A 56,021-nucleotide genomic window follows, 5' to 3' on the forward strand; every position below is an offset into this window, starting at 1 on the left:
TACTGCTCCTGGCCGTACTGCTCCTGGCCGTACTGCTCCTGGCCGTACTGCTCCTGGCCGTACTGCTCCTGGCCGTACTGCTCCTGGCCGTACTGCTCCTGGCCGTACTGCTCCTGGCCGTACTGCTCCTGGCCGTACTGCTGCCCGTAGCCGCCCTGCCCGTACTGCTGGGTGCCGTACTCCTGCTGCGGGGGCTGCGGCTGCCGGGTGTAGGGCTGGGTGTACTGCCCGGGCTGGCCGTACGGCCCCGGCTGCTGCCCGGAGGGCTGGTCCGGGGTCTGGCCGGACGACTGCCCCTGCGGGTCGTACTGCGACGAGCCGGTCGGCTGCTCCTGCCCGCGGTACGGCTGGTCCTGCCCGCCGTACGGCGAGGCGCCACCCTGCCCGGGGTCCCGGCCCTGGCCCTGGTCCTTGCTGAAGTCGGTCATGGTCCCCTCCGGAGGCGTCGGCCCGTGCCGGCGCTGCTGGCCGCCAGGATGCTGTGGAGCCCCGGACGACGGCAAACAGGTCCTACCCCGTCGGCGGGGTGTCGTGGCCCCTGGGACGGGAAGTTCCCCGCCCGTGACCGGCCCGTGACCGGCCCGGACCGGCGTTCCTCCCTACGCTGGGGCCCCGTGACCCAGCGCCCCGTCGTCCTGATCGCCGAGGAGCTCGCCCCGAGCGTCCTGCAGGTCCTCGGCGACGAGGTCGAGATCCGCCACGTCGACGGCGCCGACCGGTCCGCGCTGCTGCCCGCCCTCGCCGACGCGGCGGCGGTGCTCGTCCGCAGCGCGACGCGGATCGACGCCGAGGCGCTGGCCGCCGCGCCGGGCCTGAAGGTGGTCGCCCGCGCCGGCATCGGCCTGGACAACGTCGACGTCGCCGCGGCCACCGAGCGCGGCGTCATGGTGGTCAACGCCCCGACGTCGAACGTCGTCAGCGCCGCCGAGCACGCCGTCGCGCTGCTGCTGGCCGCCGCCCGGCAGATCCCGGCCGCCGACGCCTCGCTGCGCCGGGGCACCTGGGAGCGGTCGCGGTTCACCGGCGTCGAGGTCGCCGACAAGGTCGTCGGCATCGTCGGTCTCGGCCGGATCGGCCAGCTCGTCGCCCAGCGGCTGGCCGCCTTCGGCACCACGCTGGTCGCCTACGACCCCTACATCCAGCCCGGCCGCGCGGCCGGCCTGGGCGTGCGGATGGTGTCGCTGGAGGAGCTGCTCCGGGAGGCGGACTTCATCACGATCCACCTCCCGAGGACGCCGGAGACCCTCGGCCTCATCGGCGCCGCGGAGCTGGCCACCACCAAGCGCGGCGTGATCCTGGTCAACGCCGCCCGCGGCGGGCTGGTCGACGAGGCCGCGCTCGCCGACGCGCTGCGCTCCGGGCAGGTGGGCGCCGCCGGCATCGACGTCTACGCGCAGGAGCCCACCACCGACAGCCCGCTGTTCGGGCTGCCCACCACCGTCGTCACCCCGCACCTGGGCGCCTCGACGACGGAGGCGCAGGACAAGGCCGGCACCGCCGTGGCCCACTCGGTGCGCCTGGCGCTGCAGGGCGAGTTCGTCCCCGACGCGGTCAACGTGCAGGCCGGCGGCGTCGTCGCCGAGGACGTCCGGCCCGGGCTGCCGCTGGCCGAGCAGCTGGGCACCGTGTTCACCGCCGTCGCCGGCGGGCTGGCGCAGTCGGTCACCGTCGACGTCCGGGGCAAGCTGGCCGAGTTCGACGCCTCGGTGCTGCAGCTCGCCGTCCTCCGGGGCGTGTTCTCCGACGTCGTCGAGGAGCAGGTCACCTACGTCAACGCCCCGCTGCTGGCCGCCCAGCGCGGCCTGGAGGTGTCGCTCACCAGCGACGTCGAGAGCCCCGACTACCGCAACCTGGTGCGGGTGCACGGGGTGATGGCCGACGGCCGCGAGGTCGCCGTCGCCGGCACCCTCTTCGGCAAGAACCAGGTGCCCAAGCTGGTCGAGGTCGACGGGTTCGACATGGACCTCGACCTGTCCGGTCACCTGCTGTTCTTCCTCTACCAGGACCGGCCCGGGGTGGTGGGCACCGTCGGCGCGGCGCTCGGCGAGGCCGGGATCAACATCGCCGGCGCGCAGGTCAGCCGGACCACCCGCGGCGGCGAGGCGCTCATGGCCGTCGTCGTCGACAGCCCGGTCGGGGCGGAGCTGCTCGGCGACATCGCCAGCCGCATCGGCGCGCGCGAGGCCCGCTCGGCCGACCTGGACCCGCGCTGACCTAGGGTCCTCGCCATGCGCCTGGCTGTGATCGCGGGAGACGGCATCGGCCCCGAGGTGGTCGCCGAGGGCCTCAAGGTCCTCGGTGCGGTGACGCCCGACCTGGAGACGACGGCCTACGACCTCGGTGCCGCCCGCTGGCAGCGCACCGGGGAGCTGCTGCCCGACACCGTGCTCGACGAGCTGCGCGGGCACGACGCGATCCTGCTCGGCGCCATCGGCGACCCGGGCGTGCCGCCTGGCATCCTCGAGCGGGGGCTGCTGCTGCGGCTGCGCTTCGAGCTCGACCACCACGTCAACCTGCGCCCGGCCCGGCTCTTCGACGGCGTCCGCAGCCCGCTGGCCGAGCCCGGCGAGATCGACATGCTGTGCGTGCGCGAGGGCACCGAGGGCCCGTACGTGGGCAACGGCGGCGTGCTGCGCCGCGACACCCCGCACGAGGTGGCCACCGAGGTCAGCCTCAACACCGCCTTCGGCGTCGAGCGGGTCGTGCGCTACGCGTTCGAGCGGGCCACCGCCCGGCCCCGCCGGCACCTCACCCTGATCCACAAGACCAACGTGCTCACCCACGCCGGGTCGCTGTGGTCGCGGACCGTGGAGGAGGTGTCCGCGGAGTTCCCCGAGGTCACCGTCGCCTACCAGCACGTCGACGCGGCGTCGATGTTCTTCATCACCGACCCCGGCCGCTACGACGTCATCGTCACCGACAACCTCTTCGGCGACATCGTCACCGACGTCGCCGCGGCGGTCACCGGCGGCATCGGCCTGGCGGCGAGCGGCAACCTCGACGTCTCCGGCACCAACCCGGCCATGTTCGAGCCGGTGCACGGCTCGGCGCCCGACATCGCCGGGCAGGGCGTCGCCGACCCGACGGCGACCGTGCTCTCGATCGGGCTGCTGCTCGAGCACCTCGGCCACGCCGACCTCGCGCGCCGGGTCGACGCCGCCGTCGCCTTCGACCTGTCCACCCGCGACCCCCGCGGCCCGGTGCGCACCACCGAGGTCGGCGACCGGCTGGCCGCCCTCGCCGGCCGGTGAGGGACCCGGGGTTAGACTCCGCGGTGATGCACCTCACCGGCAGCACCCTCATCATCTGCTAGCGCGCGGTCACCTCCCCGACCGCGCGCAGACCTCCCGTTCCCGGGGGGTCTTTCTCGTGTGAGGGGCCTGATCGCCGTCGAACCCCCGGGAGCACCCGTGGCCACCGACCGCCCCGCCACCCCCGCCGACCTCCACGTCTTCGACACCACGCTGCGCGACGGCGCCCAGCGCGAGGGGATCAGCTTCTCCGTCGCCGACAAGCTCGCCGTCGCCCGCCTGCTCGACGAGATCGGCGTCGGCTACATCGAGGGCGGCTGGCCGGGGGCGCTGCCCAAGGACACCGAGTTCTTCGCCCGCGCCCGCACCGAGCTCAAGCTGCGGCACGCGGTGCTCGTCGCCTTCGGCGCCACGCGGAAGGCCGGCGTCCGAGTGGAGGACGACCCCCAGGTGCGCGCCCTGCTCGACGCCGAGACGCCGGTGGTCTGCCTCGTCGCGAAGTCCGACGTGCGGCACGTGCGCGACGCGCTGCGGACGACGCTCGAGGAGAACCTGGCGATGGTCTCCGACACCGTCGCCTTCCTCGTCGCGCACGGCCGCCGGGTGTTCGTCGACTGCGAGCACTTCTTCGACGGGTACGCCGCCGACCCCGACCACGGCGTCGCGGTGCTGCAGGCCGCCTTCGACGCCGGCGCCGAGGTCGGCGTGCTGTGCGACACCAACGGCGGGATGCTGCCGATGGGGGTGGGCCGGGTGGTCGCCGACGTCCGCTCCCGCGTCGACGGGCGGCTGGGCATCCACTGCCAGGACGACACCGGCTGCGCCGTGGCCAACTCGCTGGCCGCCGTCGAGGCCGGCGTGACGCACGTGCAGGGCACCGCCAACGGCTACGGGGAGCGGGCGGGCAACGCCGACACGTTCGCGCTGGTGGCCAACCTGGTGACCAAGATGGGCCTGCCGGTGGTGCCCCCGGAGTGCCTCGCGGAGCTGCAGCGGGTCAGCCACGCGATCGCCGAGCTGGCCAACATCGCCCCCGACGACCACCAGCCCTACGTCGGCGCCTCGGCGTTCGCGCACAAGGCCGGCCTGCACGCCAGCGCCATCAAGGTCAGCCCGGAGCTCTACAACCACCTCGACCCGTCCGTCGTCGGCAACGACATGCGCATCCTGGTCACCGAGATGGCCGGCCGGGCCTCCGTCGAGCTCAAGGGCCGCGAGCTCGGCGTCGACCTCGCCGGGCACGCCGACGCCGTCGGCCGCGTCGTCGACCGGGTCAAGGTCCTCGAGGCCGACGGCTGGTCGTTCGAGGCCGCCGACGCCTCCTTCGAGCTGCTGCTGCGCTCCCAGCTGCCCGGTGCCCCGGCGCCGCTGTTCACGCTGGAGAGCTACCGGACGACCGTCGAGCACTGGGGCAACGGCGTCGTCGTCAGCGAGGCGACGGTGAAGGTGCACCTGCCCGGCCCCGACGGCACCAGCGAGCGGGTGATCAGCACCGCCGAGGGCAACGGCCCGGTCAACGCGCTGGACAACGCGCTGCGGCAGGCGCTGGTGAGCCGCCACCCGGAGCTGGCCGACGTCTCGCTGGCCGACTACAAGGTCCGCATCCTGGGCTGGAAGGGCGGCACGAGCGCGACGACGCGGGTGCTGGTCGACACCACCGACGGCGTGGGGGAGTGGACCACCGTGGGCGTCCACGCCAACATCGTCGAGGCCTCCTGGCACGCCCTCGTCGACGCCCTCACCTACGCCGTCCACTGCCGCTGACGACAGCGCTGGTGCACCTCCGGCGCCGGTGACCGCACCGCCGCGCACACCGTCGCCGGCCGTCCACAGATCCCGCCGGCCGGGCACCCTGCGTGCCGTGCTCGCGCAGGGTGCCCGGCATGGACGTGGACGCCGTCGTCGGGCCCGCAGGCTGGGCCACCCGGGCGGAACTGCTCGGTCGCACGAGCGCGCGGACCCTCTCCGCGTGGGTGACCGGCGGGAAGCTGGTCCGGCTCCAGCCCGGCGTGTTCGCCACGCCCGCAGCGGCCCGGAGGTGGCGGGTGCGGGTGGCGGCGGCGCTCACCGGCCGCGGCGGGGTGGCCAGCCACGGGACGGCGCTGGCGCTGTGGGGGCTCGTGCCCCCGCCGGCGGGCCCGGTGCACGTCACCGTCGAGGACCGCCGCAGCGCCCGAGGGTCGGCCGGCGTCGTGCTGCACCGGAACTCCCGGGCCCTGGCCGACCGACGGCGCGTCGACGGCCTGCCGGTGACGTCGGTCGAGCGGGCCGTCGTCGACGCGTGGGGAAACCCGCCGCCCGCGAGGAGCGAGGTCCGGGCCGCCGCGATCACCGCGGTCCGGCAGCGGCTGTGCCGCCCCGCCGACCTCGCGTACGAGCTGGACCTGAGCACGCGGTTGCCGGGTAGGGCGCAGCTCGCCGGCTTGGTGGGCCTGCTGGCCGACGGGTGCCGCAGCGAGCTCGAGATCTGGGGCTGCCTCCACGTGCTGCGCGCGCCGGGCATGCCGGCTTTCACGCAGCAGCGCCGGATCGCCGTGGGGCCGGAGACGTTCGTCCTGGACGCCGCCTACGAGGACGCGATGCTCGCGGTGGAGCTGGACGGCGCCGCCTGGCACGGCTCGAACCGGCAGCGGGAGTCCGACATCCGCCGCGACTCGCTGCTCGCGGCGGTCGGCTGGCAGACGCTGCGCTACGGCTACCGCAGGCTGACGACGGCGCCGGGGGAGTGCCGGCGCGACGTCCTGGCGACGTACCGGGCCCGCCGTCGGCTGCTGGGCGGGGACAGCGTGCGCTGAGGTGCAGCGGAGAGCGCACGGCCTGCATCTGAGCGCACGCTGTCGCGCCCGGAGTCGGCCCCGGGACTCAGCCGCGGGGTTTCACCTCGCCCATCGGGCCGAAGCCGCTGACCTCCGGCGCGTCCACGTAGATGATCTGGGGCTGCTCGGCGACCAGGTCCGACATCCAGTCGAACGCCGCCTTCGCGTGCGGGGTGGCCACGTGCGAGGCGCCGGCGTCGGAGTCCCGGAAGCCCTCGACGCAGACGAACGTGTTCGGGTCGAGCACGCTGCGCGACCACTCGAAGAAGAGGCTGCCCTCCTCGGCGTTCACCGCCGCCGCGTACTCGTCGGCCTTCGCCCGGAACTCCTCGATCCGGTCGGGGCGGACGGGGAACTTGATGACGATCAGGATCACGGCATCTCCTGTGGTCGATCCGAGTGGGGCCCGGAGGGCTCCGCGCAGGAGCGGCCGAGGGGGCTCCGCCCGGTCGGGGACGGCTCCTGGCCGCGGTGTCGTCCGGAGGACGACAGTGTCACAGCGGGTCGAGCCGGCGGCGCAGCAGGCAGAAGGGGTTGCCCTCGGGGTCGGCGAGCACGTGCCAGCTCTCCTCCCCGCTCTGCCCGACGTCGGCGGGGGTGGCGCCGAGGTCGAGCAGCCGCTGCAGCTCGGCGTCCTGGTCGCGGTCGGTGGCGTTGACGTCGAGGTGCAGCCGCGGCTTCCCCGGCTCCCAGTGCTCGACGGGGGCGAAGACCAGGGTGGGTGCCGCACCGCCGAACCCGGCCTCCGGGCCGATCTCGACCGCGCCGTCCTCGTCCCGGCCGAGCACCCGGTACCCGAGCACCTCCGCCCACCAGGCGGCCAGCGCCTCGGGGTCGCGGCTGTCGACGACGATCTCGCTCAGGCGGCAGGCCACGACGGTCACCGTAGGCCGGACGGCGGCGCCCCGCGGGGTCAGTAGCCTCGACGGCGTGCGCATCGTCCGCTTCGCCTCGCCCTCGGGCCTGTCCTTCGGCGTCCTCGACGGCGACGGCCAGGTCGCCCAGGTCGAGGGCCACCCCTTCGCCACCCTGTCCTTCACCGGCCGGCGCTTCGCGCAGGCGGACGTGCGGCTGCTCTCGCCGATCCTGCCGAGCAAGGTGGTCTGCGTCGGCAAGAACTACGCCGAGCACGTGAAGGAGATGGACACCGGCGACGCCCCGGAGCGGCCGCTGCTGTTCCTCAAGCCCTCGACGTCGGTGATCGGCCCGGGCGACGCCATCCGCATCCCCGCCGGCAGCACCAACGTCCACCACGAGGTCGAGCTCGCCGTCGTCATCGGCGGCACCGGCGCCCGCAACCTCACCCCCGAGCAGGTCCCGGCCGCCGTCTTCGGCTACACGATCGGCAACGACGTCACCGAGCGGGACATGCAGAAGGCCGACGGGCAGTGGACCCGCGCCAAGGGCTTCGACTCCTTCTGCCCGCTGGGGCCCTGGATCGAGACCGACCTGCGCGGCCTGGGCAAGGACCCGGCCGACCTGGAGATCACCTGCACCGTCGACGGCGAGCAGCGCCAGGCCGGCCGCACCAGCCAGCTGCTCTTCGACGTCCCGACGCTGGTCTCCTACATCTCCCAGGTCATGACGCTGCTGCCCGGCGACGTCGTCCTCACCGGCACCCCCGCCGGGGTCGGCCCGATCCGCCCCGGCCAGCGCGTCGAGTGCGCCGTCGAGGGCCTGGGCTCGCTGGTCAACGGCGTCAGCGGCGCCGACTCCGTCTCCACCGCCGGCGGTGCCCGGTGACCGTCACCCGCTTCTGCCCCTCGCCGACCGGCCTGGTGCACGTCGGCGCCATGCGCACGGCGCTGTTCAACTGGGCGCACGCCCGGCACACCGGCGGCACCTTCGTCTTCCGCATCGAGGACACCGACGCCGCCCGCGACTCCGAGGAGTCCTACCGGCACCTGCTCGACTGCATGCGCTGGCTGGGCCTGGACTGGGACGAGGGCCCCGAGGTCGGCGGCCCGCACGGCCCCTACCGGCAGTCCGAGCGGCACGAGGTGTACCGCGAGGTCGCCGCGAAGCTGGTGGCGGCCGGGCACGTCTACGAGTCCTTCTCCACCAACGAGGAGGTCGAGGCGCGGCGCCGGGCGGCCGGGCAGGACCCCAAGCTCGGCTACGACAACGCCGACCGCTCCCTCACCGACGCGCAGAAGGCGGCCTTCCGCGCCGAGGGCCGCGAGCCGGTGCTGCGGCTGCGGATGCCCGACACCGACCTGGTCTGGACCGACCTCATCCGCGGGGAGGTGCGCTTCGCCGCCGGGTCGGTGCCCGACTTCGTGCTGCTGCGCGGCAACGGCGTGCCGCTCTACCCGTTCACCAACCCGGTCGACGACGCCCTGATGGGCGTCACCGACGTGCTGCGCGGCGAGGACCTGCTGCCCTCGACCCCCCGCCAGCTCGCCCTGTACCAGGCGCTCACCGACGTCGGCGTCGCGACGGGCACCCCGCGGTTCGGGCACCTGCCGCTGGTGTTCGGCGAGGGCAACAAGAAGCTGTCCAAGCGCGACCCGCAGTCGAACTTCGACGTCTACCGCGAGCGGGGCTTCCTGCCCGAGGGCCTGGTCAACTACCTGGCGCTGCTCGGCTGGGCCATCGCCGACGACCGCGACGTGTTCTCCCCGGCCGAGATGGTCGAGGCCTTCGACGTCACCCGGGTCAGCGCCAACCCGGCCCGCTTCGACCTGAAGAAGGCGGAGGCGATCAACGCCACGCACGTGCGCGCGCTGCCGGTCGAGGACTACGTCGCCCGGGTGGTGCCCTTCCTCGCCCGCGCCGGCCTGGTCACCGACCCGCCCACGCCCGAGCAGGACCGGGTGCTGCGCGCGATCGCGCCGATGGCGCAGGAGCGCACGGTGGTGCTCTCCGACGCCGTCGGCCTGCTGGGCTTCCTGTTCACCGAGGACGTCGAGGTCGACCCCGCGGCCGCGGCCAAGAACCTGCGGCCCGAGGACGGCGAGGTGCTCGACGCCGCCGCGGCCGCGCTGCGCGGCCTCGAGGAGTGGACGACGCCGCGCATCGAGCAGGCGCTCAAGGAGGCGCTGGTCGAGGGCCTCGGTCGCAAGCCGCGCCAGGCGTTCGGGCCGGTGCGGGTGGCGCTCAGCGGCCGCACGGTCTCCCCGCCGCTCTACGAGTCCATCGAGCTGCTCGGCCGCGACCGCACGGTCGGCCGCCTGGAGAGCGCCCGCGAGACCCACACCCGCGGATGAGCACCCCGCCCGGCGGCCTCCCCGGCAGGCCGTGGACCGGCGACCCGGCCGACGAGCCCTACACCGGCCCGCCGCCCACCGGTCCCTACGGGGCGCCGGCGCGGGTGCCCGGCACGCTCGGCGCGGGACTGCCGCCCTGGGCCGGCGCCGGTCCCGGCGCCCCCGCCGGGCCGGTGCCGTGGCCGCTGGGACCGGTGCCCCTGCCGCCGGGCCACGCCTGGCCGGCACCACCCCCGCCCGGCCCGCACGGGCCCGCCCCGTTCCCGCCCGGGGTCGTGCTGGCGCCGCCGCCGGGCACCCCGCCGCACGACGTGCCGGTGCCCTACCTGCTGGTCATGCGCGCGCGGGACTGGGCGTGGTGGCGGCCGCTGCTGGGCCTGCTGCTGTTCACCGTCGCCTACGCCGTGGCGGCGTTCGTCGTCGTGCTCGCCGTCCTGCTGACCGGCGTCGAGCCCGACCTGCAGCTGCTGGACCTGGTCGACCCGGGCGTGCTGCTCCTCACCAACCTCTCGCTGATCGTCGCCATCCCCATCGTGTGGCTGCTGTGGGTGGTCGCCCACGGGATGCGGCCGGGCTGGTCGTCGTCGGTGCTGGCGCGGGTGCGCTGGCGGCTGCTCGCGCCGCTGACGCTGCTGGCGCTGGCCACCCTCGGCGTCGGCATCGCCGTGTCGGTGGGACTGGGCTTCGCCTTCGGCGAGACCGGCGCCACCGGACCGGTCGACGACCTCGCCTGGCTGCTGCTGGTCGTGGTGCTCACCACGCCGCTGCAGTCGGCCGCCGAGGAGTACGTGTTCCGCGGCTACCTCAGCCAGGCGATCGCCGGGTGGCTCGGGAACCCGCGCACCGGGGCGGTCACGGCCGCGGTCGTCACCGCCGCGCTGTTCTCGCTGGCGCACGCGCCCGGCGACGTCGTCACCTTCCTCGACCGGTTCGTCTTCGGCCTGGCCGCGTCGGCCGTGGTGTGGCTCACCGGCGGGCTGGAGGCGGCGATCGTCCTGCACGCGGTCAACAACGTGGTGGTGTTCATCCTGGCCGGGACGCTGGGGGAGGGGGTGGCCACCGACGAGGTGGCACCCGGGGTCGGGCTGGTGTCCCTGCTGCTCACGGTCCTGGCGATGGGGGCCTACGTGGCGGCGGTCGCGGGCTCGCGCCGGCGGCTGCGGTACGAGCTGCTCACGGGCGCGCGGGACCTGCGCGTCCCGGCCCCCGACCCGCGGGCCCGGGGGTGGTGACACGGGCGTCCGGGACGTCGGGTATCGTTCTCCCCGGCGCCGCGAGGTGCCGGCCAAGACCTTGGGGTATGGGGTAATTGGCAGCCCGACGGATTCTGGCTCCGTTAGTCTAGGTTCGAGTCCTGGTACCCCAGCGAGGAAGCACCACCTCCTCAGAGCACGACCGCACCACCGCACGGCCCCGTCGTCTAGCGGCCCAGGACGCCGCCCTCTCACGGCGGTAGCGAGGGTTCGAATCCCTTCGGGGCTACAGCGCAGCGAGAGCCCCCGGTCACCGACCGGGGGCTCTCGCCGTCCCCGGGCCCGAGTGGACCGTGATCGGCGGGGGGAATAGCGTTCGCGGGGCCCCTCCTCACCGGGCCCGTGGACGGAGGTAGCGCAGGGTGATCCGGACCTCTCGCCGGCTGGCCGACGGCCGCGAGATCATCTACTTCGACGCCGACGGCAGCGTTCCCGCCGAGGGCGCCCACGCCGCCGAGGACGCCCGCGACCTGCCGCCGGTGAGCACCCGCTCGCAGCTGCGCTGGGACGCGCTGCTGGGCGAGTGGGTGGTGGTCGCCGCGCACCGGCAGACCCGCACGTTCCTGCCGCCGGCCGACCAGTGCCCGCTGGACCCCTCCCGGCCGGGCCGGCCCACCGAGGTGCCCGACTCCGAGTACCAGGTCGTCGTCTTCGAGAACCGCTTCCCGTCGCTGTCCACCGGGGTCGACACCGACCTCCCGCCGACCGCGCCCGGGGCCCCGCTGGCCGAGCTGCGCCCCGGGCTGGGCCGCACCGAGGTCGTCCTGTTCACCAGCGACCACGACCAGCACTTCGCCGGCCTGGGCCGCGACCGGGCGCGCCTGGTCGTCGACGTGTGGGCCGACCGCACCGCGGAGCTGGGCGCGATCGACGGCGTCGAGCAGGTGTTCTGCTTCGAGAACTCCGGCGAGGAGATCGGGGTGACGCTGTCGCACCCCCACGGGCAGATCTACGCCTACCCGTTCGTGACGCCGCGGGTCGAGCGGCTGCTGACCTCGGTGCGCCGGCACCGGGAGGCCACCGGCGGCGACCTGTTCGCCGAGGTGGTCGAGGCCGAGCGCAGCGGCCCGCGGGTGGTGGCGGCCAACGACTCGTGGGTGGCCTTCGTGCCCGCCGCGGCCCGCTGGCCCTACGAGGTGCAGCTGTTCCCCACCCGCCGGGTGCCTGACCTGCCCGCCCTCGACGACGCCGAGCGCGACGACCTCGCCGCGATCTACCTGGACGTGCTCGGCCGCTTCGCGCACCGCTTCGACACCCCGATGCCCTACATCGCCGCCTGGAACCAGGCCCCGGTGCACACCGGCCGCGAGGACTGGTGGCTGCACCTGCAGCTGTTCTCGCTGCGCCGCGCGCCGGGCAAGCTCAAGTACCTGGCCGGCTCGGAGTCGGGCATGGGGGCGTTCATCACCGACACCAACCCCGAGGACGTCGCCGAGCAGCTGCGGGCCGTGGTGGTCCCGTGAGCGCCGCCCCCGACACCGGCGTCCCCGACGACGCGACGGCGGCGGCCCGCGCGGCGCAGGCCTTCACCGACCGCTTCGGCGCCGCGCCCGAGGGCGTCTGGGCCGCACCCGGCCGGGTCAACGTCATCGGCGAGCACACCGACTACAACGGTGGGCACGTGCTGCCCGTCGCCCTGCCGCACACCACGCGGGCCGCCGTCGCCCGCCGCGACGACGGCCGGCTGGTCCTCGCCTCCCTGCAGCACCCGGGGTCCGACGCCGACGTCGCGGTCGCCGACCTCACCCCCGGCACGCCCGGCGGCTGGGCGGGCTACCCGGCCGGCGTCGTCGAGCAGGTGCGCGCGTCCGTGCCCGGCGGGCTGAGCCTGGTCGTCGACGGCGACGTGCCCTCCGGCGCCGGGCTGTCGTCGTCGGCGGCCCTCGAGTGCGCCGTCGCCCTGGCGGTGAGCGACCTGCTCGGCCTGGGGCTGGGCCCCGACGACCTCGTCGAGGTCGCCCGGCGGGCCGAGAACGACTTCGTCGGCGCGCCCACCGGCATCCTCGACCAGTCGGCGTCGGTGCTGTGCACCGCCGGCCACGCGCTGCACCTCGACACCCGCGACCGCAGCTGGGACCAGGTGCCGCTCGACCTCGAGGCCGCCGGCCTGGCGCTGCTCGTCGTCGACTCCGGCACCACCCACGACCACGCCGAGAGCGGCTACGGCGAGCGCCGCCGGCAGTGCGAGGAGGCCGCCCGGCGCCTCGGCGTCGAGCTGCTGTGCGACGTGCACGACGTGGCCGACCTCGCCCCGCTCGACGACGGCAGCGAGGAAGGCGCGGTGCTGCTGCGCCGGGCCCGCCACGTCGTGACCGAGGACGCGCGGGTGGCCGAGGTGGTCGCGCTGCTGCGCGGCGGCGCCGACCCGCGCGCGATCGGGCCGGTCCTCACCGCCGGGCACGTCTCGCTGCGCGACGACTTCGAGGTCTCGGTGCCCGCGCTGGACGCCGTCGTCGAGGCGGCGCTGGACGCCGGCGCCCACGGTGCCCGGATGGTCGGCGGCGGCTTCGGCGGCAGCGCCGTCGCCCTGGTCGACGCCGACGCCGTGGACGCCGTCGGCACGGCCGTCACCGAACGTGCGAGTGCCCCCCGCTCCTTCGTCGTGGTCCCCTCGGCGGGTGCCCGGCGCCTGACCTGACCGACCCGGACTGGAGGCCTCCGTGGACCTGAGACTCGACGCGACCTTCGTCGACTACCTGCTCGTGGCCGCCTACTTCGGCGTGGTGCTGATGATCGGCTTCGCGGCGCGGCGGCGGGTGTCCGACAGCCTCGACTTCTTCCTCTCCGGCCGCTCGTTGCCGGCGTGGGTGACCGGGCTGGCGTTCATCTCGGCCAACCTCGGTGCGGTCGAGATCGTCGGCATGTCGGCCAACGGCGCGCAGTACGGCATGGCCACCATGCACTACTTCTGGATCGGCGCGGTCCCGGCCATGCTGTTCCTCGGCGTCGTGATGATGCCCTTCTACTACGGGTCGAAGGTCCGCAGCGTCCCCGAGTTCATGCGCCGCCGGTTCGGCACCGGCGCCCACCTGGTCAACGCGCTCAGCTTCGCCCTGGCGCAGATCCTCATCGCCGGCATCAACCTCTACCTGCTGGCCACGATCGTCGAGGCGCTGCTGGGCTGGCCGCTGTGGCTGTCGCTGATCGTCGCGGCCGCGGTGGTGCTCAGCTACATCACCCTCGGCGGGCTGTCGGCGGCCATCTACAACGAGGTCCTGCAGTTCTTCGTCATCGTCGCCGCGCTGCTGCCGCTCACCCTCATCGGCCTGCACCGGGTCGGTGGCGTCGGCGGGCTGATCGACGGGTACAACAGCTCCGGCCGGGCCGAGGAGCTCACCTCGTGGCCGGCCACGGAGCTCTCCGGCATCGAGAGCCCCGTCCTGTCGGTGATCGGCATCGTCTTCGGCCTGGGCTTCGTGCTGTCGTTCGGCTACTGGACGACGAACTTCGTCGAGGTGCAGCGGGCGATGGCGACCAAGTCGATGTCCGCGGCCCGCAGCACGCCGATCATCGGTGCCTACCCGAAGATGTTCATCCCGTTCATCGTCGTGATCCCCGGGATGATCGCCACGCTGCTGGTGCCGGAGGTCGCCGAGGCCCGCGCGAGCTCCTCGACGGACTTCGACTACAACGACTCGATCCTGCTGCTCATCCGCGACACCCTGCCCAACGGCCTGCTCGGTGTGGCCCTGGCCGGTCTGCTGGCGGCGTTCATGGCGGGCATGGCGGCCAACATCTCCGCCTTCAACACCGTCTTCAGCTACGACCTGTGGCAGCAGTACGTGAAGAAGGATCGGCCCGACGGCTACTACCTCGCCGTGGGCCGGTGGGCGACGGTCGGCGCCACCGTGGCCGCCATCGGGACGGCGCTGATCGCGTCGGGCTACACGAACCTGATGGACTACCTGCAGACGCTGTTCGGGTTCTTCAACGCCCCCCTGTTCGCCACGTTCATCCTCGGCATGTTCTGGAAGCGGATGACGCCGACCGCCGGCTGGGCGGGCCTGGTCTCCGGCACGTTCGCCGCGGTCGCCGTCGCCTTCCTCAGCGAGGACGCGTTCGGGACGGTGTCGGTGGGCGTGCTCCCGCTGACCGGGCAGGGCGCGAGCTTCGTCGCCGCCAGCGCCGCGTTCGTCGTCGACATCATCGTGAGCGTCGCGGTCAGCCAGGTGACCGCGCCCAAGCCGGTGGCCCAGCTCGCCGGCCTGGTCTACTCCGAGACGCCCAAGGAGCAGCGCACCGACCCCGACGCGCACCGGCTGCCGTGGTACCAGTCGCCGACCAAGCTCGCCGGCATCGCGCTGGTCATGGTCATCATCCTCAACGTGATCTTCCGCTGACGTCAGGAGCACGGTCATGAGCAGCAGCACCTCGCACACCGGCGGGTCGCCGCACGCGGCCGGCGCCTTCGACGTCCGCAACGTCATCGCGTTCCTCATCGGCGCCTACGGCATCGTGCTGGTCCTCGTGGGCCTGTTCGGCAACACCGAGGAAGAGCAGGAGCTGACCGGCGGCCTCAACGCCAACCTGTGGGCCGGACTCGCGATGGTCGTCTTCGCCGCGGCCTTCGTGCTGTGGTCGCGGCTGCGCCCGATCGTCGTCGAGGCCCCGCCGGACCGGCAGGACCCCGAGGACGACGGCAGCGGCACGCCGCAGGCCCGGGGGCACTGACCCCGGCGACCGGCGCGGACCCCCCGCGCCGGTCGCCGGTGGCCGTCAGCACATCAGCCGGGCCAGCGTGACGGTCATCCCGCGGGGGAGGGCGCAGGGCCCGTCGTCGGACGTCTGGGGGACCGGCGCCGGCGCGGTGACGGCGGCGTCGTCGGTGCCGAGCAGCACCGACAGCACGACGGCTGCGGCGATCGCCGCGGTGACCGCGACGGCGACCAGGACCAGCAGGGTGCGGTGGGCGGCGGCCCAGGCGGCGGGCCGGTGGAGGGCGGTGGTCACGGGGCGACCTTCCCGGGACGGCGAGGTCCCTGGTGCGGAGAGCCGGACGGGGAGCCCGGTGCCGACGACGGTGACCGCCGCGGGCCCGGGAGGGCATACGCCGCCGGGCGTATCCCCGCCGGGCGGCGGGCGGGTCTACCGTCGGCGCCCTCCGGTCGACGACGGGAGCGGCGATGGGTCCCGGACACCTGCGCGAGGGCGACGCCGACCGCCTCTTCGAGGTGCTGCAGGCCGCCGCGCGCGACGATCCCGGCCCGGCGCTGCCCTGGGTCCTGCTCGCGGGGCTGCGGCGGCTGGTCCCCTGCGACGTCGACGTCAGCTACCAGGTGCACGACCACCGGCGCCGGCAGAGCCTGCTGCTCCAGGGGGTCGGACCCGACGGCGCCCGGGAGGTCGTGCGGCCCGAGCTCACACCCGAGCTCAACCCCGAGCACGACCGCTTCTGGCAGCTGTTCTGGTCCTCGATGTGCAGCTGGCCACAGCGCACCGGCGACCTGCGCAGCGTGATCCACAGCGGCGACCTGTTCCCCACCGAGCGGGCCCGGCGGGCCGACCCGATGAGTGCGGAGTGCCTAGCCGACCTCACCGCCGAGCTGATGGTGTCGCTGCCCGCGCCGCCGGGGCAGGCCCGTCGGCTGCTGTTCACGCGAGGGGACGGGAACCCGTTCACCGAGCGCGACCGGCGGCTGCTCGAGCTCGCCCGCCCGCACCTGCAGGAGCTCTTCCTGCTGGCCGAGCGGCGGCGGGCCGGGGTGCCCCGGCTGACGCCGCGGGAGTGGGAGGTGCTGGCCATGACCGGGGCCGGGCTGTCCACCGACGACATCGCCGCCGCGCTGTGGATCGCCCGCGGGACGGTGCGCAAGCACGCCGAGCACATCCGCGAGAAGTGCGGGACCCACACGCTGGCCGAGGCGGCCGCGCGGGCACTGCCACACGCCCCGCGGCCCGCTCTCGACGGGATCAGCCGTCCAGGACGGTGACCGGCACCCGCTGGACGAGGTTGTTGGCCATGCCCTGGCGGTTCCAGGGCTGCTCGAGCGGCTGCGGGCCCTGCTCGTCGGCGGCCCGCACCACCAGCTCGTACCTGCCGGGGCGGGCGTCCCAGGTGCGGGTCCAGGCCCGCCAGGCGTGGGGGTGCGCGGGGTCGGCGGGGGCCAGGTCGGCCGGCGCCCACGACGTGCCCCCGTCGGCGCTGACCTCCACGGCGGTCACCGGCGCGCGGCCCGACCAGGCCCGCCCGGTGAGCCTCACCGGACCCGGGTGCAGGAACCGCTCCCGGGTCATGAAGTCGGGGAAGCCCGGCGGGGCCAGCAGCGCCCGCGGCGCGATCCGGGTGACCGGGACGCCGGCCTCCTGCGCCGTCACCTTCACCCGGTAGGCCACGGCGTTCTGGAAGCCGTCGAACGGGCGGTCGAGGACCTCGACGCGGGTCAGCCACTTCACATGCGCCATGCCGTACCAGCCGGGGACCAGCAGCCGCAGCGGGGCGCCGTGCTGCGGCGGCAGCGGCGCGCCGTTCATCGCCCACACCAGCAGGACGTCGGGGTGTAGCGCCTCGGCCAGCGGCAGACCGCGGGTGTAGTCCTGCTCCACCCCGCGCTCGACGCCGTGATCGGCTCCGGTGAAGGCGACGTCGACCGCGCCGCGCGCGACGCCGGCCTCCTCGAGCAGCGGCGCGAGCGGCGTCCCGGTCCACTCGGCGCTGCCGACCGCCTCGAGCAGCCAGGGCTGGCTGACCGGGCGGGGCTCCAGCCGGGCCCGGCCGTTGCCCGCGCACTCCAACAGGACGCGGGCGGTGACCGAGGGGCGCCGCCGCAGGCCGTCGAGGCCGAGCCGCAGCGGCCGCTCGACCGCGCCGGTGACCTCCAGTGACCAGTCACCCGGGTCGACGGCGGGGATGTCGTAGTGGGTGAGCACGTAGTGCAGACCCGGCGGGGTGACGTCGTAGCGCAACGCCTCCAGCGGCATGCCGTGGTTGCGAGTGGCCAGCGCGAGCTCGTCGAGGCCGATGCCCTCCCCGGCCCCGGCGATGCGGGCGCGGCCGCGGTGGACCGGCTCCGTCGTCGTCATGCCCGGGGAGTGTCCGCCCCATCCGGCCGCAGGTGAACCACTCAGGAGGCGGCGCGGGCGATGGCGGCCGCGGTCTCCAGCACCGCGCCGACCACCTCCGGGCTGGGCCGGCGGCCCAGCCGCTCGACCGGGCCGGAGATCGACACCGCGCCCAGGACACCGCCGGCCGGGTCGCGCACCGGTGCCGACAGCGAGGCCACCCCGGCCTCGCGCTCGGCCACGCTGTGCGCCCACCCGCGCCGGCGCACGTCGAGCAGCGTGCGGGCGGTGAAGCTGGCGCCCGGCAGCAGGGGGGTGACCTCCTCGGCGGGCGCGAACGCCAGCAGCGCGTGCGCCGCCGACCCGGCCGTCATGGGCAGCCGCGCCCCGACCGGGACGGTGTCGCGCAGGCCGTGCGCCCGCTCGGCCACCGCCACGCACACCCGCGAGCCGCCCTCGCGCACGTAGAACTGCGCGCTCTCGCCGCTGGCGTCGCGCAGCGCCACCAGGTGCCGGCCGGCCACCTGGGCGAGGTCGACGCTGCCGTGGCTGAACTCGACCAGCGCCGGCCCGGGCGCCCAGGCGCCGCCCGGCGTGCGCCGCAGCAGCCGGTGGCCCTCCAGCGCGACCGCCAGGCGGTGCGCGGTCGCGCGCGGCAGCCCGGTGCGCCCGACCAGGTCGGCGAGCGACGCCGGCTCCTGCGCGACGGCACGGAGGATCGACACGGCTTTGTCGAGCACGGCCACCGGGTTAGGCTGTCCCACACCGCGATACTCCCATCCCACGACGTGAGATGGCCACCGAGGGACCACCCACCTGGAGGGACCCGTGCCGAAGACCCTGGCCGAGAAGGTCTACGACGCGCACGTCGTGCGCAGCGCCGAGGGCGAGCCCGACCTGCTCTACATCGACCTGCACCTCGTGCACGAGGTGACCAGCCCCCAGGCCTTCGACGGCCTGCGGGCGGCCGGCCGCCCGGTCCGCCGTCCCGACCTCACCATGGCAACGGAGGACCACAACGTCCCCACCCTCGACGTGCTGGCGCCGATCGCCGACCCGGTGAGCCGCGCGCAGGTCGAGGCGCTGCGGGCCAACGCCGCCGAGTTCGGCATCCGGCTGGCCCCGATGGGCGACCGCGACCAGGGCATCGTGCACGTCATCGGCCCCCAGCTCGGCCTCACCCAGCCCGGCATGACGATCGTCTGCGGCGACAGCCACACCTCCACCCACGGCGCGTTCGGGGCGCTGGCCTTCGGCATCGGCACCAGCGAGGTCGAGCACGTGCTGGCCACCCAGACGCTGCCGCAGAAGCGGCCCCGGCAGATGGCGGTCACCGTCGAGGGCGATCTGCCCGAGGGCGTCTCGGCGAAGGACGTCATCCTCGCCGTCATCGCGCAGATCGGTACCAACGGCGCCGCCGGTCACGTCATCGAGTACCGCGGCAGCGCCATCCGGGCGCTGTCGATGGAGGCGCGGATGACGATCTGCAACATGTCGATCGAGGCCGGCGCCCGCGCCGGGATGATCGCCCCCGACGAGACCACGTTCGCCTACCTGCAGGGGCGCCCGCACGCCCCGCAGGGCGCCGACTGGGACGCCGCCGTCGAGCACTGGCGCTCGCTGCACACCGACGACGGCGCCGTCTTCGACACCGAGGTCGTGCTCCACGCCGCCGACCTCGCGCCGTTCGTCACCTGGGGCACCAACCCCGGTCAGGGCCTGCCGATCACCGGCCGGGTGCCCGACCCGGCCGAGTTCGCCGACGAGCACGAGCGCCGCGCCGCCGAGCAGGCGCTGGCCTACATGGGGCTGACCCCGGGCACCCCGCTGCGCGAGATCGAGGTGGACACCGTCTTCCTCGGCTCGTGCACCAACGGCCGCATCGAGGACCTGCGCACCGCCGCGGAGCTGCTGCGCGGCCGGCACATCGACGCCCACACCCGCATGCTCGTCGTCCCCGGGTCCGTCGGCGTCAAGCTGCAGGCCGAGGCGGAGGGCCTGGACCGGGTGTTCACCGAGGCCGGCGCCGAGTGGCGGGGAGCCGGGTGCTCCATGTGCCTGGGCATGAACCCCGACCAACTGGCGCCGGGGGAGCGGTCGGCCTCGACCAGCAACCGCAACTTCCAGGGCCGGCAGGGCAAGGGCGGGCGCACCCACCTGGTGTCCCCGTCGGTCGCGGCCGCCACCGCGCTCACCGGCCGGCTCACCGCCCCCGCCGACCTGGCCGACGTCCCCGTGACCGCTGGAGTCTGAGATGCAGCCCTTCACCACGCACACCGGCACCGCGGCGCCGCTGCGGCGCAGCGCCGTCGACACCGACCAGATCATCCCGGCCGAGTACCTCAAGCGGATCACCCGCACCGGCTTCGAGGACGGCCTGTTCGTCGGCTGGCGCACCAACGAGCCGGACTTCGTGCTGAACCGGCCCGAGCACGCCGGCGCCTCGGTGCTGGTCGCCGGTCCCGACTTCGGCACCGGCTCGTCGCGGGAGCACGCCTGCTGGGCGCTGCTCGACGGCGGCTTCCGCGTCGTCATCAGCTCGCGGTTCGCCGACATCTTCCGCAACAACTCGACCAAGTCGGGGCTGCTCACCGTCGTCCTGCCGCAGGCCGACGTCGAGGCGCTGTGGGCGGCGGTCGAGGCCGACCCCGCGACGCCGGTGACGGTCGACCTGCAGGCGCGGACGGTGACCCACGGCGACACGACGGTGCCGTTCGAGATCGACGACTACACCCGCTGGCGGCTGCTGGAGGGCCTCGACGACGTCGGCCTCACCGAGCGGCACCTCGCCGACATCGAGGCCCACGAGGCCCGCCGCCCGGCCTGGCTGCCGACGGCGCTGCCCGCCCTGCCCGCCTGAGCGGCTATCGAGGCGCGTCGGGGTCGGGACCCAGGTCGCGGTAGTAGTCGGCCGACAGCTGCCCGGGGCGGCCGCCGAGGACCCACACGCTGCCCTTGGCCGCCGGCGGGGGCACGGGGGTGCCCCCGAAGCGCACTCCGAGCCCGGCGAGCGCGGCCGGGATCGCCCCGCCCTGGCTGCACACCACCCGCACGCCGGGGGTGGCCGGGGGGTCCAGCAGCCGCTCGAGCGCGGCGAGCCCGGCCTGCGGGTCGGCGGAGTACTCCTCCTCGCCGACCTCGGGCAGCGGGCGGACCTCCAGTCCCAGCCGCTGCGCCAGCGGCTCGAGCGTCTGCCGGCAGCGCACCCGCTCGGCGCTGAACAGCTCCAGCGGGCCGAACACCGGCAGCACCGCGGCCAGCTGCTCGGCCTGCCGCCGGCCCTGGGCGTCGAGGGGGCGCTCCTCGTCGGGGCCATCCCACTCGCGCCGGCTGCCGGCCTTGGCGTGCCGCACCAGCAGCAGCGACGGCGCCCGCGGGACGTCGTCGCGGTCGAGGTCGGTGAGCACCGCGCGGTCGTGCGGGTGGGTGACCAGCGCCGCGGCGTCGGCCACCGGCAGCCAGCGCAGCTCGTCGACCTCGTCGTTGGGCTCGAACGACCCCGCGTCCACCGCCCGCATGAGCCAGTAGTCGACGTGCTTGGGGCCGGCGGCGACCTCGTAGTGGGTGCGCACGCTGCGCCGGCCGGCCACCACCTGCACGCCGGTCTCCTCGCACACCTCCCGGACCGCCGCGGCCAGCGCGTTCTCCCCGGCGTCGAGCTTGCCCTTGGGCAGCGACCAGTCGTCGTAGCGGGGGCGGTGGACGACGACGGTCTCGATGCCGCCGCCGTCGGCCGGGCGCCACACCACCCCGCCGGCCGCCGCGACGACGGCCCGCGTGCGCTCAGCCGGCATGCTCGGTCACCGCGCGCACGAGACGGGCCTGGTAGTCCACCTCGCCGGTGCGGACCCAGGCGCCGTCGGGGCCGAGCTCCCAGCACCGCACGCCCGGGGCCATCGAGGCGTCGAACACCTGCTGCAGCTCGCGCCGCGCGGTGTCGTCGCAGACCCGCAGCAGCACCTCCACCCGCCGGTCGAGGTTGCGGTGCATGAGGTCGGCGCTGCCGATCCACCACTCCGGCTCGCCGCCGTTGGTGAACGACATGACCCGTGAGTGCTCCAGGAAGCGGCCCACCACGGAGCGCACCCGCACGTTCTCCGACAGCCCGGGTACCCCGGGGCGCAGCGCGCAGATGCCGCGGATGAACAGCTCCACCGGCACCCCGGCCCGCGACGCCTCGTAGAGCGCGTCGATGACCTCCTCGTCGACCAGCGAGTTGACCTTGATCCGGATGCCGGCGGGGCGGCCCTGGGCGGCGTGCCGCGCCTCGCGGCGGATCTTCTCGACCAGGCCGGTGCGGATGCCGTGCGGCGCCACCATCAGCTGCCGGTAGCTCGTCTGCCGGGAGTAGCCGGTCAGCACGTTGAACAGGTCGGTGAGGTCGGCGCCCACCCGCGGGTCGGCGGTGAGGATGCCGAGGTCCTCGTAGAGCCGCGCCGTCTTCGGGTTGTAGTTGCCCGTGCCGATGTGGCAGTAGCGGCGGATCACGCCGCTCTCCCGGCGCACCACCAGCGCCGTCTTGCAGTGGGTCTTCAGCCCCACCAGCCCGTAGACGACGTGGCAGCCGGCCCGCTCCAGCGACCGGGCCCAGGTGATGTTGGCCTCCTCGTCGAAGCGCGCCTTGATCTCCACCAGGACGACGACCTGCTTGCCCGCCTCGGCGGCCTCGATCAGCGCGGTGACGATGGGCGAGTCACCCGACGTGCGGTACAGCGTCTGCTTGATCGCCAGCACGTGCGGGTCGGCGGCGGCCTGCTCGATGAACCGCTGCACGCTCGTGGCGAACGAGTGGTAGGGGTGGTGGACGAGCACGTCGCCCTCGCGCAGGGTGGCGAACACGCTCATGGGCGTCTCGCCCTCCGACAGCCGCGGGTGGGTGGCCGGCACGAAGGGCTCGTCCTTGAGCTCGGGGCGGTCCAGGCCGTAGAGCGCCCACAGCGCCGAGAGGTCCAGCAGCCCCGGGACGGTGACGACGTCCTGCGGGTCGACCTCCAGCTCGGAGACGAGGACGGCGAGGATCTGCGGGTCCATCGTCTCGGTCACCTCCAGCCGCACCGCCGGGCCGAAGCGGCGGCGGGCCAGCTCCCGCTCGAGGGCCTGCAGCAGGTCCTCGTCGCGGTCCTCCTCGACCTCGACGTCGGCGTTGCGGGTGACCCGGAACAGGTGGTGGTCGACCACGTCGAGCCCGGGGAACAGCGCCGGCAGGTGCGCGGCGATGAGCTCCTCCAGCGGCAGGAACGTCGCCGAGTCCGGCGGGCCGACGGCCACGAAGCGCGGCACGTTGTTGGGCACCTTGAGCCGGGCGAAGCGCGGGGCGCCGGTCTCGGGGTCGCGCACCTGGACGGCGAGGTTGAGCGAGAGCCCGCTGATGTAGGGGAACGGGTGCGCCGGGTCGACCGCGAGCGGGGTGAGCACCGGGAAGACCTGGTCGCGGAAGTACTCGCGCAGCCGCCGGGTCTCGGGCTCGGCGAGGTCGGACCAGGGCACGATCCGGATGCCCTCGGCCTCCAGCCGCGGGGCGACGTCCTGCTCGAAGGCGAGCGTGTGACGGTGCACCAGCTCCTGGGTGCGGGCGGTGACCCGCGCCAGCTGCTCGCGGATGGTCAGCCCGTCGGGGGAGCGCACCGTCAGGCCCGTGCTCTGCCGGCGCTTCAGACCCGCGATGCGCACCATGTAGAACTCGTCGAGGTTGCTCGCGAAGATCGCCAGGAACTTGACCCGCTCGAGCAGCGGCAGGGAGGCGTCCTCGGCGAGCTCGAGCACGCGGCTGTTGAAGTCCAGCCACGACAGCTCGCGGTTGAGGAAGCGGTCGGCCGGCAGCGCCGCGCCCTCCTGCGGCGCGGCGGTGCTCTCGGGCCCGGCGAGCGGGGAGGTCGTCTCGGCTACCACGCCGTCATCGTGCCCCACCCGGGGAAACGGCGACGGGCGGACGCGGCCCCGGCCGGCGGCCTCAGGCCGCGGGCCGGGGCAGCCGGGGGAGCCGGGGGAGCAGGGCCGCCGTCGCCGGTCCCAGGCCGAGCCCGGCGGCCTCCCGCAGGTCGGCCGGGGTGTCGACGTCGCGGCGCAGGCCCGGCCAGTCCCCGGCCAGCGCGAGCGCCCCGGAGGCGGCGTGCGCGGCGGCCGAGCCGTGGCCGAACCGCGGGTCCAGCGGCACGCCGACCGCGGTCAGCAGGGTGGTGCCGGTGGCGGCGGCGTCGGCCACGAAACCGCGCGGGACGGCGCTGGCCGCCTCCAGCGCGGCGGCCAGCTCGCCCGGCCGCAGCGCCGGGAGGTCCGACGACAGCGCCGCGACGGCGACCGACCCGCTGGCCCGGGCGCCGTGCGCCAGCGCCGGGTTGAGCCCGCCGTCGGGCTCGTCGGGCACGGTGCGGGCCCCCAGCGCCCGCACGACCGCGGCGGCGCGCTCGTCGTCGGTCACCACGACGACGTCGGCCACCGCCGGGCAGGCCAGCCCGGCCGCGACCGTGTCGGCGAGCAGGGCCAGCACCAGCTCGGCGTGCAGGCCGTGCCCGCCCCCGTGGCCACCGCCGTGCCCACCGCCGTGCCCGCCGCCGGTCAGCGGCGCCAGGCGGGTCTTGGCCGCGCCGAGCCGCTTCGCCGGGACGACCAGGGACCACCGCACGGTCCCATGTGAGCACACCGGCGACGACGCGCGTGCGGTCCGGCACCCCCGGTGCGCACAGCGGCCGCACGGAGGGTCGATCATGTGCCGGTCGCCACCAGAGCGGAGGGATGCCGGTGACCGAGGACCCGACCCCGGGGACCCCCGCGGTCCCGGGGCAGGCAGCGCCGCGGGTGCTGCACGAGCGGGGGCGGCTGCCCTGGTCGCTGCGGCTGGCCGTGGTCGTGGTCTACCCGGTGGCCTCCCTGCTGTTCCGGCTGCGCTACCGGCACGGCGAGCGCATCCCGCGCACCGGCCCGGTGCTGCTGGTGGCCAACCACGTCTCGGTGCTCGACCCGCTCGCCTGCGCCCGGCTGGTCTACGACAACGGCCGGATCCCGCACTTCCTGGCCAAGGCGGCGGTGTTCAGGGGCACGGCCGGGGTGATCCTGCGCCACGCCGGGCAGATCCCGGTGGCCCGCGGCTCGTCGGAGGCCCGCGGCGCGCTGGCGGCGGCCGCCGCCGACCTCGAGGCCGGCAACGTCGTCGTCATCTACCCCGAGGGCTCGGTGACGCGGGACGCGCGGTGGTGGCCGATGCAGGCCCGCACCGGCGTGGCGCGGCTGGCGCTGACCACCGACGCGGTGGTGCTGCCGGTGGCCCAGTGGGGGCCGCAGCGGGTGCACGACTACCACGCCAAGAAGCTGCACCTGCGGCTGCGCACGCCCGCCGAGTACCTGGTCGGCGAGCCGGTGGACCTCGCGGCGCTGCGCGCGGAGGTCCGCGCCGGGCGCCCGCTCACCCCCGACCTGCTGCGCGAGGTGACCGACACCATCATGGGCCGGGTGCGCGACCAGCTGGCCGAGGTCCGCGGCGAACCGGCGCCGCCCGGCTTCGCCGCCCGCCCGGGCCGCGAGCTCCCCGGTGACGTCCCGGGGAGCGCCGCGTGAGCGGGACGCGTGCCGCCGTCCTCGGGGCGGGCTCCTGGGGGACGACGTTCGCCAAGGTGCTCGCCGACGCCGGCTGCTCGGTCACCCTGCACGCCCGCCGCCCGGAGCTGGCCGCGGCGATCACCGAGGGCCGGGAGAACCCCGACTACCTCCCCGGTGTCCGGCTGCCCGAGGCCCTGACGGCGACCACCGACGCCGGGCGGGCCCTCGACGGCGCCGACGTCGTCGTCCTCGCCGTCCCCTCGCAGTCGCTGCGGGCCAACCTCGAGCAGTGGACGCCCCTGCTGCCGCCGGACGCCACGCTGCTGTCGCTGATGAAGGGCATCGAGCTCGGCAGCACCAAGCGGATGAGCGAGGTCATCTGCGAGGTCACCGGCGCGGGCCCGGACCGCGTGGCGGCGCTGTCGGGCCCCAACCTGGCCCGGGAGATCGCCGAGGAGCAGCCGGCGGCCACCGTGATCGCCTGCCCCGACGGCGACCGCGCGGCCACCGTGCAGGCCGCCTGCCACACGCCCTACTTCCGGCCCTACACCAACCTCGACCTGGTCGGCTGCGAGCTCGGCGGGGCGGTGAAGAACGTCATCGCGCTGGCCTGCGGCATCGCCGAGGGCATGGGCTTCGGCGACAACACCCGCGCCTCGCTGATCACCCGCGGCCTGGCCGAGACCGCCCGGCTGGGCATCGCGCTCGGTGCGGAGCCGGCCACCTTCGCCGGGCTGGCCGGCCTCGGCGACCTGGTCGCCACCTGCAGCTCCCCGCTGTCGCGCAACCGCACCTTCGGGGAGAAGCTCGGCCGCGGCCTGTCGCTGGAGGAGGTGCAGGCCACCACCCGGCAGACCGCCGAGGGCGTCAAGAGCTGCCGGCCGGTGCTCGACCTGGCCCGCGCGCACGGCGTCGACGTCCCGCTGACCGAGGCCGTCGTGAAGATCTGCTACGACGGCGTGCCCGCCGGGGCGGTGCTGAAGGAGATCATGAGCCGCGAGGCGAAGCCGGAGTGAGCGGCCTGCCCGACGGGTGGGGGGACGGCACCCGGTCGGTCCGCGCCGGCGAGGCGCCCCCGGTGCCCGGCACGCCGCTGCGCCCCTCGCCGGTGTTCGCCGCGCCCTTCCACCTGGGGGACCGCCCGCCCCGGGCCGACGGCGCCGACGCCTACGCCCGCACCGAGCACCCCACCTCCCGCGCGTTCGAGACCGCGGTGGGGGAGCTCGACGGCGGCCGCTGCCTGTCCTTCGCCACCGGGATGGCCGCGATCACCGCCACGGTGATGGCGCTGGTCTCGGCCGGCGACCGGCTGGTGCTGCCGACCGACGGCTACTACACGACCCGGCTGCTGGCCCGCGACGAGCTGGAGCGGCTGGGGATCCGGGTCGAGTACGTGCCGACCCTCGACATCGCCGACGCCGCCGCCCGCGGGGACCTCGACGGCGCCCGCATGGTGTTCCTCGAGACGCCGAGCAACCCGCAGCTCGACGTGTGCGACGTCGCCGCCGTCGCCCGGGCCACCCGCGCCGCCGGGGCGCTGCTGGCCGTCGACAACACCACCGCCACCCCGCTCGGGCAGCGGCCGCTGGCGCTGGGCGCCGACCTGACCGTCGGCGCCGACACCAAGGCGCTCACCGGGCACAGCGACCTGCTGCTCGGCCACGTCAGCACCGCGTCCGACGAGCTGTACGGCCGGCTCAAGGGCTGGCGCGACCACACCGGCGCCACGCCGGGCGCGTTCGACGCGTGGCTCGGGCACCGGTCGATGAGCACGCTGGACCTGCGGCTGGCCCGGCAGGCGGAGACCGCGGCCGCCGTCGCGGAGGTCCTGGCCGCGCACCCCGCGGCGACCGGCGTGCGGTGGCCGTGGCGCCCGGCGGACCCCTCGTACGCGCTGGCGACACGGCAGATGCTGCGCCCGGTCGGCGTCGTCTCCGCCGGGCTCGCCGACGAGGCCGCCGTCTCCCGCTTCCTCGCCGCGGCCCGGCTGTGGACGGCGGCGACCAGCTTCGGCGGCGTGCACTCGACCGTCGACCGCCGCGCGCAGTGGGGCGGGGACGCGGTGCCCGGCGGGTTCCTGCGCTTCTCCTGCGGCATCGAGGACACCGCCGACGTCGTCGCCGACCTCACGACCGCGCTGGACGCGGTCTGACCGCCGGACCGGGATGAGCCGCACCACCCTCGACCGCGTCCTCGCCGCCGGTCCCGTGCTGCACCGCGGCCGCGACGGCGACTACCGCGCGCTGGCGTGGGCCGCGGGGGAGCCGCACCGGGTGCGCCGCGAGCTGGTCGGGCGGGCGTGGGAGCCGCCGCGGCGCGGGGTGCGGGCGCTGGCCTGCCTGGCGCACGTCACCGACCTGCAGCTGGCCGACGTCTGCTCCCCGGCCCGGTTCGAGTTCTTCCACCGCTTCGAGACCGACCCCCGGATGCGCTCGCTGGTGCCGATGCACCGGCCGCAGGAGGCGCTGACCGCCCACGCCGTCGACGCGCTGGTGCGCACGCTCAACGGCCTGGCCGGCGCGCCGCGCACCGGGGAGCCGCTGCAGGTGGTGGTGACCACCGGCGACGCCATCGACAACGCGCAGTGGAACGAGCTGGAGCTGTTCCTCGCGGTGCTGCGCGGGGGAGCGGTCTCCCCGGGCGCGGGACTGACCGCCTACGACGGCGTCCAGGCCTCCGGCTGGCCGCACGACCTGTTCTGGCGGCCCGACGACGACGGCGGCCTGTACCACGAGCGGTTCGGCTTCCCGACGCGGCCGGGGCTGCTGGAGGCGGCGTTCGCGGCGTTCGACGCCGAGGGGCTGCAGGTGCCCTGGCTGGGCTGCCACGGCAACCACGAGGCGCTCATCCAGGGCGTCGGCGTGCCCACGCCCGCGCTGGCCGAGGTGCTCGGCGCCGGCCGCAAGCCGGTCGACGTCGACCCCGGGCTGGCCCTCGACGACGCGCTGGCGCTGTTCACGCACTCCTCGGAGGTCTTCACCACCGCCGTCTCGCGACCGGTGACGCCGGTGGAGGACCGCCGGTTCATCGACCGCCGGTCCTTCGTCGCCGCGCACCTCGCCGACGACGGGCAGCCGGCCGGGCACGGGTTCACCGAGGACAACCTGCGCGAGGGCACCGCCCACTACGCCTGGGACGGCGTGCCCGGCGTCCGCGTCGTCTGCCTGGACACCACCCGGGTCAGCGGCGGCGCGGCCGGCTCGGTCGACGCGGCGCAGGCGCGGTGGCTGGAGGAGCGGCTGCGCGAGGTGTCGTCGTCGGCCCCCGGCCCCGACGGCACCCGGGTGGCCACCGGCAACGCCGACCGGCTGGTGGTGCTGGTGTCGCACCACGGGACGAGCACGCTGACCCGCTCCGACGCCCTCGGCGGCCGTCCCGCGGCCGGTGACGACGCGCTGGGCGCCTCCGAGCTGCTGCGCCTGCTGCACCGCTGGCCGAACGTCGTGCTGTGGCTCAACGGGCACACCCACGTCAGCGAGGTGCGGGCCTGGGCGCACCCCACCGAGCCCGGCCGCGGGCTGTGGGAGGTGGCCACCTGCGCCGTCGTCGACTGGCCCGGGCAGGCCCGGCTGGTCGAGGTGCTCGACAACGGCGACGGCACCCTGTCGCTGGTCTGCACGATGGTCGACCACGGCAGCCCCGCCCGGCCGCCGGGCGCCACCGACGCCGCCGTGGGGCAGCCGGCGGCGCTGGCCGCGCTGCACCGGGAGCTGTCGGCCAACGTGCCCTGGGCAGGGCTGGGCTCACCGCTGGCCGGCACACCCGCCGACCGCAACGTCGAACTGGTCGTGCGCGCCCCGTTCTAGAAGGACCCTCCTGCCCCCACCCCTCGCTCCGCTCGGCGCGGGCCCCTGCAGGAGGGCCGTTCCAGTACGTCACCGGGTCGAGCGGGCCGCCCGGCGCCGGCGGTGGGCGGCGCGGGCGGTGAGCCAGCCGCTGAAGGCCAGGTAGTAGACGACGTAGGCGAACGACAGCGCGACGACGACCGGGTGCGGGTCGGGGTACTGCAGCAGCAGCACCGCGTAGGTGACCAGCCAGACGACGGTCAGGCCCATGCTCACCGGCCACAGCGCCTCGGTGCGCGACGGGTAGAGGTAGCGCACCGGGACGAATACCAGCACCGAGAAGACCACCAGCGCGGTGGCGACCACCGGCTGCGGCAGGTCCAGGACGACGACGTAGAAGGCGACGACGTTCCAGTAGCTCGGGAAGCCCAGGAAGGTGTGGTCGTCGGTCTTCGCGTCGACCCGGCAGAACTGGTAGCTCGAGGCCAGCAGCGGCAGCGCGGCGAGCACCCAGCCGCGCCAGTCGTGCGGCAGCGCGCCGGTGGTCCACAGCAGGACGACGGGCGCGAAGACGTAGGTCAGGTAGTCGACGATGTTGTCCAGCAGCGCGCCGTCGAACCAGGGGATCGTCTCCTTGACCCGCGCGCGGCGGGCCAGCATCCCGTCGGTGCCGTCGATCCACAGCGCCGCCAGCCCCAGCCACAGCGCGGTGACGGCCTCGCCCTCGAGCGCGGCGAGCACCACCAGCAGCGCCAGCACCGAGCCGAGCGCGGTGTAGGCGTGCACCGCCGCGCCGGCCAGCCGCAGGGGCAGCGGGTGGCGCGCGGCGGCGTGCGCGGACGCGTCCCCGGAGCCTTCCCCCTGGTGCGCCGTCGTCGCCGGGGGCCGGGGGTCCACCGGTGGGGCCGCGTTCTCCCGCATCGGGGAGCAGGTTCCCACACGGCGCGGGCCGGAACCCTGCGGGAGACGAGGGCCGGGCGGGGGCGTCGACTAGGGTCGGCCGCGATGAGCGGGACAGGCAGGGTGCGCGTCGCGGTCGTGTTCGGAGGGCGCAGCGCCGAGCACGCCATCTCCTGCATCTCGGCGGGGAGCGTGATCGCCGCCCTCGACCCGGAGCGCTACGAGGTGGTGCCGGTCGGCATCGCCCGCGACGGCCGCTGGGTGCTCCCCGGGGCCGGCCAGCGGCTGGCGATCACCGACGGGCAGCTGCCCGAGGTCACCGGCGGGACGGCGGTGTCGCTGGTCGGCGACCCGGCCGGGCGCGGGCTGGCGGTGCTCGAGCCCGCGGCCGGGATCGGCGCGGCGCTCACCGAGGTCGACGTCGTCTTCCCCGTGCTGCACGGCGCCTACGGCGAGGACGGCACCATCCAGGGGCTGCTGGAGATGAGCGGGCTGCCCTACGTCGGGTCGGGCGTGTTCGCCAGCGCCGCCTCGATGGACAAGGAGTTCACCAAGAAGCTGCTGGCCTCGGCCGGCGTGCCGCAGGGCGACCACGTGGTGCTGCGCGACGCCGGCGGGGCGGTGTGCCCCGACCCCGACGTGCTCTCCGCCGCCGACCGCGAGCGGCTCGGGCTGCCGGTCTTCGTCAAGCCCGCGCGCGCCGGGTCGAGCATCGGCATCACCAAGGTCACCGACTGGGCGCAGTTCCCCGAGGCGGTGGCCACCGCGGCCGCCGTCGACCCGAAGGTCGTCGTCGAGGCCGCCGTCCCCGGCCGCGAGGTGGAGTGCGGCGTGCTGGCCGGCCGCGACGGCGGGCCGCCCGAGGCCAGCGTGCCCGCGGAGATCCGGCTCAAGCCCGGCACCGACTGGTACGACTTCGACGCCAAGTACCTCGAGGACGCCGTCGAGTTCGACGTCCCGGCCGACCTCACCCCCGAGCAGACCCGCGCGGTGCAGCAGGCATCCTGCCGGGCCTACCGCGCGCTGGACTGCGAGGGGCTGGCGCGGGTCGACTTCTTCCTCGGCACCGGCCCCGACGGCGAGGACCGCCTGGTGGTCAACGAGGTCAACACCATGCCCGGCTTCACCCCGATCTCGATGTACCCGCGGATGTGGGCGGCCAGCGGGGTGTCCTACCCCGAGCTGGTGGACCGGCTGGTCGCCTCCGCGCTGGCGCGGGCGGGCCGGCCGGCCGGTCGGTGACCTCCGGCGCGCGCGCCGCGCCCGCGGCCGCGCTGCTGGCCGCGGCACTCGCGCTGGCCGGCTGCACCGCCTCCGAGGCCGGCAGCGCCACCCCCGCCCCGGCGTCGCCGACGCCGGACACCGTCGAGGCGCTCGGCGAGCTGGTGCTCACCGAGGTGCCCTCCGGACTACCGCGGATCCCCGACGGCGACCTGCAGCCCCCGGCCGGCGCCAAGACCGTCGACGACGTCGCCTCCTACGCCGAGGACCCGGCGCGGGAGCGGGCGGTGCTGCGCGACTACGGCTACCGGCACGGGTGGGAGCGGTTCTGGGGCTCCACCACCGGGCCGCTGACCAGCGTCTTCCTCGACCAGTTCGACGACGCCGCCGGCGCGGGCTCCTACGCCCGCGACCTCGCCGGCAACGACGCCGAGGTCTACGACGGCGTGCTGCGCCACGACCCCGACGGTCTGCCGGAGGGCTGCAGCACGCTGACCGTGCCCGAGGCCGACCCCTCGACCGGCCTGACCGGGCCGACCGCCTTCGCCTGGTGCGGGCACGGGGCGTTCAGCGTCGCGGTGACCGTCGTGGCCGACACCGAGGAGGCGGCCACCCGCCAGGCGCGCGACGTGGTGCTGGCGCAGCTGGAGGCGCTGCCCGCGGCCTGAGCGGACTCAGCGCGGGGGGAGCGTGTCGGCGAGGACGTCGCTGAGCACGGTCACCGGGGCGCTGTCGACGTCGGGCGGCAGCGTGACGCGGACGAACACCGCCCGGTCGACGGCGGTCCACACGGTGGCCTCGTCGGACTGCTCCACGAACCAGGTGACCTCGTTGATCTGCAGCAGTCCGGCCCCGGCGTCGAGACCCTCCGGCTGTGGCACCCCGCACACCAGCACGACGGCGGGGTCGCCCCAGGCGGCGGCGTAGGGCGTGTCGGAGTCGACCAGGCGGGCGGGCTCGCCGAGCAGGTCCAGCGGCAGCGCGCCCATCAGCGCGGGGCAGGCCGCGTCCGCCTCCGGTGTGGGCGGCGGGACCTCGACCGGCAGCACGGGCAGGTCCTCCGCGCGCTGCTGCCCGGCGCCGCCGCTGACGTCGGCGACCGCGCCGCCGTCGTCCTCGTCACCGTCACCGGCGACCCGGGCGAGCACGAGCACCACGACCAGCACGGGGACCACCACGGCCACCGCGACGAGCGCCAGCCGGCGCAGCGGGTCGGGACGCCCGGCCGGTGGCGCCGGCTCCCCGGCGGGGGACTGCGCGCTCAGCTGCTCAGATGTTGACGACGGGGCAGGTCAGCGTGCGGGTGATCCCGTCCACCGACTGCACCCGGGCCACGACCAGGCGGCCGAGCGCGTCGACGCTCTCCGCCTCGGCGCGGACGATCACGTCGTACGGGCCGGTGACGTCCTCGGCCTTCGTCACGCCGGCGATCTCGCTGATCGTCGTGGCCACCTGGGCGGCCTTGCCGACTTCGGTCTGGATCAGGATGTAGGCGTGGACCACGGAACGACCTTCCTCGGGCAGCACGTCCGGCGGCTCCCCGGCCCCGGCTGGTGGACTCGATCGCAACCTACCGCAGCGGGGGGAGGGCACCGGTGACACGGCCCCGACCCCTGACCGGGCGCGGGGACCTCGCCGACACCGTGCGGGTGATCGGCGAGTTCGGCGTGATCGCCCGCGTGGTGGCCCACGCCGGGTCGGCCGCCGCCGCCGAGGTCGGCCCGGGCGACGACGCGGCGGTGCTGCGCGTCCCCGACGGGCGCGTGGTCGCCACCACCGACGTCCTGGTGGAGGGCCGGCACTTCCGCCGCGACTGGTCCTCGGCCGAGGACGTGGGCCACAAGGCCGCCGCCGCCAACCTCGCCGACGTCGCCGCGATGGGCGGCGTGGCCACCGCGCTGCTCGTCGGGCTGGCCTGCCCGGCCGACACCCCGACCTCGTGGCTGGAGGGGGTCGCCGCCGGCATGGCCGCCGAGTGCGCGCCGCTGGGCGCGGCCGTCGTCGGCGGGGACACGGTGGCCGCGGCGCCCGGCAGCGGCGCGGTCGTGCTGTCGGTCACCGCGCTGGGCGACCTGGGCGGGCGCGCGCCGGTGCTGCGCTCGGGTGCGCGCCCCGGGGACGTGCTGGCGGTGGCCGGGCGGCTGGGCTGGTCGGCCTGCGGGCTGGCCGTGCTGCGCCGGGGCTTCAGCAGCCCGCTGGCCGCCGTCACCGCGCACCGCCGGCCCAGCCCGCCCTACGCCGCCGGCCCCGCCGCGGCCGACGCCGGCGCGACCGCCATGTGCGACGTCAGCGACGGCCTGCTCGCCGACGCCGGGCACCTCGCCACCGACAGCGGCGTCGTCGTCGACGTCGACCGGGCGGCGCTGGTGCGCGCGATGCTCGAGCCGCCGGGGCCGCTGCAGCAGGTGGCGGCCGCCCTCGGCGCCGACCCGCTGGCCTGGGTGCTCACCGGCGGGGAGGACCACGCCCTGCTGGCGACCTTCCCGCGCGGCACGGTGCTGCCCGGGGGCTGGACGGTGGTCGGTCAGGTGCACGAGGGCCGGCCGGGCGTCACGGTGAGCGGCGAGCCGGCGGCCGATGTCGCCGTGGCCGTGGGTGCAGGGGGGACCGGGCATGTCCACTTCGGCTGAGCACCGGCTGCGCGACGGGTCGCTCGCCCGGCTGCGCGCGGTGCCCTACGACGACCCGGTCGCCCGCGACCTCGTCGCGCGGGTGCAGCAGGAGTACGTCGACCGCTACGGCGGCCCCGACGGCGCCGCCGTCGACCCGGCCGAGTTCGTGCCGCCGGCGGGGCTGTTCCTCGTCGCCGAGGTGGACGGGCGCCCCGCCGGCTGCGGCGCCTGGCGCCGGCACACCGACGACGGCGACGACGTCGGGGCGGGCGTCGTCGAGGTCAAGCGGGTCTACGTCGTCCCCGGCTCCCGCCGGCTCGGGCTGGCGCAGGTGCTGGTGCGCGCGCTGGAGGACTCCGCCCGCGCCGCCGGGTACCGGTCGGTGGTCCTCAACTCCGGGGACCGCCAGCCCGAGGCGCTCGCGCTGTACGAGGCGATGGGCTACCGGCCGGTCCCCGGGTACGGCATCTACGCCGAGGCGCCCGGTGCGGTGTTCCTCGGCAGGGACCTGGCGGGACCGGGGGAGGAGGAGGAGCGGCCGTGGGCGTCGTGACGATCTCCGCCTCGTACGGGGCGGGCGGCCCGGAGGTGGGCTCCGCCGTCGCCGAGCGGCTCGGCCTGGCCTTCCACGACCGGGCGATCCCGGCGCGGGTGGCCGGCCGGCTGGGGGTGTCCCGGGACGACGCCGAGGCCAACGACGAGCGTGTCGTGCGCGGCCTGTGGCGGCTGGTGGCCTCGCTCGGGGCGATGCCCGACCCGGTGGGCGGGGTCGTGCCGATCACCGACGAGCCCGACGAGCGGGCCTACCGGGAGCAGACCGAGCGGGTGCTGCGGGAGATCGCCGACGGCGACGGCGGCGTGGTGCTCGGCCGGGCCGGTGCGATGGTGCTGCGCGGGCGGCCCGACGTCCTGCACGTGCGGCTCGACGGGCCGCCGGAGGCGCGGCTGCGGGCGGCGGTCGGGCGCTATGGGCGGCCGGAGGAGGAGCTGCGGCGGGAGATGGAGGCCAACGACCGCACCCGCGAGGCCTACGTGCGGCACTACTACCGGTGCGACCCGGCGTCGGCGCAGCACTACCACCTCGTCGTCGACGGGACGGCGCTGCCGCTGCCGACCGTGGTCGACCTGGTGGTCACCGCGGCCCGCGGCATCGGGCTCTAGTCACGCCGAGGACCCCGGAGGTCGATGACCTCCGGGGTCCCGGTGGCGTGCTGGAACGGGCGCCCTCCCGCGGGAGGGGGTGCCTCACCTCAGGCGCGGACGACCTTGCCCGCGCGGATGCAGGAGGTGCAGGCGTTGATGCGGCGGCGGTTGCCGGGGGCGACCAGCGCCCGCACCGACTGGATGTTCGGGTTCCAACGGCGCGGCGTGCGGCGGTGCGAGTGCGACACCGACATACCGAAACCGGGCCCCTTGCCACAGACGTCGCACACGGCAGCCACGGTGGATCACTCCCAGAGAATCGTTCGAAAGACGGCGGTGCACCGACGGCGACCGCGAGACCGTCGACCATCCTAACCGCTCTCCGGCGGCGGCGTCGCCGAGCCCCGGGGGACGCCGTCTCGGGAGCCGGATCGTCGCCGCCCGTGGGTACCCTCCGCCCGTGCTGCAGGCGCTGGACGACGCCGCGGTCGGTCAGTGGTGCCGCACCGCGGTCTCGGCGCTGTCCGCGGCCCGGGACCGCATCGACGAGCTCAACGTCTTCCCCGTGCCCGACGGCGACACCGGCACCAACCTGCTGATGACCGCCGAGGCCGCGGTCGCCGCGCTCGACGCCGCCGCACCGGGGGAGTCGCCGTGGACGGCGCTCTCCCGCGGCGCGGTCCTCGGCGCCCGCGGCAACAGCGGCACGATCTACGCCCAGCTGCTGCGCGGCCTGTCCGACCGGCTCGCCGGCGCCGGCCCCGCCGACGGGCCCGCCCTGGCCGCCGCGCTGCAGGAGGCCGCGCAGGGCGCCTACTCGGCGGTGGCCGACCCCGAGGAGGGCACCTTCCTCACCGTGGCCCGGGCGGGGGCCGAGGCGGCGGGCGCCGCCGTCGCGCAGCGGCGCACCGCGCTGGCCGACGTCGTCGCCGCGGCCGCCGACGGCGCCCGGGCGGCGCTGGAGGCCACCCCCGGCCAGCTCGACGCGCTGCGGGCCGCCGGCGTGGTCGACGCCGGCGGCGCGGGGCTGTGCGTGGTCCTCGACGCGCTGGTCACCACCGTCACCGGCGTCGAGCCGGCCCGCCCGCCGCTGGACCGCCGCCCGCAGCGCCGCACCGACCCGGCGCACGCCCCCCACCAGCCGCCGCCGGGCCCCGGCAGCGAGGTGCAGTACCTGCTCGCCGACGCCGACGAGGCCACGGTCGCCGTCCTGCAGAAGCGCCTGGCCGCCCTCGGCGACAGCCTGGTCGTGGCCGGCGTCGACACCCCGACCGGGCGGCAGTGGAACGTGCACGTGCACACCAACGACATCGGCGGCGCCATCGAGGCCGGCATCGAGGCGGGCCGCCCGCACGGCATCAGCGTCACGCCGCTGGCGCCGGTGCTCCCGGCCGCGCCGGTGCCGGGCCGCCGGGCCGTCGTCGCGGTCGTCCCGGGCGAGGGGCTGGCCCGGCTGTTCGCCGCCGCGGGCGTGCGCGCGGTGCCCTGCGGACCCGGCGGCGTCACCGACGACGACGTGCTCGCCGAGGTGGTCGCCTCCGCGGCCGCCGAGGTGGTCGTGCTGCCCAACGACCCCGCGCTGACCGCGGCCGCCGCCCGCGCCGCCGAGCGCGCCCGCGTGCTCGGCCGCGACGTCGCCGTGGTCCCCACCCGGTCACCGGTGCAGGGGCTCGCGGCGGTCGCCGTCGCCGACCCCGCCCGCCGCTTCGGCGACGACGTCATCGGCATGGCCGAGGCGGCCGCCGCCACCCGCTGGGCCGAGGTCACCGTCGCCGAGCAGGAGGCGCTGACCAGCGCGGGCCCGTGCCGCCCCGGCGACGTGCTGGGCGCGGCGGAGGGCGACGTCGTGGTGGTCGGCCGCGAGCTGGCCGCCGTCGCCTGCGACCTGCTCGACCGGCTGCTGTCGGCCGGCGGGGAGATGGCCACGCTGCTCGTCGGCCCGGACCCCGCGCTCGGCGACGCCGCCTGCGAGCACCTGGCCGCCGCCCACCCGACCGTCGAGGTGGTGCGCTACGAGGGCGGGGACGCGGTCCCGCTGCAGATCGGGGTCGAGTGACGTGGCGGTCGTGACGTGGCGGTGACCCTCGAGACCGACCTCTCGCGCGTGCTGGGCGCCAAGACGGCGAAGGCGATGGCCGAGTCGCTGGACCTGCGCACGGTCCGCGACCTGCTGCGCCACTACCCGCGCCGCTACGCCCGCCGCGGTGAGATGACCCGCCTCGACGACCTGCAGGTCGGCGACCGCGTCACCGTGCTGGCGCAGGTGCGCCGGGTGACCAGCCGGAAGATGCGCAACCGGCCCGGCACGCTCACCGAGGTCACCGTCGGTGACGGCGCCGGGGAGATGCAGCTGGTCTTCTTCAACCGGAGGTTCGGCAAGCTCGAGGAGGGCGCCTGGGGGCTGTTCGCCGGCACGGTCGGCGAGTACCGCAACTCCAAGCAGTTCGCCCACCCCGACTTCCACCTCATCACCGGCGACGACGACGAGGACTGGGCCCGCGCGCTCATCCCGATCTACCCGGCGAGCAAGGACGTCTCCAGCTGGGTGATCCAGAGGTCGGTCCGGCTGCTGCTCGACGCCTCCGGCGGCTTCGGCTTCGTCGAGGACCCGCTGCCGGAGGACCTGCGCCGCCGCCACGGCCTGCCGAGCCTCCCCGCCGCCCTCCTCGACGTGCACCGCCCGACCACGGCCGACGACGTCGAGCACGCCCAGGAGCGGCTCAAGTGGGACGAGGCGCTGATCCTGCAGCTGGTGCTCGCCGCCCGCCGCCGGGCGGCGGCGCTGGAGCCGGGCACCGCCCGCCCGCGCCGCCCGGGCGGCCTGCTCGACGCCGTCGACGCCGCGCTGCCGTTCGCGCTCACCGACGGCCAGCGCGCCGTGGGGGAGGAGCTGGCCGCCGAGCTGTCCCGCGACCAGCCGATGCACCGCCTGCTGCAGGGCGAGGTCGGGTCGGGCAAGACCGTGGTGGCGCTGCGGGCGATGGCGCAGGTCGTCGACGCCGGCGGGCAGGCCGCGCTGCTGGCGCCCACCGAGGTGCTCGCCGCGCAGCACGCGCGCAGCATCGCCGCCCTGCTCGGCCCGCTGGCCCGCGCCGGCGAGCTCGACGGCGACCCCGCCGGCACGAGGGTGGTGCTGCTCACCGGCTCGCTCAAGGCCGCCGCCCGCCGCGAGGCCCGCGCCGCGGTCGCCGACGGCAGCGCCGGCATCGTCGTCGGCACCCACGCGCTGCTGCAGCAGGGCGTCGACTTCGCCGACCTCGGCCTGGTCGTCGTCGACGAGCAGCACCGGTTCGGCGTCGAGCAGCGCGACGCGCTGCGGGCCAAGGGCAACCGGCCCCCGCACGTGCTGGTCATGACCGCCACGCCGATCCCGCGCACCGTCGCCATGACCGTCTACGGCGACCTGGAGACCTCCGTGCTGCGCCAGCTGCCCAGCGGCCGCGGCGGCGTGGCCAGCTCCGTGGTGCCGGTCAGCGACAAGCCCGCCTGGCTCGACCGCGCCTGGGAGCGGCTGCGCGAGGAGGTGGCCGCCGGCCGGCAGGCCTACGTCGTCTGCCCCCGGATCGGCGACGAGGACGCCGGCAGCGAGGACGAGCCCGACGCGGCCGACGCCCCGGAGGAGAGCGGTGGCGACGGCGACCGGCGCCCGCCGCTGGCGGTCCTCGACGTCGCCGAGGCGCTGCACGAGGGCCCGCTGGCCGGCCTGCGGCTGGCGGTGCTGCACGGCCGCATGACGCCGGAGGCGAAGGAGGCGACCATGCAGGCCTTCGCCGCCCGCGAGGTCGACGTCCTCGTCGCCACCACCGTCGTCGAGGTCGGCGTCGACGTGCCCAACGCCACGGTCATGGTCGTCATGGACGCCGACCGCTTCGGCGTCAGCCAGCTCCACCAGCTGCGCGGCCGGGTCGCCCGCGGGAAGCACCAGGGGCTGTGCCTGCTGGTCACCGAGGCCCGCGGGTCGACGTCGACCGGGCAGCGGCTGGCCTCGGTCGCGGGCACCTCCGACGGCTTCGAGCTCGCCCGGCTCGACCTCGAGACCCGCCGCGAGGGCGACGTCCTCGGTGCGGCCCAGTCCGGCCGGCGCTCCAACCTGCGGCTGCTGTCCCTGCTCGAGGACGAGGAGCTCATCGCCGCCGCCCGCGCCGAGGCCACCGACCTGCTGGCCGGCGACCGCGGGCTCGCCGACCACCCGGGGCTGGCCGCCGAGGTGGCCGCGCTGGCCACCGACGAGCGTGCGGAGTACCTCGAGAAGGCATGACGCGACTCATCGCCGGTGCCGCCGGGGGACGGCGGCTGAAGGTGCCGCCCAGCGGCGTGCGGCCCACCGGCGACCGGGCCCGCGAGGGGCTGTTCAACACCCTGGGCACGCTGCTCGACCTCGACGGCGCCACGGTGCTCGACCTCTACGCCGGCTCCGGCGCGCTCGGCCTCGAGGCGCTCTCCCGCGGGGCCGGGCAGGTGGTGCTCGTCGAGAACGGCCCCCGGGTGCTGCCGGTGCTGCGCGCCAACGTCGCCGCCGTCGGCCTGCCCGGCGCGCGGGTGGTCGCCGCGTCGGTGCCCACCGTGGTCGCCGGCCCGCCGCCGGCCCGCTTCGACCTCGTGCTCGCCGACCCGCCCTACGCCGTCCCCGCCGGGACGGTGCGCGGCGTGCTCGCCGCGCTGGTCACGGGGGAGTGGCTCGCGCCGGGGGCGGTGGTCGTCGTCGAGCGGTCCGCGCGCGAGGAGCCGTGGGAGTGGCCGACACCCCTCGTCGGTGTCCGCGAGCGCCGCTACGGGGAGGCCCTGCTCCGGTACGGTCGCGTCCCGTGAGGCGTGCGGTCTGTCCCGGGTCGTTCGACCCGGTCACCAACGGGCACGTCGACGTCATCACCCGGGCCGCCGCGCTGTACGACGAGCTCGTGGTCGCCGTCCTGGTCAACCCGGGCAAGGCCGGGCTGTTCACCGTCGACGAGCGCATGGAGCTGCTGCGCGAGGCCGTCGCGGAGCTGCCCAACGTCGTCGTCGACAGCTTCAGCGGCCTGCTCGTCGACTACTGCCGCAGCCACGACATCCCGGTGGTGGTCAAGGGCCTGCGCGCCGTCGGCGACTTCGAGTACGAGCTGCAGATGGCCCAGATGAACCGCGAGCTCGCCGGCGTCGAGACGCTGTTCGTGCCCACCGCCCCGCAGGTCGGGCACCTGTCCTCCAGCCTGGTCAAGCAGATCGCCACCTTCGGCGGCGACGTGTCCCGGCTGGTGCCCGAGGGCGTCCTCGACCGGCTGCTGGCCAAGCGGGAGGCGTCGTGACCGAGGTCGTGTACCGGCTCTACGAGACCGTCGACGAGCTCAGCCGGGTCATCGAGAACGCCCGCAGCGTGCCCATGTCGGGCTCCTGCATGGTGCCGCGCGACCAGCTGCTCGACCTGCTCGACGACCTGCGGGAGAACCTCCCCGACGAGGTGCACGCCGCCGGCGCGATCGTGGAGCAGCGCACCGAGATCCTCGAGCAGGCCCAGGCCGAGGCCGAGCAGCTCACCGGCCGCACCCGCGAGGACGCCGACCGGCTGGTCGCCGCCGCCCGCCGGCAGCGCGAGGAGATCCTCGGCACCGCCCGCCGCCAGCGCGACGAGGTGCTCGCCCGCGCGCAGGCCGAGGCCGAGGCGCTGCTGACCCAGGCCGAGGCGGAGGCCGACCGGCTGCTCGCCGAGGCCGAGGCCCACCGCGAGGCGGTGCTGGCCGACGCGCAGGCGCAGCAGGCGGAGATGCTCGCCGCCGCGCAGGCCGAGCACGAGCGGCTGGTCACCGAGACCGAGGTCTACCGCGGCGCGGTCGTGCGCTCCGACGAGCTGGGGGCGCAGACCGTCGCCGAGGTCAACCGGATGCGCGCCGAGGTCGACGAGTACGTCGACACCCGGCTGGCCGACTTCGGCAGCACGCTCGAGCGGATGCTGCGCTCGGTGGAGAAGGCCCGCGAGACCCTGCGCGAACCCTGACCGCGGTCCCCCGACGATCAGGTGACCTGATCGTCGGGCGTCCTCCCGCACGTCCCACCGTGAGGGAGGACGCCGCACGATCAGGGACCCTGATCGTGGCCGACCCTCGGGGCGTCGGCGGGCACCGGGGATCGGGTAGTCTCGGTTGCTGGTCCGACCGCCGGTGCCGTCCCCGGCCGGGCTCCACCCACTCCCACGACCGCGAGTACCGACATGCCTGCCGCACGATCCGATCGCCCAGGCGCCGCGTCCACCCAGGCCCGGCGCCCCGCCGCCAACCCCTGGGCCGTGGAGCTGCGCGAGCTCGGCCGTCGCGCCGGCTCGATGCAGGAGCTCGACCGCACGATCCCCGCGCCCGCCGGCTGGAAGCTCGAGCTCGTCGGCGTGCCCGAGGGCGCCCCGGTGCACCTGCGGCTGCGGCTGGAGTCGGTGATGGAGGGCGTGCTCGTCTCCGGCGACGTCGAGGTCCCGGTCGAGGGCCAGTGCGCCCGCTGCCTGGACCCGTTCGCCGACACCCTCGGGCTCGACGTCCAGGAGCTCTACGCCTACCCGGGCAGCACCACCGAGGCCACCAGCGAGGAGGACGAGGTCCGCCTCGTCGAGGGTGAGCGCATCGACCTCGAGCCGATGGTCCGCGACACCGTCGTCCTCGCCCTCCCGCTCTCGCCCACCTGCACCGAGGACTGCGCCGGCCTGTGCTCCGGCTGCGGGCAGCGCCTCGACGACCTCCCGGCCGACCACTCCCACGAGCTGGTCGACCCCCGCTGGGCCGGCCTCGCCGGCCGTTTCACCACCGGAGCGGTCGACGACCGTCCGGGCGACCCTGAGGAGAACTGACCGTGGCCGTCCCGAAGCGGAAGATGTCCCGCGCCAACACCCGCGCCCGCCGGTCGCAGTGGAAGGCGAGCGCCCCCACGCTCGCCCCCTGCCCGAACCGCGCCTGCGGCCAGCTCAAGCCGCCGCACCAGGCCTGCCCGAACTGCGGCCAGCACGCCGGCCGCCAGGTCCTCTCCGTCTGACCCGGCCGGACGTGGGCAGCGCCGCCGGTACCCCGGTCGTCCCCGTGGGCACCTCGCCCGCGGGGCAGGCGCACGCCGACCGCGCGGCCGCCTGGCTGCTCGACGCCCTCGGCGTCGAGCTGCCCGGCGGCCTGCTGGCGTTGGCGCTGACCCACCGCTCCTACGCCTACGAGCACGGCGGCCTGCCGACCAACGAGCGGCTGGAGTTCCTCGGCGACGCCGTGCTCGGCCTGGTCGTCACCGACGAGCTCTACCGCAGCCAGCCCGACCTGCCCGAGGGCCGGCTGGCGAAGCTGCGCGCGTCGGTGGTCAACATGAACTCGCTGGCCGGCGTCGCCCGGCGGCTGGGCGCCGGCGGGCTGGGCCCGCACCTGCTGCTCGGCCGCGGTGAGGAGACCACCGGCGGGCGGGAGAAGGACTCGATCCTCGCCGACGCGCTGGAGGCGCTCATCGGGGCGGTGCACCTGGGCCTGGGCCTGGACGCCGCGAGCGCGCTGGTGCACCGGCTGTTCGACCCGCTGCTGCGCGAGGCGGCCACCCGCGGCGCCGGCCTGGACTGGAAGACCAGCCTGCAGGAGCTCGGCGCCGCCCGCGGCCTGGGCGCCCCCGTCTACGACGTCGACGACGAGGGCCCGCCGCACGCCAAGACCTTCACCGCGGCGGTGTCGCTGGCCGGCGTCGTCCGCGGGACCGGAACCGGTCGGACCAAGAAGGCCGCCGAGCAGGTGGCCGCGGAGGCCGCCTGGCGCGCCGTCTCGGCCGAGGAGCCGGCCGCGGCCGACGCGGAGTAGCGCCGTGCCCGAGCTGCCCGAGGTCGAGGTGGTGCGGCGCGGCCTGGAGCGGTGGGTCGCCGGACGGACAGTGGCCGCCGTCGAGGTGCACCACCCGCGCGCGGTCCGCCGGCACCTCGAGGGCGCCGACCACTTCGTCGAGGCGCTGACCGGCCGCACGTTCGCCGCCGCGCACCGCCGCGGCAAGTACCTGTGGCTGCCGCTCACCGAGCCCGACGGCGCCCCGTCGGGGCGCGCGATGGTCGCCCACCTCGGCATGAGCGGCCAGCTGCTCGTCGAGAAGCGCACGCAGCCCGACGAGACCCACCTGCGCGCCCGGTTCACCTTCACCGACGGCGGCCGCGAGCTGCGCTTCGTCGACCAGCGCACGTTCGGCGGGCTGGCGGTGGAGGACGCTGAGGGGGAGGCGATCCCGCAGCGGCTGGCGCACATCGCGATCGACCCGCTGGACCCCTCCTTCGACGAGGCCGGGTTCAGCGCCGCGCTGCGGCGACGGCGCACCGAGGTCAAGCGCGCCCTGCTCGACCAGACGCTGATCGGCGGCGTCGGCAACATCTACGCCGACGAGTCGCTGTGGCGCGCGAAGCTGCACGGCACGCGGCCCACCGACCGGCTCACCCGAGCCCAGGTCGCCGACCTGCTCGACGGCGTGCGCAGCGTGCTCGGGGAGGCGCTGGCGCAGGGCGGCACCTCCTTCGACTCCCTCTACGTCGACGTCAACGGCCAGAGCGGCTACTTCTCCCGCTTCCTCGCCGTCTACGGGCAGGTCGACCGGCCCTGCCCGCGCTGCGGCACGCCGATCGTGCGCGAGTCCTTCATGAACCGCTCGAGCTACAGCTGCCCGACCTGCCAGCCGCGGCCCCGGACGAGGCGCACGTGAGCGCGATCCGGGTGCACGCGCTGGTGTCCGGCCACGTGCAGGGGGTGGGCTACCGCTGGTTCGTCCGCGGCCTGGCCGACTCCGCCGGGCTGTCGGGGTGGGCGCGCAACCTGCCCGACGGCCGCGTCGAGGTGGAGCTGGAGGGACCGGCCGACGCCGTGCGGGCCGTCGTCGCCGCGCTCGAGGGCCCGCGCGCGCCCGGAGCGGTGACCGTGGTGGTGCACGAGGAGCGTGCGGTGCAGGGGGGATCGGGCTTCACGACAGCGTGACGAAGACGACATCCCACCGACACATCCGGCGTCGAGTGTGGCCGTTGACCTGCGTCTCCGGGGGTGTCACCCTGGAGGTACCGAGCCCGCGCCGACCGACTCTCCGGGGCGGCGGGCACCCCCTCTCGCTGTCGGAAAGGCCGTTTCCGCCATGGCCAAGGCCCTCTTCGGTTCTGTCGTATCCCCCGCGGAGCTCCGCGTCCTCGACGAGAACGCGGTCCTGCGCGCCAAGGTGCGCCGTCTGGAGCAGGAGCTGACCGAACTGCGCGCCCAGCGGGACGCCGCCCGTGACGCCGTCCTCGCCTCCGAGCTGCTGAGCCTGGCCGGCGACAACGCCCAGCCTGCGCTCGCCTGACGTCTGCGCAGTACACCCGGCGCGCGTGACCGCCGCCGGGTGACGGCCGTGTCCACATGCACCTCTCCAGCCTGACGCTGAAGGGCTTCAAGTCCTTCGCGTCCGCCACGACGCTGCGCCTGGAGCCGGGCATCACCGCCGTCGTCGGGCCCAACGGCTCGGGCAAGTCCAACGTCGTCGACGCCATCGCCTGGGTCCTCGGCGAGCAGGGCGCGAAGACCCTGCGCGGCGGCAAGATGGAGGACGTCATCTTCGCCGGCACCGCCGGCCGCCCGGCGCTGGGCCGCGCCGAGGTCACGCTCACCATCGACAATGCCGACGGCGCCCTGCCGATCGACTACACCGAGGTCTCGGTCACCCGCCGCATGTACCGCTCCGGGGAGAGCGAGTACGAGATCAACGGCGACAAGGTGCGTCTGCTCGACGTGCAGGAGCTGCTCAGCGACGCCGGCATCGGCCGCGAGATGCACGTCATCGTCGGCCAGGGGCAGCTCGACGCCGTCCTGTCCGGGCGCCCCGAGGACCGCCGCGCCTTCGTCGAGGAGGCCGCCGGCGTCCTCAAGCACCGCAAGCGCAAGGAGAAGGCGCTCCGCAAGCTCGACGCGATGCAGGCCAACCTCGACCGGCTGGCCGACCTGACCGCCGAGCTGCGCCGCCAGCTCAAGCCGCTGGGCCGCCAGGCCGAGGTCGCCCGCCGGGCCGCCGGGGTGCAGGCCGAGCTGCGCGACGCGCGGCTGCGGCTGCTCGCCGACGACCTCGTCGGGCTGCGCGACGCGCTGGACAAGGACGTCGCCGACGAGGCCGCCGCCCGCGCCCGCCGCGCCGTCGTCGAGGCCGAGCTGGGCACCGTGTCGCGGCGGGAGAGCGAGCTGGAGACGGCGCAGGCCGCCGACGCCCCGCGCCTGGCCGCCGCGCAGGACACCTGGTACCGGCTGTCCGCGCTCACCGAGCGCTTCCGCGGCATCGCCCAGCTCGCCGCCGAGCGGCACCGCCACCTGTCGGCCGCGGCACCGGCGGGCACCGGCGGCCGCGACCCCGAGCAGTTGGAGGCCGAGGCCGACCGGGTCGCGGCCACCGAGACCGAGCTCGCCGCCGGACTGGAGGCCGAGCGCGGCCGGCTGGCCGCCGCCGTCGCCGCCCGCGCGCAGGTGGAGGAGGCGCTGGCCGCGGAGGAGCGCGCCTGGGTGGCCGCCACCCGCGCGCTGGCCGACCGCCGCGAGGGCCTGGCCCGCCTGTCGGGCAAGGTCGCCGCCGGCCGGTCGCGGGCGGCCGCCGGCCAGGCCGAGGTGCAGCGCCTCGCCCAGTCCGCCGCGGAGGCCGCCGCCCGCGCCGACGCCGCGCAGGCCCGGCTCGACGAGCGCCGCGCCGCGGTCCCCGACGCCGACGACGAGGACGTCGCCCTGGTCACCGCGCACACCGACGCCGTCGCCGCGCACACCGCCGCCGCGCGCGCCGTCACCGAGCTCGCCGACGCCGAGCGCGCCGCCGAGCGCGACCGCGCCTCCTGGGCCGCCCGCCGCGACGCGCTCGCGCTGGGCCTGACCCCCGCCGACGGCGCCGCCGCCGTCCTGGCGTCCGGCCTGCCGGGCGTGCTCGGGCCGGTGGCCGAGCGGGTCACCGTCGCACCCGGGGCCGAGGTGCCGCTCGCGGCGGCGCTGGGCGGGCTCGCCGAGGCCGTCGTCGTCGCCGGGGTGGACGACGCCGCCGCCGCGCTGGCGCACCTGCGCGACGCCGGCGCGGGCCGGGCCGGGCTGCTGGTCACCGGCGGCCCGCCGCCGCTGCCGCGCGAGGGCTGGCCGGTGCTGCCGGAGGGCCTGCGGTGGGCGGTGGACCTCGTCGAGGCCCCCGAGGAGCTGCGGCCGGCGCTGGCCCGGGCGCTCGACCGCGTCGCCGTCGTCCCGACCCTGGACGTCGCGGCGGCGCTGGTCGCCGCGCACCCGCGGGTGCGCGCGGTGACCGCCGACGGCGACCTCGTCGGCGCCGACCGGGCCGCCGGCGGGTCGGCCGACGCGCCGTCGAACCTGGAGGTGCGGGCCCGGGTCGACGAGGCCGAGCGCGAGCTCGCCGCCGCGGTTGCCCGCGCCGCCGACCTCGCCGACCGGCTGGCCGCGGCCCGGGAGGACGCCCGCGCCCGCTCGGCCGACGTCGAGGCGGCGCTGGCCGCCCGGCAGGCCGCCGACCGCAGCCGCTCGAGGCTCGCCGCCGAGCTCGCCGAGCTCGGGGCGGCCGCGCGGTCGGCGGCGGCGGAGGCGGAGCGCTCGGCCGCGGCGCAGCGGCGGGCCGAGCGGGCGCTGGAGGAGTCGCAGGCCGGGCTGGGAGAGCTCGAGGCGCGACTGGCCGAGGCCGAGGCCGCGCCGGCCGCGGAGGAGCCCGACTCCGGGGACCGCGACCGGCTGCGGCTGGAGGTCGCCGCCGCGCGGCAGGCCGAGACCGAGGCCCGGCTGGCCGTGCGCACCGCCGAGGAGCGCGCCCGCGCCCTGTCCGGCCGCGCCGAGGCGCTGCGCCGCCAGGCCCGGCAGGAGCGGGCCGCCCGCGAGCGGGCCGCCGCCGCCCGGCTGGCCCGCCGCCGCGGGGCCGAGGTCGCCGCGCGGGTGCGCGCCGGCGCCGAGGAGGCGCTCACCGCGCTGGCCGGCTCACTCGCCCGGGCCGCCGCCGAGCGCGACCGGCTCGCCGCCGAGCGCAGCACCCGCGAGGCCGAGCTGCTCGAGGTGCGCACCCGGGTCCGCGCCGCGACCGGGGAGCTGGAGCGGCTGACCGACGAGGTGCACCGCGACGAGGTCGCCCGCGCCGAGCAGCGGCTGCGCATCGAGGCGCTGGAGGAGCGGGCCGTCGAGGAGTTCGGCGTCGACCTGCCCACGCTGGTGGCCGAGTACGGCCCGGCCGCGCCGGTGCCGCCCGCGCCGGCGCAGGTGGCCGCCGCCGAGGCCGCGGGCGAGCCCGAGCCGGCGCCGGTGCCCTACGACCGGGCCGCGCAGGAGCGCCGCGCCGCCCGCGCCGAGCGCGACCTGGCCACCCTGGGCCGGGTCAACCCGCTGGCGCTGGAGGAGTTCGCGGCGCTGGAGGAGCGGCACACCTTCCTCGCCACCCAGCTCGAGGACCTCAAGGCCACCCGCCGCGACCTGCTCACCGTCGTCCGCGAGGTCGACGGGCGCATCCACGACGTGTTCGCCGCGGCCTTCGCCGACGTCTCCCGCGAGTTCGAGGGCGTCTTCGCCACGCTGTTCCCCGGCGGTCAGGGGCGGCTGGTGCTCACCGACCCCGAGGACATGCTCACCACCGGCGTGGAGATCGAGGCGCGGCCGCCGGGCAAGAAGGTCAAGCGGCTGTCACTGCTGTCCGGCGGGGAGCGCTCGCTGACCGCCGTCGCGCTGCTGGTGGCGATCTTCCGGGCGCGGCCCTCGCCGTTCTACGTGCTCGACGAGGTCGAGGCCGCCCTCGACGACGTCAACCTGGGCCGGCTGCTCACCCTGGTCGAGCAGCTGCGGGCGACCTCGCAGCTCATCGTCATCACCCACCAGAAGCGCACGATGGAGATCGCCGACGCGCTCTACGGCGTGAGCATGCGCGGCGACGGCATCACCGGCGTCATCAGCCAGCGGCTGCGCGAGCCCGATCCGGCCCAGGCATAGGAAGCTCTCCCCACGTCTCCGGCGCGGGAACGTGGGGATTGCTTCCTATGCCTGGGTCAGACGCCGGAGGGGACCAGCAGGTCGACGACGACCGGCAGGTGGTCCGACGCGCCCGCGCCGTCGAGCACCCGCGCGGAGGCCACGGTGATGCCCGGGGTGACCCACACCTGGTCGATGCGCGCGTGCGGCGACCGCGCCGGGTGGGTCAGCCCCTCCTCGCGCTGCCAGAACCGCCAGCGGGCCTGGTCGTCGCGCTCGGGCGCCAGCTCCCAGGCGTCGGCGAAGGACTCCCGCAGCGCCGCCAGCTCCGGGGCGTCCGGGGCGGCGTTGAGGTCGCCGACGACCACCCCGGTCGCCATCGGCCCGGTGTACAGCGCCCGCAGCACCGCCACCTGCTCGGCGCGCTCGGCCGGCGACCGGGTGGTCAGGTGGGTGGTGGTCACCCACAGCGCCCCGCCGTCGAGCTCGACCAGGGTCCGCAGCGCGCTGCGCGGCTCCCCGCCGCCGGGCAGCGGGTGCACGTCGCTGACCAGGATCGGCAGCCGCGACAGCAGCGCGTTGCCGTACTGCCGGCGCTGGTCGTCGCCGGGCCGCGGCTCGTCGATCGCCGGACCCCACGCCAGCTGCATGTCCAGCGCCCGGGACAGCAGCAGCGCCTGGTCGACGTCCTCGCTGCGGTCGCCGAAGTGCCGGTCGACCTCCTGCAGGCAGATGACGTCGGCGCCGGCCGCCGCGAGCACCTTCGCCAGCCGGGGCAGGTCGTGCCGGCGGTCGGCGCCCACGCCGTGGTGGGTGTTGAAGGTGACCAGGCGGACGGGGATCGGGGGCTGGTCGGGTCCGGGGGCCGGCTTGACCCCGTGGGCATCGGTCACCCCGTCAGCCTGTCACCCGCCGGCCGGCACCGTCGCCGGGACCGGGTCGGCCAGCGGCAGGTCGAGCACCTGCTGCAGGCACTCCTCGCCGTCGGGCCGGTGGTCGCTCACGTGCAGCAGGAAGCGCGCCTGCCGGCCGTCGAGCACCAGCTCGCCCACCTGGTTGCCGAAGAACGGCCCCGCGGCCTTGGCCCACTCCACCGACGGCGGCCGCACCCGCGCGGCGCGGGCGATCGCGCCGGTGAACCGCCGCGCCCACCGGCTCCAGCCGATGCGGAACCCGACCCGGATGGGGTGCGGCGCCTGGTTGTGCAGCGGGGAGACGGTCAGCTGGTGCACCCGGCCGCTGAGCCCGCCGGGGGCGACCACCTCGGCGGCGTAGGCGTGGTGGACGTCGCCGGAGAGCACCAGCGCCGTCGCCGGCGCCGGGCCGTGCTCGCCGCGGGCCACCGCCAGCAGCGCGGCGGCCAGCCGGTCGAAGCTGTGCCCGAACGCCGCCCAGTGCTCGAGGTCGGCGGCCTGCCGCAGCGCCTCGGCGGCCCGCCCGACCAGGCGCCCGTCGTGGCGCACCGCCAGCGCCTCGTCCACCCGCTCGATGGAGTCGATGGCGTGCGGGAGCAGCCAGGGCAGCGACGTGCCGACCAGCAGGTGGCCGACGCCGTCCTCGACCGCCTGCCGCATCTGCTGCTCGACCCAGGCGAACTCCTCGTCGTCGACCATCCGGCGGCCCTGCTCGTCGAGCACGCGGCCGGCCCGGCTGTCGACCACGAGCAGCCGCGCGTCGCCCCACTGCCGGGCGTAGCTCCAGCGCACCGTCCGCGGGTCGCGGTCGGCGGCGAGGGCCATCTCGCGCAGCAGCGGCTCGGCGTCGGCGTCCTCGGGCAGCGCCCGCACCGCCTGCCAGGTGGCGTTCTCGGCCAGCTCGGCGGGGGAGAGGTTGCCCAGGTGCTGGTACACCCAGTAGCTGGCCAGCCCGCCGGCGATGCGGGCGTCCCACCAGTCGGTGGCGGTGACCTTGCGCCGCCAGGCGGCCGAGGTGTTCCAGTCGTCGATCATCTCGTGGTCGTCGAAGACCATCGACGACGGGATGGTGGACAGCAGCCACCGCACGTGCGGGTCCATCCAGGACTCGGCGTAGAGGCGGGTGTACTCCTCGTAGTCCCGGGTCTGGGCGTCCTCGGGCACGTCCTCGCCGCGCCGAATGCGCAGCCACGAGCGGGTCGCCGTCGTCAGCTCGTCGGCGTAGACCTGGTCACCGAGCAGCACCAGCGCGTCGGGCCACTCCTCCTCCGGCAGCGCCGCCACGCGCTCGGCATAGGCGTCCAGGGCGTCGGGCGGGATGTGCTCGGCGAGGTCGACGGTGCTGGGCGTGGCGTACCGGCAGGAGCCGAACGCCAGCCGGAACGGGCCAGGACGGCCCGGCGTGCGGATCCGGCTGGGCGGGAACGGGGAGCTCGACTCCGGCCACACCCGGACGCCGTCGGCGCCGTCGGTCGACAGGTGGACCTCGTAGGGCGTCGTGCTTCCGGGCTCCAGCCCCTCGACGACGACCAGCGCGTACCAGTGGCCGCCGACGGCGAAGGTGCGCGCGGTCCGCCCGAGGACCTCGACGGTGCACGGGCGGTCGGTCTCCACCCAGACGGTGGCCGACACGGGGTCGACGTGCCGCAGCAGGGGTCCGATGAGCAGTCCGGGGGCGTCCTCGTCGGGTGGCGGCATGGGCCCAGCGTGCTCCACGGTGCCCCGTTCCGCCCAGACCCGTCGCTACGGCGATCGGGGGACCGGCTGGGAGACTGACCGGCATGGAGTTCGTGCTGATCGCGATCGCGATCGTCCTCGTGGCCCTGGTCGCCGGGGCGAGCCTGCTCGTCGGCCGCGGCCGGCGCACCACCCGGCTCGACGACGACGCCGCCGCCGGCACGACGCTCACGCGGCCGCGGCCACCGAGCGCGCCGACCGCGCCGCCCGAGGACCGGCCGGCCGGCGCGACCGCGTCCGGTCAGGGCCTGGCGCCGGCCGAGCCGGTCTCGCCGGAGACGCCGCCGGTCGAGCTGCCCCCGGCGGTGGCCGAGCCGGACCTGGTCTTCGAGACGCCGCCGCCGTCGGCCGGCCGGCTGGTGCGGCTGCGGTCCCGGCTGGCGCGCTCGCAGTCCTCGCTGGGCCGCGGGCTGCTCACCGTGCTCGCCCGCGAGCGGCTGACCGAGGACGACTGGGATGAGGTCGAGGAGACGCTCCTGGCCGCGGACGTCGGCGTCGCGGCCACCCAGCAGATCGTCGACCGGCTGCGCACCCAGTCGATGGTGCTGGCCACCGCCACGCCCGCCGACCTGCGCGCGCTGCTGGTCCGCGAGCTCACCGCCGTCCTCGGGCCCGACCTCGACCGCACTCTGCACACCGACCGCCGCGAGGGCCGGCCCGGCGTCCTGCTGGTCGTCGGGGTCAACGGCGCGGGCAAGACGACGACGGTCGGCAAGATCGCCCGCGTCCTCGTCGGTGACGGCAAGAGCGTCGTGCTCGGTGCCGCCGACACCTTCCGCGCCGCGGCCGCCGACCAGCTCGAGACGTGGGGCGAGCGGGTGGGCGTGCTCACCGTCCGCGGCCGCGAGGGCGCCGACCCGGCGTCGGTGGCCTTCGAGGCCGTGCGCACCGGCGTGGAGGCCGAGGTCGACACCGTCGTCGTCGACACCGCCGGCCGGCTGCACACCAAGTCCGGCCTCATGGACGAGCTCGGCAAGATCAAGCGCGTCGTGGAGAAGCAGAGCCCGGTCACCGAGACGCTGCTGGTGCTCGACGCCACGACCGGCCAGAACGGCATCGTGCAGGCGCGGGTGTTCACCTCCGCCGTCGACGTCACCGGCGTGGTGCTGACCAAGCTCGACGGCACCGCCAAGGGCGGCATCGTCGTCTCGGTGCAGCGCGAGCTGGGCATCCCGGTGAAGCTGATCGGGCTGGGGGAGGGCGCCGACGACCTCGCGCCCTTCGAGCCGGAGGTGTTCGCCGAGGGCCTGGTCGGCGGCGCGGACTGACAGCGGACCTCCCCGCCCCGCACCGGGGCAGGGCCCGTGCGGGAGGCCGTCAGGGGGTGTCGGGCGCCCAGCGCTGCTCGATGCGGCCGAACCGCCACACCGCGACGGCCACTGCCCACGTGACCACGAACAGCCCGACGATCGCGAAGCCGACGTACTCCAGGTCCAGCGAGGCCAGCCACACCAGCGGCGCGGCCTGCAGCTCGAGCCGCTCGACGAGCAGCCCGACGAGCACCAGCGTGCCGATGACGAGCGCGACGGTCACCGACAGCACGGTGATGGTCAGGTTGTAGAAGACCTTGCGCACCGGCTTGAGGAACGCCCAGCCGTAGGCGCGGGTCATGAGGACGCCGTCGGCGGCGTCGAACAGGCTCATCCCGGCGGCGAAGAGCACCGGCAGCACGAGGATCGCGTACCAGGGCAGCACGAAGGCCGCCGAGCCGGCCGCGAGCACCAGCAGCGCGACCTGGGTGGCGGTGTCGAAGCCCAGGCCCATGAGCAGGCCGACGGGGTAGAGGTGCCAGGGCCGGCTCACCCGGCGGGTCACCCGGCCGAGCAACCGGGCCAGGAGCCCGCGGTTGTGCAGGTGGTGCTCGAGCTCGGCCTCGTCGTACCGACCTGAGCGCATCCGGCGGAAGACGCGGGCGATGCCCACCGCCGAACTGAGGTTCATCAGCCCGATGAGCAGCAGGAACGTGCCGGCGACCAGGGTGCCGACGAGGCCGAGGGCCTGCCCGACGGAGTTGTCGTCGGACTGGACGACGCCGGCGACCGACCGCACCCCGGCCACCAGCAGCAGGCTCGCGGCGAACACGACCGACGAGTGGCCGAGGGAGAACCAGAAGCCCGTGCTCACCGACGGCGTGCCCTCGTCGACCAGCTTGCGGGTGGTGTTGTCGATCGAGGCGATGTGGTCGGCGTCGAAGGCGTGCCGGACGCCGAGCATGTAGGCGGTCAGGCCGACGCCGACCCCGAGGACCCCGGTGCTGCCCAGCTGGTACTCCGCGGGCGCGACGGCGAACACCAGCACGCCCCACCCGACGACGTGCAGCAGCAGGACGAACGCGGCCATGCCGCCGATCGAGCGCCACTCCCGGGGGCTGAACGAGCCGCCCGCGCGGGTCCGGTGCGCCGGGGGACCGGGCCGGGCGGACACGGCGGGGACGCTCACGCTGCCTCCAGGGACGTCAGGGGAGGGACCCGGCGACCTTATTGCACACGAGTTGCACCTGCACACCTGTCGCATCGGGCAGGTCCGCCGGCCGCCCGGACGGGGCGGGCAACACGGCCGACACACGGCGGCCGGACACGCGATCGGGAGTTCACGGTCCGGAAACGTGCCGACGCCGCCCGTGGAAACACGGCCCCGGCACCGTGAACGCCGCGTCGCCCCACCACCGCCGGTGGCGGGCGCACCGAGCACCGCCCCGGGCTCCTCGCTCGTCCCGGGTCCGTCCGTGGCCCTGCCCCGTCGCACGGCCACACCACACCGTCAGGAGGTTGCCGTGGACACCGGCGACACCGCCTGGGTCCTGGTCAGCGCCGCGCTGGTGCTGTTCATGACCCCCGGTCTGGCGCTCTTCTACGGCGGCATGGTCCGCGCGAAGAGCGTCCTCAACATGATGATGATGAGCTTCGGGGCACTCGCGCTGATCAGCGTGCTGTGGGTGCTCTACGGCTACTCGATCGCCTTCGGCGACGACGTCGGCGGCGGCCTGCTCGGCGACCCGACCGAGTTCTTCGGCCTCTCGTCGCTGATCGGCACCGCGGGCCTGGAGGGGGCGTTCGCGCCGGACAACCTGGTCTTCACCGTCCCCTCGCTGGCCTTCGTCGCCTTCCAGGGCGTCTTCGCGATCCTCACCGTGGCGCTCATCTCGGGCGCCGTCGCCGACCGCGCCCGCTTCGGCCCGTGGATGGTCTTCGCCGGCGTCTGGGCCACGCTGGTCTACTTCCCGGTCGCCCACTGGGTGTTCGCCTTCGACGGCGCGGAGTCCGAGACCGGCGGCTGGATCGCCAACGACCTGCTGGCCATCGACTTCGCCGGCGGGACCGCGGTGCACATCAACGCCGGCGCCGCGGGCCTGGCGCTGGCCCTGGTGCTCGGCAAGCGGCGTGGGTTCGGCCGCGACCCGATGCGGCCGCACAACCTGCCCCTGGTGATGATCGGCGCGGGCATCCTGTGGTTCGGCTGGATCGGCTTCAACTCCGGCTCCGCGCTGGCCGCCAACGGCCAGGCCGCCGAGGTGTTCGTGACCACGCTCGCGGCCACCGGCGCGGCCACCCTGGGCTGGCTGCTCACCGAGAAGCTGCGCGACGGGCACGCGACCTCGCTGGGCGCGGCCTCCGGCGTGGTGGCCGGCCTCGTCGCCATCACCCCGGCCTGCTCCGCGGTGACCCCGCTCGGCGCGATCGCCGTCGGCCTCGTCGCCGGCGTCGTCTGCGCCCTCGCCGTCGGCCTGAAGTACCGGCTGGGCTACGACGACTCCCTCGACGTCGTCGGCGTCCACCTCGTCGGCGGCCTCTGGGGCACCCTCGCCGTCGGCCTGTTCGCCTCCGCCGCGGCGACCGCCGGCGTGGACGGTCTCTTCTACGGCGGCGGCGTGGACCAGCTGTGGCGGCAGGCGCTCGGCGCCCTCGCCGTTCTGGTCTACTCGTTCGTGCTGACGCTCGTCATCGGCCTCGTCGTCGCGAAGCTCATGCGCTTCCGCATCACCGAGGAGGACGAGGTCGCCGGCATCGACGGCGTCGTGCACGCCGAGACCGGTTACGACCTCGCCTCCCTGGGCGGCGGCGGTGGCGGCTCGGCCCTCACGGCCGCCGGCCAGACCCGCGCGGAGGCCCGGGGCACCACCCTCACGGACAGGAGCCGGGTGTGAAGCTCGTCACCGCCATCATCAAGCCGTTCAAGCTCGACGACGTCAAGAACGCCCTCGAGCTGATCGGGATCACCGGACTGACCGTCAGCGAGGTCCAGGGCTTCGGCCGCCAGCGCGGCCACACCGAGGTCTACCGCGGTGCCGAGTACCAGGTGGACTTCGTCCCCAAGGTGCGCATCGAGGTCGTCGTCGGCGAGATCGAGGCCGCGCGGGTGGTCGACGCCGTCGTCGAGTCGGCCTCCACCGGGCAGATCGGCGACGGGAAGGTGTGGGTCACCACGATCGACGAGATCGTGCGGGTGCGCACCGGCGAGCGCGGCGAGGACGCGCTGTAGACGAAGGACCCCCTTGCCCCCACCCCTCGCACGCTCGGGGCGGGACCCTGCAAGGGGGCCGACAGCACCACGTCGGCCGGGGTGGCGGGAGGACCGCCGCCCCGGCCGGCGCCGTCCCGACCCACCGACCGACAGGGGGGACCGTGCCCGACCTCGGCGCGCTGCCCGGCCTGACCCGCGCCGAGCGGGTGCAGCAGCTCGACGCCTGGCTGGGCGGCCTGCTCGCCGCCGCCGTCGCCGGCACACCGCCGCCCCGGCAGGGCCGGGGTGCCCCGCCCCCGCGCACCGGCACCGACGGCGTCGCGCTGGTCGCCGTCGGCAGCCTGGGACGGCGCGAGCCGCCGCCGCACGGCGACCTCGACCTGGTGCTGGTCCACGACGGCCGGCCCGAGGTGGCCGCGCTCGCCGACGCCGTCTGGTACCCGGTCTGGGACGCCGGCGTGCGGCTGGACCACTCGGTGCGCTCGGTCGCCGAGGCCGTGGCGGTGGCCTCCTCCGACGTCAAGGCCGGCCTGGGCCTGCTCGACGCCCGCCTGGTCGCCGGCGACGCCGCCCTCGCCGCCGCGCTGCGCACCGCGACGCTGGCCGCCTGGCGGCAGTCGGCGTCCCGGCTGCTGCCGCAGCTGCGCGACCTGCGCCGCGGCCGGGCCCGGCAGGTCGGCGAGCTGGCCTTCCTGCTCGAGCCCGACCTGAAGGAGGCCTACGGCGGCCTGCGCGAGGGCCAGGTGCTGCGCGCGGTCGCCGCCGCCCAGCTCGGCGACGAGCCCGCCGCGGAGGTGGAGGCGGCCTACGCCCTGCTGCTCGACGTCCGCGACGAGCTGCGCCGCCGCACCGGCCGGCCCTCCGACGTGCTGGTCCGCCAGGAGCAGCGCCCGGTCGCCGCCGCGCTCGGCCTCCCCGACGAGGACGTGCTGCTGCGCCGGGTCAGCCTCGCCGGGCGCCGGCTGGCCTTCGTCGCCGACGACACCTGGCGGCGGGTGGAGGCGGCGCTGGTCCGCCGCCCCCGCGGCCGCTACCGCCGCGTCCGCCGCGAGCCGCTGGCCGAGGGCGTGGTGCGGCAGGGCGACGAGGTGGTGCTCGCCCGCGACGCCCGCCCGGCCGCCGACCCCGGGCTGGTGCTGCGCGGCGCGGCCGCCGCCGCCCGCGCCGACCTGCTGCTGTCCCCCTACACGCTGCGGGTGCTCGCCGCGCACTCCCCGCCGGTGCCCGAGCCGTGGCCGGCCGAGGTGCGCTGGTCGTTCCTGCGGCTGCTGGCCGCCGGCCGGCCCGCGGTCGC

The 56,021-nt window shown here is 75.9% G+C and carries 54 protein-coding genes, 2 tRNA genes and 1 pseudogene (1 of these 57 running past the window's edge); 41 read left to right on the forward strand and 16 right to left on the reverse strand.

Translation table 11 applies throughout. The features are described from left to right. Positions 1-428 (reverse strand): annotated as a pseudogene (locus ACI8AD_RS10200) (hypothetical protein); the annotation flags it as partial. Positions 429-614: 186 nt separating this feature from the next. Between ACI8AD_RS10200 and serA the strand changes: the two are divergent. From serA to ACI8AD_RS10220, 4 genes are all read left to right on the forward strand, one after another. After that, complete coding sequence (gene serA / locus ACI8AD_RS10205; RefSeq protein ID WP_456870417.1) at positions 615-2,213, forward strand: phosphoglycerate dehydrogenase; 1,599 nt, start codon at positions 615-617, stop codon at positions 2,211-2,213. Positions 2,214-2,228: 15 nt separating this feature from the next. After that, positions 2,229-3,251: a 3-isopropylmalate dehydrogenase gene (locus ACI8AD_RS10210; RefSeq protein WP_456870418.1), complete on the forward strand. Its 1,023-nt coding sequence runs from the start codon at positions 2,229-2,231 to the stop codon at positions 3,249-3,251. A gap of 159 nt (positions 3,252-3,410) precedes the next feature. Then, complete coding sequence (gene cimA, locus ACI8AD_RS10215) at positions 3,411-5,015, forward strand: citramalate synthase (protein ID WP_456870419.1); 1,605 nt, start codon at positions 3,411-3,413, stop codon at positions 5,013-5,015. 119 nt (positions 5,016-5,134) lie between these two features. Continuing rightward, complete coding sequence (locus ACI8AD_RS10220) at positions 5,135-6,046, forward strand: DUF559 domain-containing protein (RefSeq protein WP_456870420.1); 912 nt, start codon at positions 5,135-5,137, stop codon at positions 6,044-6,046. Between the two features lie 67 nt (positions 6,047-6,113). Here the strand turns inward: ACI8AD_RS10220 and ACI8AD_RS10225 are convergent, their stop codons facing one another. Both ACI8AD_RS10225 and ACI8AD_RS10230 read right to left on the reverse strand, forming a co-directional pair. Beyond that, entirely contained in the window at positions 6,114-6,443 is a 330-nt protein-coding gene (locus ACI8AD_RS10225; RefSeq protein WP_456870421.1) for a putative quinol monooxygenase, read from the reverse strand. Between the two features lie 118 nt (positions 6,444-6,561). Then, positions 6,562-6,942: a VOC family protein gene (locus ACI8AD_RS10230; protein ID WP_456870422.1), complete on the reverse strand. Its 381-nt coding sequence runs from the start codon at positions 6,940-6,942 to the stop codon at positions 6,562-6,564. Between the two features lie 55 nt (positions 6,943-6,997). Here ACI8AD_RS10230 and ACI8AD_RS10235 point away from each other — a divergent pair, with 55 nt between their 5' ends. From ACI8AD_RS10235 to ACI8AD_RS10275, 9 genes are all read left to right on the forward strand, one after another. After that, positions 6,998-7,810 carry a fumarylacetoacetate hydrolase family protein gene (locus ACI8AD_RS10235; RefSeq protein ID WP_456870423.1) on the forward strand — a complete coding sequence of 271 codons (813 nt, stop codon included), beginning with the start codon at positions 6,998-7,000 and terminating at the stop codon, positions 7,808-7,810. Continuing rightward, a complete protein-coding gene (gltX, locus tag ACI8AD_RS10240) occupies positions 7,807-9,276 on the forward strand; it encodes a glutamate--tRNA ligase (protein ID WP_456870424.1) in 1,470 nt (489 codons plus the stop codon). Before ACI8AD_RS10235 ends, gltX begins: the two co-directional genes overlap by 4 nt. Continuing rightward, positions 9,273-10,508 carry a CPBP family intramembrane glutamic endopeptidase gene (locus ACI8AD_RS10245; protein WP_456870425.1) on the forward strand — a complete coding sequence of 412 codons (1,236 nt, stop codon included), beginning with the start codon at positions 9,273-9,275 and terminating at the stop codon, positions 10,506-10,508. Before gltX ends, ACI8AD_RS10245 begins: the two co-directional genes overlap by 4 nt. A 62-nt stretch (positions 10,509-10,570) precedes the next feature. Continuing rightward, positions 10,571-10,642: transfer RNA gene (locus ACI8AD_RS10250), tRNA-Gln, on the forward strand. Between the two features lie 43 nt (positions 10,643-10,685). Then, positions 10,686-10,758 (forward strand) — tRNA-Glu (locus tag ACI8AD_RS10255). Between the two features lie 133 nt (positions 10,759-10,891). Next, positions 10,892-11,992 (forward strand): galactose-1-phosphate uridylyltransferase, encoded by a 1,101-nt coding sequence (galT, locus tag ACI8AD_RS10260; RefSeq protein ID WP_456870426.1) that lies wholly within the window; start codon positions 10,892-10,894, stop codon positions 11,990-11,992. Further along, positions 11,989-13,167 (forward strand): galactokinase, encoded by a 1,179-nt coding sequence (galK, locus tag ACI8AD_RS10265; protein WP_456870427.1) that lies wholly within the window; start codon positions 11,989-11,991, stop codon positions 13,165-13,167. The genes galT and galK overlap by 4 nt, the downstream gene beginning before the upstream one ends. A gap of 22 nt (positions 13,168-13,189) precedes the next feature. Next, complete coding sequence (locus tag ACI8AD_RS10270) at positions 13,190-14,869, forward strand: sodium:solute symporter family protein (protein ID WP_456870428.1); 1,680 nt, start codon at positions 13,190-13,192, stop codon at positions 14,867-14,869. A 16-nt stretch (positions 14,870-14,885) separates the two neighbouring features. Beyond that, the gene (locus ACI8AD_RS10275) at positions 14,886-15,200 is read left to right on the forward strand and encodes a hypothetical protein (protein ID WP_456870429.1); all 315 of its coding nucleotides are present in this window, start codon (positions 14,886-14,888) and stop codon (positions 15,198-15,200) included. Positions 15,201-15,245: 45 nt separating this feature from the next. Here the strand turns inward: ACI8AD_RS10275 and ACI8AD_RS10280 are convergent, their stop codons facing one another. Further along, on the reverse strand, positions 15,246-15,479 hold the full coding sequence (locus tag ACI8AD_RS10280) for a hypothetical protein (protein WP_456870430.1): 234 nt from the start codon (positions 15,477-15,479) through the stop codon (positions 15,246-15,248). Between the two features lie 173 nt (positions 15,480-15,652). On the opposite strand from ACI8AD_RS10280, the gene ACI8AD_RS10285 reads away from it, so the two are divergent. Beyond that, positions 15,653-16,459 (forward strand): helix-turn-helix transcriptional regulator, encoded by an 807-nt coding sequence (locus ACI8AD_RS10285; RefSeq protein ID WP_456870431.1) that lies wholly within the window; start codon positions 15,653-15,655, stop codon positions 16,457-16,459. On the opposite strand, the gene ACI8AD_RS10290 is transcribed toward ACI8AD_RS10285, so the two are convergent. Further along, on the reverse strand, positions 16,440-17,549 hold the full coding sequence (locus ACI8AD_RS10290; RefSeq protein ID WP_456870432.1) for a sulfite oxidase: 1,110 nt from the start codon (positions 17,547-17,549) through the stop codon (positions 16,440-16,442). The two genes, ACI8AD_RS10285 and ACI8AD_RS10290, sit on opposite strands and share 20 nt — an antisense overlap. 41 nt (positions 17,550-17,590) lie before the next feature. After that, the gene (locus ACI8AD_RS10295) at positions 17,591-18,274 is read right to left on the reverse strand and encodes an IclR family transcriptional regulator (RefSeq protein ID WP_456870433.1); all 684 of its coding nucleotides are present in this window, start codon (positions 18,272-18,274) and stop codon (positions 17,591-17,593) included. Between the two features lie 82 nt (positions 18,275-18,356). Here ACI8AD_RS10295 and leuC point away from each other — a divergent pair, with 82 nt between their 5' ends. Both leuC and leuD read left to right on the forward strand, forming a co-directional pair. Next, positions 18,357-19,781 (forward strand): 3-isopropylmalate dehydratase large subunit, encoded by a 1,425-nt coding sequence (gene leuC, locus ACI8AD_RS10300; protein ID WP_456870434.1) that lies wholly within the window; start codon positions 18,357-18,359, stop codon positions 19,779-19,781. A gap of 1 nt (position 19,782) precedes the next feature. Beyond that, on the forward strand, positions 19,783-20,388 hold the full coding sequence (gene leuD, locus ACI8AD_RS10305; RefSeq protein WP_456870435.1) for a 3-isopropylmalate dehydratase small subunit: 606 nt from the start codon (positions 19,783-19,785) through the stop codon (positions 20,386-20,388). A 4-nt stretch (positions 20,389-20,392) separates the two neighbouring features. On the opposite strand, the gene ACI8AD_RS10310 is transcribed toward leuD, so the two are convergent. The 3 genes from ACI8AD_RS10310 to cofC all read right to left on the reverse strand — a co-directional run bounded on the left by ACI8AD_RS10310 (position 20,393) and on the right by cofC (position 24,150). Continuing rightward, a complete protein-coding gene (locus tag ACI8AD_RS10310; RefSeq protein WP_456870436.1) occupies positions 20,393-21,322 on the reverse strand; it encodes an NUDIX hydrolase in 930 nt (309 codons plus the stop codon). Beyond that, positions 21,312-23,417, reverse strand: coding sequence for an RNA degradosome polyphosphate kinase (locus tag ACI8AD_RS10315; RefSeq protein WP_456870437.1), 2,106 nt, complete (start codon positions 23,415-23,417; stop codon positions 21,312-21,314). Before ACI8AD_RS10315 ends, ACI8AD_RS10310 begins: the two co-directional genes overlap by 11 nt. Positions 23,418-23,478: 61 nt before the next feature. Further along, positions 23,479-24,150, reverse strand: a complete 672-nt coding sequence (gene cofC / locus ACI8AD_RS10320; protein ID WP_456870438.1) for a 2-phospho-L-lactate guanylyltransferase — start codon at positions 24,148-24,150, stop codon at positions 23,479-23,481. 116 nt (positions 24,151-24,266) lie between these two features. Between cofC and ACI8AD_RS10325 the strand changes: the two genes are divergently transcribed. Genes ACI8AD_RS10325 through ACI8AD_RS10340 form a run of 4 tightly spaced genes read left to right on the forward strand, consistent with a single transcriptional unit; the run spans position 24,267 to position 28,867 of the window. Next, positions 24,267-25,079, forward strand: a complete 813-nt coding sequence (locus ACI8AD_RS10325; RefSeq protein ID WP_456870439.1) for a lysophospholipid acyltransferase family protein — start codon at positions 24,267-24,269, stop codon at positions 25,077-25,079. Next, a complete protein-coding gene (locus tag ACI8AD_RS10330) occupies positions 25,076-26,077 on the forward strand; it encodes an NAD(P)H-dependent glycerol-3-phosphate dehydrogenase (protein WP_456870440.1) in 1,002 nt (333 codons plus the stop codon). Before ACI8AD_RS10325 ends, ACI8AD_RS10330 begins: the two co-directional genes overlap by 4 nt. Continuing rightward, positions 26,074-27,213, forward strand: coding sequence for a cystathionine gamma-lyase (locus tag ACI8AD_RS10335; RefSeq protein WP_456870441.1), 1,140 nt, complete (start codon positions 26,074-26,076; stop codon positions 27,211-27,213). Before ACI8AD_RS10330 ends, ACI8AD_RS10335 begins: the two co-directional genes overlap by 4 nt. Before the next feature lie 13 nt (positions 27,214-27,226). After that, positions 27,227-28,867 (forward strand): TIGR03767 family metallophosphoesterase, encoded by a 1,641-nt coding sequence (locus ACI8AD_RS10340; RefSeq protein ID WP_456870442.1) that lies wholly within the window; start codon positions 27,227-27,229, stop codon positions 28,865-28,867. Positions 28,868-28,936: 69 nt separating this feature from the next. Here ACI8AD_RS10340 and ACI8AD_RS10345 read toward each other — a convergent pair whose 3' ends face one another. Further along, entirely contained in the window at positions 28,937-29,767 is an 831-nt protein-coding gene (locus ACI8AD_RS10345) for a CDP-alcohol phosphatidyltransferase family protein (protein WP_456870443.1), read from the reverse strand. Positions 29,768-29,851: 84 nt separating this feature from the next. Here ACI8AD_RS10345 and ACI8AD_RS10350 point away from each other — a divergent pair, with 84 nt between their 5' ends. Both ACI8AD_RS10350 and ACI8AD_RS10355 read left to right on the forward strand, forming a co-directional pair. After that, a complete protein-coding gene (locus tag ACI8AD_RS10350; RefSeq protein WP_456870444.1) occupies positions 29,852-30,988 on the forward strand; it encodes a D-alanine--D-alanine ligase family protein in 1,137 nt (378 codons plus the stop codon). Beyond that, positions 30,985-31,635 (forward strand): hypothetical protein, encoded by a 651-nt coding sequence (locus ACI8AD_RS10355; protein ID WP_456870445.1) that lies wholly within the window; start codon positions 30,985-30,987, stop codon positions 31,633-31,635. The genes ACI8AD_RS10350 and ACI8AD_RS10355 overlap by 4 nt, the downstream gene beginning before the upstream one ends. 6 nt (positions 31,636-31,641) lie before the next feature. Here ACI8AD_RS10355 and ACI8AD_RS10360 read toward each other — a convergent pair whose 3' ends face one another. Continuing rightward, positions 31,642-32,151: a DUF3515 domain-containing protein gene (locus tag ACI8AD_RS10360; RefSeq protein WP_456870446.1), complete on the reverse strand. Its 510-nt coding sequence runs from the start codon at positions 32,149-32,151 to the stop codon at positions 31,642-31,644. An 85-nt stretch (positions 32,152-32,236) separates the two neighbouring features. Continuing rightward, positions 32,237-32,470, reverse strand: a complete 234-nt coding sequence (locus tag ACI8AD_RS10365; RefSeq protein ID WP_089402490.1) for an Lrp/AsnC ligand binding domain-containing protein — start codon at positions 32,468-32,470, stop codon at positions 32,237-32,239. A gap of 92 nt (positions 32,471-32,562) precedes the next feature. Between ACI8AD_RS10365 and ACI8AD_RS10370 the strand changes: the two genes are divergently transcribed. Genes ACI8AD_RS10370 through ACI8AD_RS10380 form a run of 3 tightly spaced genes read left to right on the forward strand, consistent with a single transcriptional unit; the run spans position 32,563 to position 34,740 of the window. After that, positions 32,563-33,597 (forward strand): thiamine-phosphate kinase, encoded by a 1,035-nt coding sequence (locus ACI8AD_RS10370; RefSeq protein WP_456870447.1) that lies wholly within the window; start codon positions 32,563-32,565, stop codon positions 33,595-33,597. Then, positions 33,581-34,132 carry a GNAT family N-acetyltransferase gene (locus ACI8AD_RS10375; protein ID WP_456870448.1) on the forward strand — a complete coding sequence of 184 codons (552 nt, stop codon included), beginning with the start codon at positions 33,581-33,583 and terminating at the stop codon, positions 34,130-34,132. Before ACI8AD_RS10370 ends, ACI8AD_RS10375 begins: the two co-directional genes overlap by 17 nt. Next, positions 34,120-34,740: a cytidylate kinase-like family protein gene (locus ACI8AD_RS10380; protein WP_456870449.1), complete on the forward strand. Its 621-nt coding sequence runs from the start codon at positions 34,120-34,122 to the stop codon at positions 34,738-34,740. Before ACI8AD_RS10375 ends, ACI8AD_RS10380 begins: the two co-directional genes overlap by 13 nt. 89 nt (positions 34,741-34,829) lie before the next feature. On the opposite strand, the gene rpmB is transcribed toward ACI8AD_RS10380, so the two are convergent. Next, the gene (gene rpmB / locus ACI8AD_RS10385) at positions 34,830-35,012 is read right to left on the reverse strand and encodes a 50S ribosomal protein L28 (protein ID WP_425283681.1); all 183 of its coding nucleotides are present in this window, start codon (positions 35,010-35,012) and stop codon (positions 34,830-34,832) included. 170 nt (positions 35,013-35,182) lie between these two features. Between rpmB and ACI8AD_RS10390 the strand changes: the two genes are divergently transcribed. The 12 genes from ACI8AD_RS10390 to smc all read left to right on the forward strand — a co-directional run bounded on the left by ACI8AD_RS10390 (position 35,183) and on the right by smc (position 47,636). Next, positions 35,183-36,778: a DAK2 domain-containing protein gene (locus ACI8AD_RS10390; RefSeq protein ID WP_456870450.1), complete on the forward strand. Its 1,596-nt coding sequence runs from the start codon at positions 35,183-35,185 to the stop codon at positions 36,776-36,778. A 21-nt stretch (positions 36,779-36,799) separates the two neighbouring features. Next, the gene (gene recG / locus ACI8AD_RS10395; protein WP_456870451.1) at positions 36,800-38,980 is read left to right on the forward strand and encodes an ATP-dependent DNA helicase RecG; all 2,181 of its coding nucleotides are present in this window, start codon (positions 36,800-36,802) and stop codon (positions 38,978-38,980) included. Beyond that, positions 38,977-39,531 carry a 16S rRNA (guanine(966)-N(2))-methyltransferase RsmD gene (gene rsmD / locus ACI8AD_RS10400; protein WP_456870452.1) on the forward strand — a complete coding sequence of 185 codons (555 nt, stop codon included), beginning with the start codon at positions 38,977-38,979 and terminating at the stop codon, positions 39,529-39,531. The genes recG and rsmD overlap by 4 nt, the downstream gene beginning before the upstream one ends. Next, entirely contained in the window at positions 39,528-40,007 is a 480-nt protein-coding gene (coaD, locus tag ACI8AD_RS10405) for a pantetheine-phosphate adenylyltransferase (RefSeq protein WP_456870453.1), read from the forward strand. Before rsmD ends, coaD begins: the two co-directional genes overlap by 4 nt. Beyond that, complete coding sequence (locus ACI8AD_RS10410; protein WP_456870454.1) at positions 40,004-40,693, forward strand: hypothetical protein; 690 nt, start codon at positions 40,004-40,006, stop codon at positions 40,691-40,693. The genes coaD and ACI8AD_RS10410 overlap by 4 nt, the downstream gene beginning before the upstream one ends. 288 nt (positions 40,694-40,981) lie before the next feature. Continuing rightward, positions 40,982-41,530: a YceD family protein gene (locus ACI8AD_RS10415; RefSeq protein WP_456870455.1), complete on the forward strand. Its 549-nt coding sequence runs from the start codon at positions 40,982-40,984 to the stop codon at positions 41,528-41,530. A gap of 2 nt (positions 41,531-41,532) precedes the next feature. After that, positions 41,533-41,712: a 50S ribosomal protein L32 gene (gene rpmF, locus ACI8AD_RS10420; RefSeq protein ID WP_089402499.1), complete on the forward strand. Its 180-nt coding sequence runs from the start codon at positions 41,533-41,535 to the stop codon at positions 41,710-41,712. Positions 41,713-41,756: 44 nt separating this feature from the next. Beyond that, entirely contained in the window at positions 41,757-42,503 is a 747-nt protein-coding gene (gene rnc / locus ACI8AD_RS10425) for a ribonuclease III (protein WP_456870456.1), read from the forward strand. A 4-nt stretch (positions 42,504-42,507) separates the two neighbouring features. Continuing rightward, on the forward strand, positions 42,508-43,383 hold the full coding sequence (gene mutM / locus ACI8AD_RS10430) for a bifunctional DNA-formamidopyrimidine glycosylase/DNA-(apurinic or apyrimidinic site) lyase (RefSeq protein ID WP_456870457.1): 876 nt from the start codon (positions 42,508-42,510) through the stop codon (positions 43,381-43,383). After that, entirely contained in the window at positions 43,380-43,652 is a 273-nt protein-coding gene (locus tag ACI8AD_RS10435; protein ID WP_456870458.1) for an acylphosphatase, read from the forward strand. The genes mutM and ACI8AD_RS10435 overlap by 4 nt, the downstream gene beginning before the upstream one ends. Before the next feature lie 151 nt (positions 43,653-43,803). Then, positions 43,804-44,007, forward strand: a complete 204-nt coding sequence (locus tag ACI8AD_RS10440) for a hypothetical protein (RefSeq protein WP_456870459.1) — start codon at positions 43,804-43,806, stop codon at positions 44,005-44,007. A 56-nt stretch (positions 44,008-44,063) separates the two neighbouring features. Continuing rightward, complete coding sequence (gene smc, locus ACI8AD_RS10445; RefSeq protein ID WP_456870460.1) at positions 44,064-47,636, forward strand: chromosome segregation protein SMC; 3,573 nt, start codon at positions 44,064-44,066, stop codon at positions 47,634-47,636. 56 nt (positions 47,637-47,692) lie between these two features. On the opposite strand, the gene ACI8AD_RS10450 is transcribed toward smc, so the two are convergent. Next, positions 47,693-48,508: an endonuclease/exonuclease/phosphatase family protein gene (locus ACI8AD_RS10450; RefSeq protein WP_456870461.1), complete on the reverse strand. Its 816-nt coding sequence runs from the start codon at positions 48,506-48,508 to the stop codon at positions 47,693-47,695. 12 nt (positions 48,509-48,520) lie between these two features. Next, positions 48,521-50,227 (reverse strand): alkaline phosphatase D family protein, encoded by a 1,707-nt coding sequence (locus ACI8AD_RS10455; protein WP_456870462.1) that lies wholly within the window; start codon positions 50,225-50,227, stop codon positions 48,521-48,523. 83 nt (positions 50,228-50,310) lie between these two features. Here ACI8AD_RS10455 and ftsY point away from each other — a divergent pair, with 83 nt between their 5' ends. Further along, the gene (gene ftsY, locus ACI8AD_RS10460) at positions 50,311-51,534 is read left to right on the forward strand and encodes a signal recognition particle-docking protein FtsY (RefSeq protein WP_456870463.1); all 1,224 of its coding nucleotides are present in this window, start codon (positions 50,311-50,313) and stop codon (positions 51,532-51,534) included. 49 nt (positions 51,535-51,583) lie between these two features. On the opposite strand, the gene nicT is transcribed toward ftsY, so the two are convergent. Continuing rightward, positions 51,584-52,705, reverse strand: a complete 1,122-nt coding sequence (nicT, locus tag ACI8AD_RS10465) for a Nickel transporter NicT (RefSeq protein ID WP_456870464.1) — start codon at positions 52,703-52,705, stop codon at positions 51,584-51,586. A gap of 334 nt (positions 52,706-53,039) precedes the next feature. Between nicT and ACI8AD_RS10470 the strand changes: the two genes are divergently transcribed. The 3 genes from ACI8AD_RS10470 to ACI8AD_RS10480 form a co-directional block, all read left to right on the forward strand. Next, positions 53,040-54,410: an ammonium transporter gene (locus ACI8AD_RS10470; RefSeq protein WP_456870465.1), complete on the forward strand. Its 1,371-nt coding sequence runs from the start codon at positions 53,040-53,042 to the stop codon at positions 54,408-54,410. Continuing rightward, on the forward strand, positions 54,407-54,745 hold the full coding sequence (locus ACI8AD_RS10475) for a P-II family nitrogen regulator (RefSeq protein ID WP_073421809.1): 339 nt from the start codon (positions 54,407-54,409) through the stop codon (positions 54,743-54,745). The genes ACI8AD_RS10470 and ACI8AD_RS10475 overlap by 4 nt, the downstream gene beginning before the upstream one ends. A gap of 143 nt (positions 54,746-54,888) precedes the next feature. Continuing rightward, positions 54,889-56,021, forward strand: partial view of a [protein-PII] uridylyltransferase gene (locus tag ACI8AD_RS10480; protein ID WP_456870466.1) — the beginning only. 1,249 nt of this gene lie beyond the right edge of the window; the window shows 1,133 of its 2,382 coding nt (coding positions 1-1,133); it begins with the start codon at positions 54,889-54,891; its stop codon lies beyond the right edge, outside the window.

Source organism: Geodermatophilus sp. SYSU D00766 (assembly GCF_054049915.1).

Excerpts from the sequence above, each read along its gene's own strand:
- ACI8AD_RS10285 (WP_456870431.1), top strand. The coding sequence starts at position 15,653 with ATGGGTCCCGGACACCTGCGCGAGGGCGACGCCGACCGCCTCTTCGAG.
- ACI8AD_RS10220 (WP_456870420.1), top strand. The coding sequence starts at position 5,135 with ATGGACGTGGACGCCGTCGTCGGGCCCGCAGGCTGGGCCACCCGGGCG.
- ACI8AD_RS10455 (WP_456870462.1), bottom strand. The coding sequence starts at position 50,227 with ATGCCGCCACCCGACGAGGACGCCCCCGGACTGCTCATCGGACCCCTG.
- leuD (WP_456870435.1), top strand. The coding sequence starts at position 19,783 with ATGCAGCCCTTCACCACGCACACCGGCACCGCGGCGCCGCTGCGGCGC.
- ACI8AD_RS10350 (WP_456870444.1), top strand. The coding sequence starts at position 29,852 with ATGAGCGGGACAGGCAGGGTGCGCGTCGCGGTCGTGTTCGGAGGGCGC.
- ACI8AD_RS10245 (WP_456870425.1), top strand. The coding sequence starts at position 9,273 with ATGAGCACCCCGCCCGGCGGCCTCCCCGGCAGGCCGTGGACCGGCGAC.
- rsmD (WP_456870452.1), top strand. The coding sequence starts at position 38,977 with ATGACGCGACTCATCGCCGGTGCCGCCGGGGGACGGCGGCTGAAGGTG.
- smc (WP_456870460.1), top strand. The coding sequence starts at position 44,064 with ATGCACCTCTCCAGCCTGACGCTGAAGGGCTTCAAGTCCTTCGCGTCC.
- ACI8AD_RS10345 (WP_456870443.1), bottom strand. The coding sequence starts at position 29,767 with ATGCGGGAGAACGCGGCCCCACCGGTGGACCCCCGGCCCCCGGCGACG.
- ftsY (WP_456870463.1), top strand. The coding sequence starts at position 50,311 with ATGGAGTTCGTGCTGATCGCGATCGCGATCGTCCTCGTGGCCCTGGTC.
- ACI8AD_RS10290 (WP_456870432.1), bottom strand. The coding sequence starts at position 17,549 with ATGACGACGACGGAGCCGGTCCACCGCGGCCGCGCCCGCATCGCCGGG.
- ACI8AD_RS10340 (WP_456870442.1), top strand. The coding sequence starts at position 27,227 with ATGAGCCGCACCACCCTCGACCGCGTCCTCGCCGCCGGTCCCGTGCTG.
- ACI8AD_RS10310 (WP_456870436.1), bottom strand. The coding sequence starts at position 21,322 with ATGCCGGCTGAGCGCACGCGGGCCGTCGTCGCGGCGGCCGGCGGGGTG.
- ACI8AD_RS10440 (WP_456870459.1), top strand. The coding sequence starts at position 43,804 with ATGGCCAAGGCCCTCTTCGGTTCTGTCGTATCCCCCGCGGAGCTCCGC.
- ACI8AD_RS10275 (WP_456870429.1), top strand. The coding sequence starts at position 14,886 with ATGAGCAGCAGCACCTCGCACACCGGCGGGTCGCCGCACGCGGCCGGC.
- ACI8AD_RS10375 (WP_456870448.1), top strand. The coding sequence starts at position 33,581 with ATGTCCACTTCGGCTGAGCACCGGCTGCGCGACGGGTCGCTCGCCCGG.
- ACI8AD_RS10210 (WP_456870418.1), top strand. The coding sequence starts at position 2,229 with ATGCGCCTGGCTGTGATCGCGGGAGACGGCATCGGCCCCGAGGTGGTC.